At 40.1% G+C, this 57,671-nt stretch carries 59 protein-coding genes (2 of these 59 running past the window's edge); 55 read left to right on the forward strand and 4 right to left on the reverse strand.

All coding sequences use genetic code 11. The features are described from left to right. From MHB58_RS02870 to MHB58_RS02925, 12 genes are all read left to right on the forward strand, one after another. A protein-coding gene (locus MHB58_RS02870) for a FecCD family ABC transporter permease (RefSeq protein WP_008404523.1) crosses the window boundary here: on the forward strand, window positions 1-846 show its 3' portion. It extends 153 nt beyond the left edge of the window; only the last 846 of its 999 coding nucleotides appear in the window; the start codon falls outside the window, past its left edge; its stop codon occupies window positions 844-846. Next, entirely contained in the window at window positions 846-2,312 is a 1,467-nt protein-coding gene (locus tag MHB58_RS02875; RefSeq protein WP_340734632.1) for an adenosylcobinamide amidohydrolase, read from the forward strand. Before MHB58_RS02870 ends, MHB58_RS02875 begins: the two co-directional genes overlap by 1 nt. A gap of 102 nt (window positions 2,313-2,414) precedes the next feature. Then, entirely contained in the window at window positions 2,415-2,975 is a 561-nt protein-coding gene (locus tag MHB58_RS02880; protein ID WP_008404520.1) for a cob(I)yrinic acid a,c-diamide adenosyltransferase, read from the forward strand. 205 nt (window positions 2,976-3,180) lie between these two features. Continuing rightward, window positions 3,181-5,469 carry a heterodisulfide reductase-related iron-sulfur binding cluster gene (locus MHB58_RS02885; RefSeq protein ID WP_014824740.1) on the forward strand — a complete coding sequence of 763 codons (2,289 nt, stop codon included), beginning with the start codon at window positions 3,181-3,183 and terminating at the stop codon, window positions 5,467-5,469. Between the two features lie 298 nt (window positions 5,470-5,767). Next, window positions 5,768-6,958, forward strand: coding sequence for an acetyl-CoA C-acetyltransferase (locus tag MHB58_RS02890; RefSeq protein WP_014824739.1), 1,191 nt, complete (start codon window positions 5,768-5,770; stop codon window positions 6,956-6,958). A gap of 13 nt (window positions 6,959-6,971) precedes the next feature. After that, window positions 6,972-7,826 carry a 3-hydroxybutyryl-CoA dehydrogenase gene (locus tag MHB58_RS02895; protein WP_065216622.1) on the forward strand — a complete coding sequence of 285 codons (855 nt, stop codon included), beginning with the start codon at window positions 6,972-6,974 and terminating at the stop codon, window positions 7,824-7,826. 9 nt (window positions 7,827-7,835) lie between these two features. Further along, window positions 7,836-8,972 (forward strand): acyl-CoA dehydrogenase, encoded by a 1,137-nt coding sequence (locus tag MHB58_RS02900; RefSeq protein WP_339263732.1) that lies wholly within the window; start codon window positions 7,836-7,838, stop codon window positions 8,970-8,972. Window positions 8,973-9,175: 203 nt separating this feature from the next. Further along, window positions 9,176-10,312: an acyl-CoA dehydrogenase gene (locus MHB58_RS02905; protein WP_340734633.1), complete on the forward strand. Its 1,137-nt coding sequence runs from the start codon at window positions 9,176-9,178 to the stop codon at window positions 10,310-10,312. 3 nt (window positions 10,313-10,315) lie between these two features. Next, window positions 10,316-10,951: a TetR/AcrR family transcriptional regulator gene (locus MHB58_RS02910; protein WP_340734634.1), complete on the forward strand. Its 636-nt coding sequence runs from the start codon at window positions 10,316-10,318 to the stop codon at window positions 10,949-10,951. Between the two features lie 92 nt (window positions 10,952-11,043). Continuing rightward, window positions 11,044-14,286 carry a fused isobutyryl-CoA mutase/GTPase IcmF gene (gene icmF / locus MHB58_RS02915; RefSeq protein WP_340734635.1) on the forward strand — a complete coding sequence of 1,081 codons (3,243 nt, stop codon included), beginning with the start codon at window positions 11,044-11,046 and terminating at the stop codon, window positions 14,284-14,286. 511 nt (window positions 14,287-14,797) lie between these two features. Continuing rightward, window positions 14,798-15,382, forward strand: a complete 585-nt coding sequence (gene rpoE / locus MHB58_RS02920) for a DNA-directed RNA polymerase subunit delta (protein WP_008404501.1) — start codon at window positions 14,798-14,800, stop codon at window positions 15,380-15,382. A 355-nt stretch (window positions 15,383-15,737) separates the two neighbouring features. After that, a complete protein-coding gene (locus MHB58_RS02925) occupies window positions 15,738-17,342 on the forward strand; it encodes a CTP synthase (protein WP_008404498.1) in 1,605 nt (534 codons plus the stop codon). 345 nt (window positions 17,343-17,687) lie between these two features. Here the strand turns inward: MHB58_RS02925 and MHB58_RS02930 are convergent, their stop codons facing one another. Beyond that, a complete protein-coding gene (locus tag MHB58_RS02930; protein ID WP_014824734.1) occupies window positions 17,688-18,260 on the reverse strand; it encodes a DUF2529 domain-containing protein in 573 nt (190 codons plus the stop codon). A 280-nt stretch (window positions 18,261-18,540) separates the two neighbouring features. Between MHB58_RS02930 and MHB58_RS02935 the strand changes: the two genes are divergently transcribed. The 42 genes from MHB58_RS02935 (at window position 18,541) to MHB58_RS03140 (ending at window position 55,398) form a co-directional block, all read left to right on the forward strand. Next, a complete protein-coding gene (locus tag MHB58_RS02935; protein WP_081483462.1) occupies window positions 18,541-18,912 on the forward strand; it encodes a response regulator in 372 nt (123 codons plus the stop codon). A 187-nt stretch (window positions 18,913-19,099) separates the two neighbouring features. Further along, window positions 19,100-19,954 carry a class II fructose-bisphosphate aldolase gene (locus tag MHB58_RS02940; protein ID WP_008404492.1) on the forward strand — a complete coding sequence of 285 codons (855 nt, stop codon included), beginning with the start codon at window positions 19,100-19,102 and terminating at the stop codon, window positions 19,952-19,954. Between the two features lie 185 nt (window positions 19,955-20,139). Then, window positions 20,140-20,790, forward strand: a complete 651-nt coding sequence (gene fsa, locus MHB58_RS02945) for a fructose-6-phosphate aldolase (protein WP_008404490.1) — start codon at window positions 20,140-20,142, stop codon at window positions 20,788-20,790. 258 nt (window positions 20,791-21,048) lie between these two features. Further along, complete coding sequence (locus MHB58_RS02950) at window positions 21,049-22,326, forward strand: UDP-N-acetylglucosamine 1-carboxyvinyltransferase (RefSeq protein WP_008404487.1); 1,278 nt, start codon at window positions 21,049-21,051, stop codon at window positions 22,324-22,326. A gap of 156 nt (window positions 22,327-22,482) precedes the next feature. Beyond that, window positions 22,483-23,448, forward strand: coding sequence for a class II fructose-bisphosphatase (gene glpX, locus MHB58_RS02955; protein ID WP_008404484.1), 966 nt, complete (start codon window positions 22,483-22,485; stop codon window positions 23,446-23,448). 191 nt (window positions 23,449-23,639) lie between these two features. Beyond that, window positions 23,640-24,923: a transcription termination factor Rho gene (gene rho, locus MHB58_RS02960; RefSeq protein WP_008404483.1), complete on the forward strand. Its 1,284-nt coding sequence runs from the start codon at window positions 23,640-23,642 to the stop codon at window positions 24,921-24,923. A 252-nt stretch (window positions 24,924-25,175) separates the two neighbouring features. Continuing rightward, entirely contained in the window at window positions 25,176-25,376 is a 201-nt protein-coding gene (gene rpmE / locus MHB58_RS02965; RefSeq protein WP_008404481.1) for a 50S ribosomal protein L31, read from the forward strand. A 420-nt stretch (window positions 25,377-25,796) separates the two neighbouring features. After that, entirely contained in the window at window positions 25,797-26,369 is a 573-nt protein-coding gene (locus tag MHB58_RS02970) for a thymidine kinase (protein ID WP_008404479.1), read from the forward strand. Window positions 26,370-26,576: 207 nt separating this feature from the next. After that, window positions 26,577-27,653 (forward strand): peptide chain release factor 1, encoded by a 1,077-nt coding sequence (prfA, locus tag MHB58_RS02975; RefSeq protein ID WP_008404476.1) that lies wholly within the window; start codon window positions 26,577-26,579, stop codon window positions 27,651-27,653. Then, a complete protein-coding gene (prmC, locus tag MHB58_RS02980) occupies window positions 27,640-28,503 on the forward strand; it encodes a peptide chain release factor N(5)-glutamine methyltransferase (RefSeq protein ID WP_041865795.1) in 864 nt (287 codons plus the stop codon). Before prfA ends, prmC begins: the two co-directional genes overlap by 14 nt. Window positions 28,504-28,546: 43 nt before the next feature. Next, window positions 28,547-29,161 carry a stage II sporulation protein R gene (locus tag MHB58_RS02985; protein WP_008404472.1) on the forward strand — a complete coding sequence of 205 codons (615 nt, stop codon included), beginning with the start codon at window positions 28,547-28,549 and terminating at the stop codon, window positions 29,159-29,161. 30 nt (window positions 29,162-29,191) lie between these two features. After that, complete coding sequence (locus MHB58_RS02990) at window positions 29,192-30,223, forward strand: L-threonylcarbamoyladenylate synthase (RefSeq protein ID WP_014824732.1); 1,032 nt, start codon at window positions 29,192-29,194, stop codon at window positions 30,221-30,223. A gap of 113 nt (window positions 30,224-30,336) precedes the next feature. Further along, on the forward strand, window positions 30,337-30,834 hold the full coding sequence (locus tag MHB58_RS02995) for a manganese efflux pump (RefSeq protein WP_008404468.1): 498 nt from the start codon (window positions 30,337-30,339) through the stop codon (window positions 30,832-30,834). Between the two features lie 19 nt (window positions 30,835-30,853). Next, entirely contained in the window at window positions 30,854-31,303 is a 450-nt protein-coding gene (locus MHB58_RS03000; protein WP_081483473.1) for a low molecular weight protein arginine phosphatase, read from the forward strand. A gap of 1 nt (window position 31,304) precedes the next feature. After that, window positions 31,305-32,597, forward strand: coding sequence for a methyl-accepting chemotaxis protein (locus MHB58_RS03005; protein ID WP_340734636.1), 1,293 nt, complete (start codon window positions 31,305-31,307; stop codon window positions 32,595-32,597). A gap of 361 nt (window positions 32,598-32,958) precedes the next feature. After that, the gene (locus tag MHB58_RS03010; RefSeq protein WP_232504567.1) at window positions 32,959-33,318 is read left to right on the forward strand and encodes a c-type cytochrome; all 360 of its coding nucleotides are present in this window, start codon (window positions 32,959-32,961) and stop codon (window positions 33,316-33,318) included. A gap of 293 nt (window positions 33,319-33,611) precedes the next feature. Continuing rightward, window positions 33,612-34,052 carry a ribose 5-phosphate isomerase B gene (gene rpiB, locus MHB58_RS03015; RefSeq protein WP_008404461.1) on the forward strand — a complete coding sequence of 147 codons (441 nt, stop codon included), beginning with the start codon at window positions 33,612-33,614 and terminating at the stop codon, window positions 34,050-34,052. Between the two features lie 14 nt (window positions 34,053-34,066). Beyond that, window positions 34,067-34,621: a TIGR01440 family protein gene (locus tag MHB58_RS03020; protein WP_065216613.1), complete on the forward strand. Its 555-nt coding sequence runs from the start codon at window positions 34,067-34,069 to the stop codon at window positions 34,619-34,621. Window positions 34,622-34,688: 67 nt separating this feature from the next. Beyond that, on the forward strand, window positions 34,689-35,933 hold the full coding sequence (gene glyA, locus MHB58_RS03025; protein ID WP_340734637.1) for a serine hydroxymethyltransferase: 1,245 nt from the start codon (window positions 34,689-34,691) through the stop codon (window positions 35,931-35,933). 224 nt (window positions 35,934-36,157) lie between these two features. Continuing rightward, window positions 36,158-36,787, forward strand: coding sequence for a uracil phosphoribosyltransferase (gene upp / locus MHB58_RS03030; RefSeq protein ID WP_008404456.1), 630 nt, complete (start codon window positions 36,158-36,160; stop codon window positions 36,785-36,787). A 110-nt stretch (window positions 36,788-36,897) separates the two neighbouring features. Next, window positions 36,898-38,058, forward strand: a complete 1,161-nt coding sequence (gene wecB / locus MHB58_RS03035; protein WP_340734638.1) for a non-hydrolyzing UDP-N-acetylglucosamine 2-epimerase — start codon at window positions 36,898-36,900, stop codon at window positions 38,056-38,058. A gap of 613 nt (window positions 38,059-38,671) precedes the next feature. Beyond that, on the forward strand, window positions 38,672-39,043 hold the full coding sequence (locus MHB58_RS03040; RefSeq protein ID WP_339263748.1) for an ATP synthase subunit I: 372 nt from the start codon (window positions 38,672-38,674) through the stop codon (window positions 39,041-39,043). A 30-nt stretch (window positions 39,044-39,073) separates the two neighbouring features. After that, the gene (gene atpB, locus MHB58_RS03045) at window positions 39,074-39,799 is read left to right on the forward strand and encodes a F0F1 ATP synthase subunit A (RefSeq protein ID WP_008404452.1); all 726 of its coding nucleotides are present in this window, start codon (window positions 39,074-39,076) and stop codon (window positions 39,797-39,799) included. 77 nt (window positions 39,800-39,876) lie between these two features. Next, a complete protein-coding gene (atpE, locus tag MHB58_RS03050; protein ID WP_008404451.1) occupies window positions 39,877-40,101 on the forward strand; it encodes a F0F1 ATP synthase subunit C in 225 nt (74 codons plus the stop codon). A 169-nt stretch (window positions 40,102-40,270) separates the two neighbouring features. Next, complete coding sequence (gene atpF / locus MHB58_RS03055; protein ID WP_008404450.1) at window positions 40,271-40,792, forward strand: F0F1 ATP synthase subunit B; 522 nt, start codon at window positions 40,271-40,273, stop codon at window positions 40,790-40,792. Continuing rightward, window positions 40,789-41,325, forward strand: a complete 537-nt coding sequence (locus MHB58_RS03060) for a F0F1 ATP synthase subunit delta (RefSeq protein ID WP_008404449.1) — start codon at window positions 40,789-40,791, stop codon at window positions 41,323-41,325. Before atpF ends, MHB58_RS03060 begins: the two co-directional genes overlap by 4 nt. Before the next feature lie 29 nt (window positions 41,326-41,354). Continuing rightward, window positions 41,355-42,863, forward strand: a complete 1,509-nt coding sequence (gene atpA, locus MHB58_RS03065; RefSeq protein ID WP_008404448.1) for a F0F1 ATP synthase subunit alpha — start codon at window positions 41,355-41,357, stop codon at window positions 42,861-42,863. 99 nt (window positions 42,864-42,962) lie between these two features. Next, window positions 42,963-43,820 (forward strand): ATP synthase F1 subunit gamma, encoded by an 858-nt coding sequence (atpG, locus tag MHB58_RS03070; protein ID WP_008404447.1) that lies wholly within the window; start codon window positions 42,963-42,965, stop codon window positions 43,818-43,820. A 49-nt stretch (window positions 43,821-43,869) separates the two neighbouring features. Then, window positions 43,870-45,285, forward strand: coding sequence for a F0F1 ATP synthase subunit beta (gene atpD / locus MHB58_RS03075; protein WP_008404446.1), 1,416 nt, complete (start codon window positions 43,870-43,872; stop codon window positions 45,283-45,285). A 23-nt stretch (window positions 45,286-45,308) separates the two neighbouring features. Continuing rightward, the gene (locus MHB58_RS03080) at window positions 45,309-45,716 is read left to right on the forward strand and encodes a F0F1 ATP synthase subunit epsilon (protein ID WP_008404445.1); all 408 of its coding nucleotides are present in this window, start codon (window positions 45,309-45,311) and stop codon (window positions 45,714-45,716) included. Window positions 45,717-45,837: 121 nt separating this feature from the next. Next, window positions 45,838-46,080, forward strand: a complete 243-nt coding sequence (locus MHB58_RS03085) for a DUF1146 family protein (RefSeq protein WP_008404444.1) — start codon at window positions 45,838-45,840, stop codon at window positions 46,078-46,080. Window positions 46,081-46,449: 369 nt separating this feature from the next. After that, window positions 46,450-47,751 (forward strand): UDP-N-acetylglucosamine 1-carboxyvinyltransferase, encoded by a 1,302-nt coding sequence (gene murA, locus MHB58_RS03090; protein WP_014824728.1) that lies wholly within the window; start codon window positions 46,450-46,452, stop codon window positions 47,749-47,751. Between the two features lie 495 nt (window positions 47,752-48,246). Continuing rightward, window positions 48,247-49,149 carry a stage II sporulation protein D gene (gene spoIID, locus MHB58_RS03095; protein WP_340734639.1) on the forward strand — a complete coding sequence of 301 codons (903 nt, stop codon included), beginning with the start codon at window positions 48,247-48,249 and terminating at the stop codon, window positions 49,147-49,149. Between the two features lie 49 nt (window positions 49,150-49,198). Next, window positions 49,199-49,852, forward strand: a complete 654-nt coding sequence (locus tag MHB58_RS03100; protein ID WP_340734640.1) for a M23 family metallopeptidase — start codon at window positions 49,199-49,201, stop codon at window positions 49,850-49,852. A 159-nt stretch (window positions 49,853-50,011) separates the two neighbouring features. Continuing rightward, window positions 50,012-50,278 carry a sporulation transcriptional regulator SpoIIID gene (locus MHB58_RS03105; protein WP_008404436.1) on the forward strand — a complete coding sequence of 89 codons (267 nt, stop codon included), beginning with the start codon at window positions 50,012-50,014 and terminating at the stop codon, window positions 50,276-50,278. Window positions 50,279-50,469: 191 nt separating this feature from the next. Further along, complete coding sequence (locus MHB58_RS03110) at window positions 50,470-51,474, forward strand: rod shape-determining protein (RefSeq protein ID WP_340734641.1); 1,005 nt, start codon at window positions 50,470-50,472, stop codon at window positions 51,472-51,474. 54 nt (window positions 51,475-51,528) lie between these two features. Then, on the forward strand, window positions 51,529-52,371 hold the full coding sequence (locus MHB58_RS03115) for a flagellar hook-basal body protein (protein ID WP_008404431.1): 843 nt from the start codon (window positions 51,529-51,531) through the stop codon (window positions 52,369-52,371). A gap of 156 nt (window positions 52,372-52,527) precedes the next feature. Further along, window positions 52,528-53,367, forward strand: coding sequence for a flagellar hook-basal body protein (locus tag MHB58_RS03120; RefSeq protein WP_014824725.1), 840 nt, complete (start codon window positions 52,528-52,530; stop codon window positions 53,365-53,367). Between the two features lie 29 nt (window positions 53,368-53,396). Then, window positions 53,397-53,687, forward strand: coding sequence for a DNA-directed RNA polymerase subunit beta (locus tag MHB58_RS03125; RefSeq protein ID WP_014824724.1), 291 nt, complete (start codon window positions 53,397-53,399; stop codon window positions 53,685-53,687). 200 nt (window positions 53,688-53,887) lie between these two features. Continuing rightward, entirely contained in the window at window positions 53,888-54,325 is a 438-nt protein-coding gene (fabZ, locus tag MHB58_RS03130) for a 3-hydroxyacyl-ACP dehydratase FabZ (RefSeq protein ID WP_008404426.1), read from the forward strand. A 192-nt stretch (window positions 54,326-54,517) separates the two neighbouring features. Continuing rightward, a complete protein-coding gene (locus MHB58_RS03135) occupies window positions 54,518-54,901 on the forward strand; it encodes a hypothetical protein (protein ID WP_340734642.1) in 384 nt (127 codons plus the stop codon). Window positions 54,902-55,005: 104 nt separating this feature from the next. Beyond that, window positions 55,006-55,398 (forward strand): hypothetical protein, encoded by a 393-nt coding sequence (locus MHB58_RS03140; RefSeq protein ID WP_014824722.1) that lies wholly within the window; start codon window positions 55,006-55,008, stop codon window positions 55,396-55,398. 266 nt (window positions 55,399-55,664) lie between these two features. Here the strand turns inward: MHB58_RS03140 and MHB58_RS03145 are convergent, their stop codons facing one another. From MHB58_RS03145 to MHB58_RS03155, 3 genes are all read right to left on the reverse strand, one after another. Beyond that, window positions 55,665-56,507, reverse strand: a complete 843-nt coding sequence (locus MHB58_RS03145) for a nuclease-related domain-containing protein (RefSeq protein WP_340734643.1) — start codon at window positions 56,505-56,507, stop codon at window positions 55,665-55,667. After that, window positions 56,420-56,617: a hypothetical protein gene (locus MHB58_RS03150; RefSeq protein WP_340735916.1), complete on the reverse strand. Its 198-nt coding sequence runs from the start codon at window positions 56,615-56,617 to the stop codon at window positions 56,420-56,422. The genes MHB58_RS03145 and MHB58_RS03150 overlap by 88 nt, the downstream gene beginning before the upstream one ends. A 134-nt stretch (window positions 56,618-56,751) precedes the next feature. Next, on the reverse strand, window positions 56,752-57,183 hold the full coding sequence (locus tag MHB58_RS03155; protein WP_008404418.1) for a YwpF family protein: 432 nt from the start codon (window positions 57,181-57,183) through the stop codon (window positions 56,752-56,754). Between the two features lie 256 nt (window positions 57,184-57,439). On the opposite strand from MHB58_RS03155, the gene MHB58_RS03160 reads away from it, so the two are divergent. After that, a protein-coding gene (locus MHB58_RS03160) for a single-stranded DNA-binding protein (RefSeq protein ID WP_340734644.1) crosses the window boundary here: on the forward strand, window positions 57,440-57,671 show its 5' portion. Its footprint extends 179 nt past the window's final position; only the first 232 of its 411 coding nucleotides appear in the window; its start codon is at window positions 57,440-57,442; its stop codon lies beyond the right edge, outside the window.

Genomic DNA, 57,671 nt, shown 5'->3' on the forward strand with positions numbered 1-57,671 from the left:
ATCCGAATGCCACGCGTCATTTTAGCCGCATTAATCGGGGCTTCTTTAGCAATTGCGGGGGCAGCATTCCAAGGGTTGCTTAAAAACCCTTTGGCAGATCCATACACATTAGGTATTTCATCAGGGGCCTCGGTAGGTGCGGTAATGACAATCTTTTTAGGCATTTCCATACCGGTGCTCGGTGTATTCACTTTGCCGGTATTCAGTATGGCTGGAGCTGCATGTACGATGATCATCGTCCTGACATTTGCCAGACTTGTTGACCGCTCGATGAAAATGGAGACGCTGATTTTGACGGGAATTATTTTCAGCTCGTTTTTAGGGTCCTGTATTTCCTTAATGGTCGCACTTACTGGTGAACAGCTACGAGAAATCATCGGCTGGCTTCTAGGAAGTGTATCGATGCGAGGGTGGCCATATGTCCGGATGGTTCTGCCATTTATGGTGCTTGGTACAGCAATTATTTGGCTGACTCGCCGTGAATTGAATGCGATGATTTATGGAGAAGAGCGTGCCCAGTATTTAGGGGTAAATGTTAAGCGCAGCAAGTATATGATATTGGCGGGTGGTTCCATTCTAACAGGAGCGGCTGTTGCTGCATCCGGGACAATTGGATTTGTCGGATTAGTAGTACCGCATATGATTCGCCTGCTAATCGGAGCAGACCATCGACATTTATTGACATTGTCGTTTTTGAACGGTGCAAGCCTGCTCGTCATTTGTGACTTAGTATCACGTACAATTATTTCCCCTATTGAACTGCCGATTGGTGTTATTACTTCCTTTATTGGAGCACCTGTCTTTGCCTATATTTTCTTCAAGCAACGTAGAAAGGTTGTTGCATAATGTTAAAAGTAAATAATCTATCCGGCGGTTACGGTGGGAAAACGGTTGTGAAAAATATGACGTTTCACGTGGAAAAAGGAAGAATTCTCGGGATTCTTGGTCCAAACGGCAGCGGAAAATCGACATTACTGAAGATGATCAGTGGTGTGCTGAAATGTGAAACAGGCGAAATTATTATTGAAGAGAAACCGCTTAAAAGCTATGATAACAAGCAATTAGCGAAAAAGATGGCCGTACTCCCCCAATTAAATGCAAGCGCATTTACAAACAGTGTATATGATGCGGTTTCGTTAGGACGCTACCCTCATCAGAGCGGTTTTTTTTCATCTTGGACGGAAGAAGATGAAACGACGGTACAGCGGGCGATGGAAAGCACAGGTGTTTCGCAATATAAAAATCAATACTTGGAGTTTTTATCCGGCGGCGAGCAGCAAAGGGTATTTATTGCACAGGCACTTGCACAAAATTCGGAGCTGCTTCTATTGGATGAACCGACAAACCATTTGGATATCGCGCATCAAAAGCAGATTTTGGATATGATTCGGATGCAAGTTGAGGTGCATGGGCTGACAGTTGTCTCGATTTTCCATGATATTAACTTGGCATCGCTTTATTGTGATGAGCTGCTGCTATTGGAAAATGGTGAAGTACGGGCGTTTGGCGAACCGCATGAAGTCGTGCTGCAAGAGCAGATTGCCGATGTGTATCAGGCTCGAATTGCGACATATCCCCATCCGGAACTGCCAAAACCGCAAATTACGATGCTGCCAACGAATGAAATGGAAAGAAAAGCTGCGGCAATCCATATCAACAAGTTTCAAATAACTAAAGACTATATTGAATATCAGGCACAGGCACCGCTAAAAGTAATTTCATCAGCTGTTCATAATGCCGGCATAGGCTGGTATGACACATTACTCAACCGTTCCATTGCTCCTGAATACGATATTTATAATGTGAAAGAGGAAACGGAGCATTTTTTGAAAGAGCGCAAGTTTTCTCCAACAAATACGGTCGTCATGCTGACAGCCGTGGAAACAAGCTGCGCGTCAATTCGTCACTTTTCGAAAAATAATGCAGATATCCTTGTCATGGTAACAGCAGGGGTAGGCAACAGTGTTGACGTTACGAAAACATATTTGCGCGAAGAAGAGCCACATATCGGTACGATTAATACATGGGTAATCATTAATGGTAAGCTGACAGATGAAGCATTTATTCAGGCGATGATTACGGCAACAGAAGCCAAAACGAAAGCATTGGCAGATCAGCAAATAAAAGATGCAGTAACAAATACGATAGCAACAAGCACCGCAACGGACAGTTTATTAATTGCCGCTACCCAACAAGGTGAAGAAATGCCGTATGCCGGACCTATTACAGAAATCGGCAAACTGATCGGCCGGGCCGTTTTTGAAGTGACGATCGAGGCGATTAAGAAATATAAACAGCATTATAATAAATGAAAAACCTTAAAGGAAAAAGCGTACGCATGGAAAAAGAGTGTCGATATACTTAAAGGAAATTTTCAAAAATTCTAGAATACTTAATCGAAAGGGTGATGATGGATGAAATTATATACAAAGCAAGGCGATACAGGAAAGACGAGCATTATTGGAGGACGTGTTGATAAAGACCATCTGCGTGTTGAAGCATACGGGACAATTGATGAGCTGAATTCATTTATCGGTAAAGCTGTCAGTGAATTGGAGCAAGAAAAGTTCAAGGATTTGATTGACGACTTAACAGCGATTCAACATGAATTGTTTGATGGAGGCGGGGACTTGGCAAATGTAATGAAAGAACGCCATTACAAACTTACCGAAGAACCAATCACTGTTTTGGAAAACCGTATCGATGCACTTTCCGAAGAAGCTCCACCATTAAAACGTTTCATTTTACCAGGGGGAGCACCTGCAGCAGCTACTCTGCATATCGCTCGAACAGTTGCCCGCCGTGCGGAACGCGAAACTGTATCTTTAATGAAAGAAATTGAAGATGTTTCACCAGTTGTACAAAAATATTTAAACCGATTATCGGATTATTTATTTGCTGCAGCACGTGTTGTAAACTATCGATTATCGATTCAGGATGTCGAATATATTCGTAGTGGCGACGTATTTAAATAAACGAAAAATGCTAGTTAAGACGGTAAAATCGTCTAACTAGCATTTTTTATATTTTGATTTAATTTTCAGAATAAATGACGAAATCTGTTGACTGAATGCTCATTCATTATTACAATGGGTTTATAGTTTAATATGGAAAAATAGTTTATCGGGGTGTATGAGATAAACAAAGGGGTTTAAGCTTCGTATTCTAGGGGGGAAAAGGATGAATACATTTTTAATCATTAACTGGATTGCATTTTTTGCCGTGTTACTTTATGCGCTGGGGTTATTCGCATATTTGCTGAAAACACGTTATGACTACATTCAGCTTGGTCGCAAAGAAGAATTCAATCACAAATTTTCTGAACGTATGTCGGATATTGTCGAGAAAGTATTCGGCCAGTCAAAACTATTAAAAGATAAAAAGATGGGTCTTGTACACGTTCTGTTTTTCTATGGATTTTTAATGGTTCAGTTCGGAGCAATCGATTTAATCTGGAAAGGTCTGGCGCCAGGTTCACATTTACCGCTCCGCGGCCTGTATCCGGTATTTACATTTACACAGGAGTTAGTTGTACTAACAATTTTAATCGCAGTTGCGGTTGCATTTTACCGTCGTTATATGGAAAAGCTTGCGCGTTTAAAGCAAGGTTTTAAAAATGGCTTAGTGTATATGTTTTTAGCAATCCTGATGTTTGCTACATTATTTGGCAACGGCTTTTATTTAATATGGCAGGAACATAGTTTAACAGGTTCTGAACCAGTAGCATCTGCAATTGCCTGGGTATTCCAGTGGATGAATCCGACGATTGCTGCTGTCTTGTTCTTCGTTATGTGGTGGGCACACTTGTTGGCGTTATTAGCATTCCTTGTTTATATCCCGCAAGGTAAGCACTTCCACTTAATTACGTCGATTTTCAACGTTTATTACAACCGTCAAGACCGTATTGGCACATTACGTCCAATCGATTTTGCTGCATTGGAAGAAGCGGAAGATGAAGAAAGTATGCCGCCGCTTGGAGTCGGAAAAATTCACGATTTCACGCAAAAGCAAATGCTTGATCTGTATGCATGTGTAGAATGTGGACGTTGTACGAATATGTGTCCGGCAACAGGTACAGGAAAAATGCTTTCACCGATGGACCTGATCGTAAAATTACGAGACCATCTAACATTTACCGGTGCAGTTGAGCTAAAGAAAAAGCCTTGGGTACCATTCTCATTCTTTAATAATACACAAGGTAACCAATTGGCAATGGCTGCTGGTGCTGAAGGTGCAGTAATTGAAGACATTTACAGCCCGTCATTAATCGGCGATGTTATTACAGAAGAAGAAATCTGGGCTTGTACAACATGCCGTAACTGTGAAGATCAATGTCCGGTAATGAATGAGCATGTTGATAAAATTATTGATTTACGACGTTATTTAACAATGACTGAAGGTAAAGTGAATCCGGATGCCCAACGCGCAATGACAAACATTGAGCGCCAAGGGAATCCATGGGGCTTAAACCGTAAAGAAAAAGAAAACTGGAGAGAACTGGACGAAACAGTACACGTTCCAACAGTAAAAGAATTGAAAAAATCAGGCGAAGAAATGGAATATTTATTCTGGGTCGGTTCAATGGGTTCATTTGATAACCGCTCACAAAAAATTGCATTGGCATTCGCTAAATTAATGAATAAAGCAGGCGTTAAGTTTGCCATTTTAGGTAACAAAGAAAAGAACTCTGGAGATACACCACGCCGCTTAGGTAACGAATTCCTGTTCCAGGAGCTTGCAACAGCCAACATTGACGAATTTGAGAAAAATGGCGTGACGAAAATTGTAACGATTGACCCGCACGCATACAACATTTTCAAAAATGAGTATCAGGATTTCGGCTGGAAAGGTGAAGTACTTCACCATACAGAATTACTATACGATCTGATTCAGGAAGGCCGTTTAACAATGGATTACCGTGTGGATGAAACGATTGTATTCCACGATTCATGTTACTTAGGACGCTATAATGATGTATTCGACCCGCCACGTGAAATTTTAAAAGGTATTGCAGGCGTGAAGCTAGTTGAAATGGAGCGTAATCGTGAAGACGGTATGTGCTGTGGTGCAGGCGGTGGCTTAATGTGGATGGAAGAGCATGTCGGAAACCGTATTAACGTTGCACGTACAGAACAGGCAATTGCAACACAGGCATCGGTTATTTCTTCAGGCTGTCCTTACTGTTTAACAATGCTTTCGGATGGAACGAAAGCAAAAGAAGTGGAAGATACAGTCGGCACTTACGATATTGCTGAAATTTTAGAGCGTGCAGTATTCGGAACACCGGAAAAAGTGCAAGTTCAACAAGTGCAAGAAGAAGTAGTAGAAGAAACAGTTGCTTCACCTGTAGAACCGATTGAAGTTGAGAAACAAGCATCAGCAGTTGAAACTTCATCACTTACAGAAGAGCAGCAAGTGGCAACAGATACGGCACCTGCTGAAAATGAAAATAACGATCAAAACAAGTAAAAATAGAATTAACGAGAATAAAATTTATAGTCAGTATATTTGAATAATTTGTTGCGAATTCAAATGGGTTTTAATACAATGAAAGTAAGCGAAGAAATGAGAGTAGTAAATACTCTCATTTTTTTCTAAATATTGATTGAGCGAGCGTTCAGTCGAATTACTAATTACAGACTGCAAACAGTGTTTCTATTAGTAAATGATGGGGATCGTTACTAATAGATTAATAGCCTGCAGGAACTTCACAATACGGATGGCGATGTACAAAATTCGGATTAATTCAAACAAAGGGGTGTATGGATTGTCGAGAACAGTTATTTTAGACGGCGCACGAACACCATTCGGTAAATTTGGTGGCGCATTAAGTTCATTAACAGCAAGTGATTTAGGCGGAATTGCAATTAAAGAAGCATTGGTGAAGGCCAATGTATCAGCAGATGAGGTAAATGAAGTCATTATTGGAACCGTATTGCAGGCGGGACAGGGGCAAATCCCTTCACGGCAAGCTGCAACAAAAGCGGGAATTCCTTGGAATGTGAAAACCGAAACAATTAACAAAGTATGTGCTTCAGGCATGCGCAGTGTTACTCTTGCCGATCAGCTTATTCGATTAGGGGACGAAGAAGTGATCGTGGCAGGTGGAATGGAATCGATGTCAAACGCACCGTACTATATGCCAAAAGGTAGATTTGGTTTGCGTATGGGAGATGCTAGTTTAGTAGATGGCATGATTTATGATGGTTTGTCTTGTGCCTTCCATCCGAAACAAGTGCATATGGGCATTTACGGTAATAGCACAGCGCACAAGTTTGAGATTTCTCGTGAACAGCAGGATGCATGGGCGGTACGTAGCCATGAAAAAGCACTGGCGGCAATGGACTCAGGGAAATTTGCAGAGGAAATCGTAGCAGTGGAAATCCCACAGCGTAAAGGCGAACCGCTTCGTATGGAGACGGACGAGGCACCGCGAGCAGGGACAACATTGGAAACGCTAACAAAATTAAAGTCGGCGTTCAGCAGTGACGGTACAATTACAGCTGGTAATGCCCCAGGTGTGAATGACGGAGCATGTGCACTAGTACTAATGAGTGAAGAAAAAGCACATCAGGAAAACCGTCAGCCACTTGCAACAATTCTCGCGCATGCTGAAGTAGGGGTAGCACCTGAAGATTTCCCGCAAACACCGGGACTTGTAATAAATGAATTGCTAAAAAAATCTGGCAAAACATTGGAAGACATTGATTTAATCGAAATTAATGAAGCATTCGCAGCGGTTGCTCTTGTAAGCAATCAAATTAGCGGACTGGATGAGAGCAAAGTAAATGTTAACGGGGGTGCCGTAGCTTTAGGACATCCGATTGGAGCAAGTGGTGCCCGTATTATTTTAACACTCGCTTACGAACTGAAGCGTCGTGGGGGCGGTCTAGGAATTGCGGCTATTTGTTCTGGCGGCGGTCAAGGGGACGCGGTATTAATCGAAGTAACAAACTAAGGGGATGAAATAAATGGCAATTCAAAAAGTAATGGTCATCGGCGCAGGGCAAATGGGTTCCGGGATCGCACAAGTTTGTGCACAGGCAGGCTATGAAGTCATTTTGAATGATATGAAGGATGAGTTTTTCGAACGCGGTTTAAATACCATAACGAAAAATTTGGCACGCGATGTTGAAAAGGGCCGTAAAACAGAAGAAGAAAAATCGGCTGTTTTAGCTCGAATTACTAAATCATTGACGATTGAAGATGCAAAAGACGCGGACATTATCATTGAAGCGGCAGTCGAAAACATGGATATTAAACAATCGATTTTTAAGCAGCTTGATGAAATTGCACCTAAGCATGCCATTTTAGCGACGAATACATCGAGTTTACCGATTACCGAAATTGCGGCAGTGACAAAACGTCCTGAGCAAGTAATTGGTATGCACTTCATGAATCCGGTTCCAGTCATGAAGCTTGTTGAAATTATTCGCGGATTGGCAACAGCGGATGAAGTGTATGAAACGGTTGCTGAAATGACAAAGCAGCTGGGGAAAACAGGTGTGGAAGTAAATGATTTTCCGGGCTTTATTTCAAATCGTATTTTATTGCCAATGATCAATGAAGCAATTTATGCATTGTATGAAGGCGTAGCGTCGAAAGAAGCAATTGACGATGTGATGAAAATGGGGATGAACCATCCGATGGGTCCATTAACATTAGCTGATTTTATCGGGTTGGATACATGCTTGTCGATTATGGAAATTTTACACGAAGGACTAGGTGACAGTAAGTATCGTCCATGTCCGTTATTACGCAAATATGTGGCAGCCGGCTGGTTAGGCAAAAAGAGCGGTCGAGGGTTCTACATATACGAAAGCTGAGGGACTTCTATGAATTTACAATTTACTGATGAGCAGTTGATGATGCGTAACATGGTTCGTGATTTTGCTAAAACCGAAATTGAACCGTTTATCGAGCAAATGGAAGCGGGAGAGTTTCCGAGGCATTTGCTGACGAAAATGGGTGAGCTTGGTCTGATGGGAATTACTGCACCTGCTGAATATGGCGGGGCGGAAATGGATTTTACTTCCTACATTATAGCGATTCATGAGCTGTCGAAAGTAAGTGCGGTAATGGGTGTTATTTTATCAGTGCATACTTCTGTCGGCACAAATCCGATATTATATTTCGGCAATGAAGAACAAAAGAAAAAGTATGTACCGAAGCTAGCAAGTGGAGAATCGATCGGAGCATTTTGTTTAACAGAGCCAAGTGCCGGTAGTGATGCAGGTTCACTGAAAACTCGGGCAGTTCGTGACGGCGAACATTATGTGCTGGACGGCGCAAAAGTGTTTATTACAAATGGTGGGGAAGCCGATGTGTATATCGTCTTTGCTTCTACCGATCCGGAAGCAGGTTCTCGGGGGATTTCCGCATTTATCGTAGAGAAAAATACACCAGGTCTGATAATCGGAAAAGACGAGCGAAAAATGGGTCTTCACGGTTCTCGTACGGTTCAGCTTACATTTGAAAACATGCGCGTTCCTGCAGAAAACTTGCTCGGGCAAGTAGGGGATGGCTTTAAAATTGCATTGGCCAACTTGGATGTAGGACGAATCGGCATTGCAGCTCAAAGTTTAGGAATTGCCGAAGCAGCATTGGAAGCGGCAACTGCCTATGCAAAAGAGCGGATACAGTTCGGAAAGCCAATTGCCCAGCAGCAAGGGGTCGGCTTCAAGCTTGCCGATATGGCAACAGCAGTGGAAGCTTCGAAACTGCTCGTCTACCGAGCTGCCAACATGCGCAGTGAAGGGCTGTCATGCGGAAAAGAAGCATCGATGGCAAAACTGTTTGCTTCTCAAACAGCGATGGATACAGCGATAGAAGCCGTACAAATATTAGGCGGCTACGGCTATACCGAAGACTATCCGGTGGAACGCTATTTCCGCGACGCAAAAGTTACACAAATTTACGAAGGCACAAGCGAAATCCAGCGCATCGTTATTAGTAAGCATGTGATGGGGTGACGTACTTAAAAATATTGTTGATTGAAGTGGAGGTTCGACTCCAGCGGGAAAAGCACGACGCCAGAGACTAGGAACAAAAGCTAAGAACGCCACGTCCTGTGGCAACGCTTTTGTGACCAACATCCGTGTTGGCCTCGTGCCCGCGGAAAGCGTAACCGTAACGGAAATCAACGGGTAATCTAATTTAAAGGGGATATGGGGATATGAACTTTCAATTATCAGAAGAACACCAACAATTACGCGAAATGATTCGCGATTTTGCAATCAATGAAGTAGCACCAACAGCAGAGCACCGCGATGAGCACGAAGAATTCGACCGAGGCATTTTCGATAAAATGGCCGAGCTAGGCTTAACAGGTATTCCTTGGCCGGAAGAATATGGCGGAGCAGGGTTTGACTACTTGGCATACTGTATCGCAGTTGAAGAATTGTCACGTGTTTGTGCATCGACAGGGGTAACATTGTCAGCACATACATCACTTGCAGGCTGGCCGATTTTCAAATTCGGTAACGAAGAGCAAAAGCAAAAATATCTTCGTCCAATGGCAGAAGGTAAGAAAATCGGTGCTTACGGTTTAACAGAGCCAGGTTCAGGCAGTGATGCAGGCGGAATGAAAACATATGCCGTAAAAGACGGGGACGACTATATTTTAAACGGTTCGAAAATCTTCATTACAAATGGTGGAGTGGCAGATATTTATGTCGTATTTGCGGTGACAGAGCCGGAAGCGAAAAATGGTACGACTGCCTTTATCGTTGAAGCAGACTACCCAGGCTTCTCTGTAGGGAAAAAAGAGAAGAAGCTAGGTATCCGTTCATCTCCAACGACAGAGATTATTTTTGACAACTGCCGTGTACCGAAAGAAAACGTACTAGGTGAAGAAGGTCAAGGTTTCATTATCGCGATGAAAACGCTTGATGGCGGACGTAACGGAATTGCAGCACAAGCGGTCGGGATTGCACAGGGCGCATTGGATGCAGCGGTTGATTATGCAAAAGAGCGTGTTCAGTTCGGCAAGCCGATTACTGCAAACCAAGGGATATCATTCAAGTTAGCGGATATGGCAACAGAAATTGAAGCTTCACGTTTATTGACGTACCAGGCGGCATGGTTGGAATCAAATGACTTACCATACGGAAAAGCATCGGCAATGGCAAAACTGCTTGCGGGTGATACAGCGATGAAAGTAACGACAGAAGCTGTTCAGGTTTTCGGCGGCTATGGCTATACGAAAGATTACCCGGTAGAGCGTTATATGCGCGATGCGAAGATTACGCAAATTTATGAAGGTACACAAGAAATCCAACGCCTTGTAATTTCGCGTATGATCACGAAATAGCCTATGGCGAAAAATGATAAGCTGCACGTCCAATCGTCAATAAAAGATGAAAATAAAATTATTGCCCGCCGTCAGCAAATTATCGATGCCGGTGTGAAGCTTTTTAAAGAAAAAGGCTTCCACCGTGCAACTACAAGGGAACTTGCAAAAGCAGCTGGTTTTTCTATCGGGACTTTATATGAATATATTCGTACAAAAGAAGATGTTTTATTTTTAGTTTGCGACAATATCTTCAATGAAGTAACGAAATGTTTAACCGATTTCCCGTCCGATACAGGTACAATCGAAGGTTTGAAACAGGCGATCCGTCATTATTATTTACTGATTGATCAAATGCCTGAGGAGTTTACAATTATGTATCAAGAAACGAAGTCATTGCAAAAAGCTGCGATGCATTACATTCTCGATAAAGAACTTGAAATGGTCGCTATTTTTGAACGCATATTAAAGGACTGTGTGGAAGCTGGTAATTTATCGCTTTCTGAAGATGCAATCTATTTAGCAGCAAACCACATCGTCGTACAGGGGCAAAGTTGGGCATTCCGCAAATGGGCACTGCAAAAACGATACACGATCGATCAATATATAAATTTGCAAACAACAATGTTTTTACGAGGCATTATGCAGTTTGAAAATTAGGAAAGGAGAATCGCCATGTAGAGCAACTAGTTAAACAGTTTGCTTCGTATGGCGATTTTTCATTATTCCAACATAACAAAGGGGTTATTAAAATGGGGAAAACTGAAGTATACAAACCAAAAAATCATATTCGCTTTGTCACAGCATCGAGCCTTTTTGATGGGCATGATGCTTCAATAAATATTATGCGCCGAATTTTACAGTCAAGTGGGGCTGAGGTCATTCATTTAGGCCACAATCGTTCTGTAGAGGAAGTGGTTAATGCTGCAATACAGGAAGATGCGCAAGGGGTGGCACTATCTTCATATCAGGGCGGTCATATTGAATATTTCAAATATATGTACGATCTGCTTCGCGAAAAAGGGGCACCACATATTAAAATTTACGGTGGCGGCGGTGGTGTAATATTGCCGCGCGAAATTAAGGAACTGCATGATTATGGCATTGCCGGCATTTTTTCACCGGAAGATGGGCGCCAATTAGGTTTACAAGGGATGATAAACAAAAAACTTGAAGGTGCAGATTTTTCTACACTAAAAGGAAATTACAAAGAACTTTTAGAACAACTTTCGACTGATACGCCGGAAATTTTGGCGAATTTAATTACAGCTGCCGAAGTTGGCGGGGATGCAGAAATTGAAGAAATGCTGCAGCTTGCACGAACTAAAAGCTTAAACACACCGGTTATTGGGATTACCGGTACAGGCGGCGCAGGGAAATCTTCGCTGACAGACGAACTTATCCGCCGATTCCTGCAAGAATTCCCGGATAAGAAACTTGCCATTATATCGGTTGACCCGACAAAACAAAAAACAGGCGGGGCTTTATTAGGTGACCGTATCCGTATGAATGCCATCTTTAATAATCGCGTTTACATGCGCAGTTTGGCAACACGCGGCTCGCATACGGAATTATCAAGTTCGATTGGTGATGTACTCGATGTTGTACGCACAGCAGGATTTGATTTAATCCTTGTTGAAACAAGTGGTATCGGGCAAGGGGATGCTGAAATTACGAAACATACAGACCTTTCGATGTATGTAATGACGAGCGAATTCGGTGCCCCGACACAGCTTGAAAAAATCGACATGATTGATTTTGCGGATTTGATTGCGATCAACAAATTTGAACGAAAAGGTTCTGAAGATGCATTGCGTCAAGTTCAGAAACAATTCCAGCGTTCACGTGAACTATGGGAAGAACCACTTGATCATATGCCTGTATTCGGGACGATCGCTTCGCAGTTCAACGATTTAGGGACGAACTCATTATTTGCGGCTCTTGTAGCGAAAATTAATGAGAAGTTCGGTTTAGATTGGGAAACTTCGTATGAGCAATTTGTGAAAACGCAAAAGCAAAACATTGTTATTCCGAATGACCGTCGCTATTACTTGCGCGAAATCTCGGAAACAATCAGAAATTATCATAAGCATGCAGAACAGCAGGCATTACTGGCAACGAAGTGGTATCAGCTTGAAGGAACGAAAGCACTACTTCCGGAAAGTGAAACAGCATTAACTGCATCAATTGATTCTTTACTGGAAGGCGTTCAAAATGAATTAACTGCGGAGTCGAAGCGTATACTGAAAAATTGGAATGCATTAAAAGAAGCTTACGCTGGCGACGAACTCATTACGAAAGTGCGTAATAAGGAGATTAAAACCATTTTACGTACCGAGTCTCTGTCAGGCTTGAAGATTCCGAAAGTCGCGTTGCCGAACTTTAAAGATTACGGTGAAATTTTACGCTGGGTGTATAAAGAAAATGTACCAGGTGAATTCCCTTATACAGCAGGTGTTTTCCCGTTCAAACGAGAAGGAGAAGACCCGAAACGTCAATTTGCGGGTGAAGGGACTCCTGAGCGTACAAATAAACGGTTCCACTATTTATCTAAAGATGATGATGCAAAGCGTTTATCGACGGCATTTGATTCAGTAACGTTATACGGGGAAGATCCTCATACACGTCCTGACATATACGGAAAAGTAGGGGAGTCTGGCGTAAGCATCTGTACATTGGATGATATGAAAAAGCTTTATGCAGGCTTCGATCTATGTGCACCTTCTACATCTGTATCGATGACGATTAACGGACCTGCACCAATTATTTTGGCAATGTTTATGAATACAGCAATCGACCAGCAAGTACAGAAGCGTGAACAGGAGTTGGGCCGTACTTTAACGGTGGAAGAATTTACAGAAACGCGTGAACAGACATTGCAAGTAGTGCGCGGTACCGTACAGGCGGATATTCTAAAAGAGGATCAAGGGCAAAATACATGTATTTTCTCAACAGAATTTGCGCTTCGTATGATGGGCGATATCCAACAATATTTCATCGATCATAAAGTAAGAAATTATTACTCGGTATCCATTTCAGGCTACCATATCGCCGAAGCAGGAGCGAATCCAATTTCGCAGCTTGCATTTACATTGGCAAACGGTTTTACGTATGTTGAATATTATTTAAGCCGCGGTATGAATATCGATGATTTTGCACCGAACTTAAGTTTCTTCTTCTCGAACGGTCTTGACCCTGAATATACAGTCATCGGTCGTGTAGCACGTCGCATCTGGGCTGTTGTCATGCGTGAAAAGTACGGCGCAAATGACCGCTCGCAAAAGCTGAAATACCATATTCAAACTTCGGGCCGCAGTCTGCATGCACAGGAAATCGATTTCAATGATATTCGTACAACACTGCAGGCATTGATGGCATTGCAGGACAACTGTAACTCACTGCATACAAATGCATACGATGAGGCAATTACTACGCCTACTGAAGAATCGGTACGACGCGCGATGGCGATTCAAATGATTATTACAAAGGAACACGGCTTATCGAAAAACGAAAACCCGTTACAAGGGGCATTCATTATCGAAGAGCTTACACAACTAGTAGAGCAGGCGGTGCTGGAAGAGTTTGACCGCATGAATGATCGCGGCGGGGTACTTGGTGCGATGGAAACACAGTATCAGCGCGGGAAAATACAGGAAGAATCGATGCACTATGAGCATTTAAAACATTCAGGACAACTGCCGATTATTGGCGTAAACACGTATTTAAACCCGAATCCGCCATCTGAAGAAGCGATCAATAACATGGAGATTGCACGTGCATCTAAAGAAGAAAAAGATCTACAAATTGCAAACTTGGCAGGCTTTAAAGAAGCGAATGCGGACAATAGTCAAAAAGCGCTAGATCAATTAAAAGAAGTCGCAAAAACAGGCGGCAATATTTTTGAAGAACTAATGGAAACAGTTAAAGTAGCAAGCCTTGGCCAAATTACTCAGGCCCTCTATGAAGTAGGCGGCCAATACCGCCGTAATATGTAAGGGATAGATTTGTTGTTGGCAGCTTGCAGAAAACAACTTAATAACAAGCCTTTTTTACTTAGTTATTTGAAAAAAAAGCAAAAAAATGAACTTAGAATACCACGAGTGCGGAAATTTTCGTTATACTAGTAAATACATGGACGATCTGATGAAGGAAGGTGCGCAATAGTGCAACAATATGTACATTATATTTTAATTTTAGCATGCCTAATTGCAACCTTCTTTTTATATAACCGACAATTAGCAGCAATCCCTTTGCTGCTTTTATCCTTTATTTTATTTTATGTTGCCTATAAAAAAGTAACAAATTTAAAAAACAAGAAATGAAACTAGCATAGTGATAGCATGTTTGTATATAATGGGTATTATGCTTATATCCATCCAGTTGTTGTACAAGCAACAGCAGAACGGGTATAAGATCTTCGGCAGATGGTAAGGATTTGGAAGACGAATCCAGACGCAATTACGCCGAGTCGTAATTGATAAATAGACATGTAAGGATGGAAAGGACGTGCACGATTTGAACTTTCGTGGTATGACAGATGAACAATTAGCAGAAGAGTCATTAATCGACTTAGCATACGCACTATTAGAAGATAAAAAACAAGCAATGCCATTAAATGAATTATTAAAAGGTATTCAAGCATTAAATGGGATTTCGGATGAAGATTTAAAATCACGTTTAGTACAATTTTATACTGACTTAAACGTAGAAGGCCGTTTTTTATTAAACCAAGAAAATGGCTGGGGTTTACGTGAGTGGTATAAAGTAGAAACAATCGAAGAAGAAACAGCGCCAACAATTAAGACACGTAAGAAGAAAGCAAAAGCTGTTGACGACGAAGATGAAGATGAAGTTATCGACCTTGAAGAAGAGGATGTATTATTCGAGGAAGATTACGATGAATTCGTTGACGACGAAGAAGAAGAGGAAGAAGTGGATGAGGACATCGACTTCGTTGAAGAAGACATTGAAGAAATCGATCCTGACATCGATGAAGAACTAATCGATGAAGATGATACATTTATTATCGAGGATGATGATGAAGAAGAAATAGATGAAGAGTTAGACGAAGAAGACGAAGAGTTAAAATAAGTATTTTCACATTGGAAATTGAAAGTGCTTGACTTCTATTTCAGTTCCGTATAATCTTTTACTTGGGCTCCTTTAAAAAGGAGATTGACCGTATAAGTTATACGCTCCCCCTGCAAAATAGTGCAGGAGGAGCGTTTTTTATTTTTTCTGGCGTTTTTATCCCGCATTAACGGGTGGTAAGACTCCGCGGGAGATCAACTCCCCGTAAAATCCAGATTGGTTCAACTAATAATCCGAGGGGATGAGCTAAAATCCCCAATGATTGGTAGTTTCACTTTATTAGAAAAACATTCCCTTGCATTTAGGAAGCAATAGAGTGTTTTTCTAATTTGTTTTAAAAGAAGGAGGAATTTGTATGACAAAGTATATTTTCGTAACAGGTGGGGTAGTTTCATCACTTGGTAAAGGGATTGTAGCAGCATCATTAGGTCGTTTATTAAAAAATCGTGGATTGGAAGTAACAATTCAAAAATTTGATCCATATTTAAATATTGATCCAGGTACAATGAGCCCTTACCAGCATGGTGAAGTATTCGTTACAGATGATGGTGCAGAAGCGGACCTAGACTTAGGTCACTATGAGCGATTCATCGATATTAATCTTGGTAAACACTCAACTGTTACTTCAGGTAAAGTATATCAATCGGTACTAAATAAAGAGCGCCGCGGTGACTACAATGGTGGTACAGTTCAAGTAATTCCTCACGTAACAAATGAAATTAAAGACCGTGTACAACGTGCTGGCCGTGAAACTTCTGCTGATGTTGTTATTACGGAAATCGGTGGTACAGTAGGTGACTTTGAATCACTTTCATTCCTTGAAGCGATTCGTCAAATGCGCCGTGATTTAGGCCATGAAAATGTAATGTACATCCACTGTACATTAATGCCTTATATTGCAGCTGCTGGTGAAATGAAAACAAAACCGACACAGCACTCTGTTAAAGAGTTGCGTTCATTAGGTATTCAGCCAAATATTATCGTATTACGTACAGAACAACCAGTGCCGCAGGACATGAAAGAAAAAATCGCGTTATTCTGTGACGTAAAACCTTCTGATATTATCGAATCACGTGATGCAGAACATTTATACGAAGTTCCATTAAATCTTCATGCACAAGGCTTTGACCAAATCGTTCTTGATCATTTCGGTATTACAGCACCGAAAGCAGATATGACAGATTGGAAAGAGCTTGTACATTTAGTGAAAAACTTGGAGCACAAAACACGTATCGCTTTAGTAGGGAAATACGTAGAATTGCAAGATGCTTATATTTCAGTTGTTGAAGCATTAAAACATGCAGGTTATGTATACAATTCGGATATCGAAATCGACTGGATCAATGCTGAGCATGTTACAGCGGAAAATGTTGATGAGTTGCTAGGACAAGCAGACGGTATTTTAGTACCAGGTGGTTTCGGCGACCGTGGTGTTGAAGGGAAAATCGAATCTATCCGTTATGCACGTGAAAACGATGTACCGTTCTTCGGTATTTGCCTAGGTATGCAAATGGCGACAGTAGAATTTGCTCGTAATGTTATGGGCTTGGAAGGCGCACATTCAACAGAACTGGACAAAAACACGAAGTATCCGATTATCGATTTCTTGCCAGATCAAACAGAAGATACAGATATCGGCGGAACATTACGTCTTGGTTTATATCCATGTAAATTAAAAGAAGGATCTCGTGCACGCGCGGCTTACAATGGTGAAGAGTTAGTATACGAACGTCACCGTCACCGTTACGAGTTCAACAATGAATTCCGTGAAGCAATGGAAGCGGAAGGTATGGTATTCTCAGGATTATCTCCTAACAACAAATTAGTAGAAATTGTTGAACTACCAGAGAAGAAATTCTTTGTTGCGGGTCAGTTCCACCCGGAATTAATTTCACGACCACAACGTCCACAACCATTATTCCGTGAGTTTGTTGGCGCAGCATTTAATAATAAAAAATAAAGAGTTGGGGCAAAAGCAGTTCCAAAATTAAAAGCAGCTCAATTTTACGATAGTAAAGTTTGAGCTGCTTAATTTGTATACATACTTTGTATCCGTTGTTCTCCGTTACGGCGGACGCTTTCCTGGGGGCACGAGGCCAACACGATGTTGGTCAGAAAAGCGTTGCCACAGGACGTGGCGCTCCTAGCTTTTGTTCCAAGTCTCTCCCACGTGCTTGTCCCCTGGGAGTCGCCGTCTTCACTCCGAACAACTAATTTTCCTTCTATATCAAAGAAAGGCGCATATAAATTCAAAAATACAAAAGACGACCCCCATACCAGTATGGATTAAGAGTTCGCCAATAATTTATGCGAATGGTGATGGATGGCCGTCCATTAATTCGTCATCCTCTTCATCATCGTCTACGAGCATTTCATCGAATTCCATCTTAATCGCTTCATAAATATATAAAGCTGCTATAAGATGCGGAAAAACGATGCGTTCGCCGAGCTTTGTCGGATGCGGTAAAATGCCGCCACGCACTTTTAATGAAATATACGTATAAGCAAGGTCGCTTAACGGATTGTCGTCACTGGCCACTTCACTTGCGACAGCCGCAAATGGAATGAATTCTGCATGCAGTTGCTGTGCGAGCTTTAATGCTTGTTCATCTGTAGCATGACGCGTAAAAATAATCACACGGTCAGCAGGCATTAGTTCGACCTCTTCTGTATAACGTGCAAATTTAGTGAATGTACCCGCACCAAGCTCTGCATTTACCGCAACAGCTTCCATTTCACCAAATGCCGCAAAGTAAATTGTTCCTTGTCCGATTGCTGCCTGTGCCAATAATCGTGCAGTTTCCTCAATTGATTCTTCTTCAGTTTGCTGTATGCGCTGTAGAAGGCCTGTTAATTGCGTAGTTAAAATTTTAGACATATTTACACCTCAAAGTTATTATAAAATTGTGCACAAAAAAAGCAAAAGCACAAACTCTCTCTATAAAAGAGGGGAAATCAATTTAGTAATAGAATGTAACTTATATAAAGTGAAACTTCAATCAGTGGGGTTTTCTTGCCCACTGATTGTTAGTTGAACCGATCGGACATTTAGGGGTAGTTGAGCTACCGCCTATCCTTTTCGCCCTTGAGAAGTCTAGAGGCGGGAGTCTTACTACCCGTTAATGCGGGATAAATTATTATTGTAATGGGGGATCACATTGAAGGGGATACTAATAGTAGATGATCAGCAGGGGATAAGGATGCTTCTAAATGAAGTGTTTAAAAAAGAAGGATTTACGACTTATTTAGCGGCAAACGGTTTTGATGCAATAAAAATTGCACAGGAAAATGAGCTCGATTGTGTTCTACTGGATATGAAAATACCCGGAATGGACGGTCTGGAAATTTTAGCACGTTTGAAAGAAGAACACCCGGAGCTGCCTGTAATGATGATGACTGCTTATGTTGAACAGCATATGATGGACACTGCAAACGAATTAGGTGTGTTGAAATACTTTACAAAACCTTTTAATATTTTTGAAGTACGTGATGAAGTTAATAAACTAGTAGAAAAGGCTGAAAAAATATAAATGAAACAGGCGAGCAGGCAGTAGCGCATACTGTCTGTTTTTGTTATGATTAATCTAAATGTTTTTGTCAATTCATGTGATTTTGCATAGAATAGACGATGAAAAAAATACTTAAAAAAAGCATTTTGCGCAAACTATGTTTTTCTAGCAGCAAACTATTTATGTATCTTCGAGGAGGATTTTAATAATGGCATTAGTTTCAATGAAAGAAATGTTAATTAAAGCAAAAGCAGAAGGTTATGCAGTAGGTCAATTCAATATTAACAATTTAGAATGGACGCAAGCCATTTTACAAGCAGCAGAAGAAGAAAAGTCACCAGTAATTCTAGGTGTTTCTGAAGGTGCCGGGAAATATATGGGCGGTTTCATTGCTGTTGTAAAAATGGTTGAAGGCTTAATGGAAAGCTACAAAACAACTGTTCCAGTAGCAATTCATTTAGATCATGGTTCAAGCTTCGATAAATGTAAAGAAGCGATCGATGCTGGTTTTACTTCTGTAATGATTGACGCTTCACATCATCCATTCGAAGAAAATATCCAAACGACTAAAGAAGTTGTCGACTATGCGCATGCAAAAGGCGTATCTGTTGAAGCAGAACTTGGTACTGTAGGCGGCGAGGAAGACGGTGTCATTGGTGGCATTATGTACGCAAACCCGCAAGAATGTAAAACATTAGTTGAAGCTACAGGTATCGACTGTTTAGCTCCAGCATTAGGTTCAGTTCACGGTCCTTACAAAGGCGAACCAAACTTAGGATTTGCTGAAATGGAAGAAATCTCAACATTAACAGATGTTCCGTTAGTATTACATGGTGGAACAGGTATTCCGACAAAAGATATTCAACGTTCAATTTCTTTAGGGACAGCAAAAATTAATGTAAACACAGAAAACCAAATCTCGGCAACGAAAGTAATCCGTGAGTTTTTAGAAAATGATAAGAAAACATATGATCCACGTAAATATTTAGGTCCAGCTCGTGAAGCGATTAAAGCGACAGTAATCGGTAAAATGCGCGAATTCGGCAGCTCTGGAAAAGCCTAAGCTTCTTGAGTTTAGAGGCAGAGTTTTTACCACCCGTTAAAGCGGGATAAATGAATCCACAAAAGAAAAGTGCACAAACTATGCGTACTTTTCTTTGTGAACACGTGTTTTTCAACATAAGACATCTCGTTCACAAATGAGCGAGATGTGTTTTTATAATCAAATGTAAATCGGAGGCTATTATAATGAAATTTTTTATCGATACAGCAAACTTTGACGAAATTAAAGAAGCATACTCTTGGGGGATTCTTTCAGGTGTAACGACGAACCCATCATTAGTTGCAAAGGAATCAGGCGTGAATTTCCACGACCGCTTACGTGAAATTGCTGAGTTAGTAAACGGCTCGGTTTCTGGTGAAGTTATTTCTTTAGACGCAGAAGGAATGATTCGTGAAGGGGAAGAATTGGCTGCGATTCACCCGAATATTACTGTAAAACTTCCAATGACACCAGAAGGATTAAAAGCATGTAAACACTTCTCTGAAAAAGGCATCAAAACGAACGTGACATTAATTTTCTCTGCAAATCAAGCATTGATGGCGGCACGTGCAGGCGCATCTTATGTCTCTCCATTCTTAGGACGTCTAGATGATATTGGTCAAGATGGCGTAGAATTAATCCGTGAAATTGCTGAAATGTTTGCTATCCACGAAATTGAAACGGAAATTATTGCCGCATCTATTCGTCACCCGCAACATATTACGCAAGCTGCATTAGCTGGCGCACATATTGCAACAACTCCATACAAAGTTTTACAGCAACTGTTTAATCATCCATTAACAGACAAGGGAATTGAAGGATTTTTAGCGGATTGGGCAAAGCGAGAAGGGAAATAATAAGAATAACTCACAGCAGTTGACTTATTATCAATTACGCCTCGGCGTAATTGTGTCCAGATTTTTTTGAGTTTAGGCCTACAGGACGTGGGTCAGTCAGCCGTTGTCGCACGGCGACGTTTTTAGGCTGACTTCCTCATTAAAACATCCTTTAAAAAATCTGTGACATCTGCCAGAAGCTCATCTTCATTCAGCAGATGTCCGTAGACTTCTGCTGAATGAAGATGAAATTTGTCCAATCGTAAGGGAGAACACAAAATGGATGTTTATAAAATTCAGGGCGGAAATCGTCTAAAAGGTAAAATAACCGTTAGCGGTGCAAAAAATAGCGCAGTTGCTTTAATTCCTGCATCAATTTTGGCAGATTCTTCCGTTACCATTGGGGGAATTCCAGAAATTTCAGATGCATGGACGTTAAAAGCACTTCTAGAAGAAATTGGCGGAGAAGTAACATTCGAAAATGGTAAGATGACGATTGATCCATCAAAAATGGTTGCGATGCCGCTGCCAAACGGCAATGTAAAAAAATTGCGTGCTTCCTATTATATGATGGGTGCCATGCTGGGACGTTTTAAACAAGCGGTAATCGGCATGCCAGGCGGGTGTTTTTTAGGGCCACGTCCAATCGATCAACATATTAAAGGTTTTGAAGCTTTAGGAGCAAAAGTAACAAATGAGCACGGTGCGATTTACTTACGCGCAGATGAATTAATTGGTGCGAAAATTTATCTGGATGTTGCAAGTGTCGGCGCAACAATTAATATTATGCTGGCAGCAGTGCGGGCAAAAGGGAAAACTACAATCGAGAATGCAGCGAAAGAGCCTGAGATTATTGATGTTGCGACACTTTTAACAAATATGGGTGCCAATATTAAAGGCGCAGGAACGAGCGTTATCCGTATTGAAGGTGTCGATGAGCTAAAAGGTACGAAACATACAATTATACCGGATCGAATTGAAGCAGCTACATTTATGATTATGGCTGCAGCGATTGGTGATGGTGTACTTGTCGATAATGTCATTCCGCTTCACATGGAAGCCGTAACAGCTAAACTTCGCGAAATGGGTGTAACTGTGGAAGAGAATGAGGAAAGCATCTACATCTCAAAGCAAAAGAACCTGCAGGCGGTTGATGTAAAAACACTGGTCTATCCAGGATTCCCGACTGATGTTCAACAGCCATTATCTGTTTTAATGACGCAGGCGGAAGGGACATCGATGATTACAGATACAATTTATTCTGCCCGATTCAAGCATATAGACGAACTGCGACGTATGAGTGCAAAAGCCCGTGTTGAAGGCAATACGGCCATCATTCAAGGACCTGCATCTTTGGAAGGATCCACGGTAACGGCAACAGATTTACGCGCGGGTGCTGCATTAGTATTGGCTGGACTTATCGCAAAAGGTGAAACAGAAATTCACGATATCTACCATATTGAACGCGGCTATAGTTCATTAATTGAAAAGCTTTGTGCAATTGGTGCAAATATTCGTAAAGAGTCCATTGTCATTAAAACAAAGAATAATGCATAAATTTGCTATAATTCGTGATCCGAATCGCGCAACGATGAGAGTATGATAATATATATTTGGGTAATAAAAATATGTTAGTTCATAATACAATTCAAAAAAGCAGTTAATTTAGGCTGTTAAAATCGGTTTTAACCGATTACAGGAGGCAAACACAAAATGGAACGTAGTTTATCAATGGAAGTAGTACGTGTAACAGAAGCAGCAGCGATTGCATCAGCGAAATGGATGGGACGCGGACTTAAAAACGAAGCGGACGACGCAGCAACAACAGCGATGCGTGTTATGTTTGATACAATCCCAATGCATGCGACAGTTGTAATTGGTGAAGGAGAAATGGATGAGGCACCGATGCTTTATATCGGTGAAGAATTAGGGCTTCGAAATGGCGGACCTGAAGTTGATATCGCAGTAGATCCATTAGAAGGTACAAATATCGTAGCAAAAGGTACAAATGGCGCGATGACAGTACTGGCAATTGCAGACCGAGGCAATCTATTAAATGCGCCTGATATGTATATGGATAAAATAGCTGTAGGGCCGGAAGCGGCAGGTAAAGTTGATATTAACGCTTCTGTTACGTACAACTTATTGCAAGTGGCAAAAGCAAAAAACAAAGATATTTCAGATGTTGTAGCAACACTTTTAGACCGTCCACGTCATCAGCATATTGTCGATGAAATCCGTGAAGCCGGTGCACGTATTAAATTCATTCAAGACGGTGATGTAGGTGCAGCGATTAACACAGCATTCGATGAAACTGGTATCGATATTATGTTCGGTATGGGTGGTGCACCAGAAGGCGTTATTGCGGCAGTTGCGTTAAAATGTTTAGGTGGCGATTTCCAAGCGAAACTAGTACCTGAAGATGAAGAACAGCTTGCTCGTTGCGTAAAAATGGGAGTCGACGTCGATAAAGTATTAATGATGGAAGACCTAGTTAAAGGCGATGATGCTATTTTTGCAGCAACAGCTGTAACAGATTCGGAGCTTTTACGCGGTGTTCAATATAAAGGTTCCTATGCACTTACACATTCAGTTGTTATGCGTGCAAAAACAGGAACAGTACGCTTTATCGAAGGACGCCACAGCATTGATAAAAAACCAAAGTATGACCAAATTTAACTTCCCGTATAATGTAAGTAGCCTCAGATAGAAAATGCCCACTTTCAAATTACTTACACTATAATATAATAAATGCCCAGTGTAAAAACTGGGCATCTTTCAAATAAAGTGTAGTATACTTCTCTTACACAAATTCCTAAACATCTTTCAATAACTTAAAAAATTAAATTTTAATAGACTGGAGAAAACGTATGACAGCATTAACAATTGCTCAATTAGAAAGCATGACATTAAAAGAATTATATGCTTTGGCGAAGCAATACAAATTATCAAATGCTAGTAAGCTAAATAAAAAGGAACTAATTTTTGCAATCTTAAAAACCCGCTCTGAACAAGAAGGTTTCTTCTTCATGGAAGGTGTTTTAGAAATTATTCCTACAGACGGCTTCGGATTCCTGCGCCCGATTAACTATTCTCCTTCAAAAGAGGATATTTACATTTCTGCTTCCCAAATTCGTCGCTTCGATTTACGAAATGGTGATAAAGTTTCAGGTAAAGTTCGTCCGCCAAAAGAAAATGAACGTTATTATGGCCTATTGCAAGTTGATGCTGTAAATGGCGAAGATCCTGAAGTTGCAAAAGAGCGTGTGCATTTCCCGGCGTTAACGCCCCTTTATCCGGATCGCCATATTAAGTTGGAAACAGTACCTACAAAACTTTCAACACGTATTATGGATTTAGTAGCGCCTGTTGGTTTTGGTCAACGTGGATTAATTGTGGCACCGCCAAAAGCCGGTAAAACGTCTTTATTAAAAGAAATTGCCAACGCTATTACGACAAACCATCCGGAAGCGGAACTAATCGTCCTGCTAATCGATGAGCGTCCGGAAGAAGTAACGGATATCGAGCGCTCAGTAAATGCGGACGTTGTTTCTTCAACGTTTGATGAAGTGCCTGAAAATCATGTGAAAGTAGCAGAGATCGTATTGGAACGTGCACGACGTCTAGTAGAACAAAAACGCGATGTTATTATTTTAATGGATTCGATCACACGTTTGGCACGTGCCTATAACTTAGTGATTCCGCCAAGCGGCCGTACACTTTCAGGTGGTATTGACCCTGCTGCATTCCACCGTCCGAAACGTTTCTTCGGTTCTGCCCGCAATATTGAAGAGGGCGGCAGTTTAACAATTTTAGCGACTGCTCTTGTTGATACAGGCAGCCGTATGGACGAAGTAATTTATGAAGAATTTAAAGGAACGGGTAACCTGGAATTGCACTTGGATCGCAGCTTGGCAGAACGCCGTATTTTCCCTGCAATCGATATCCGCCGTTCAGGTACGCGTAAAGAAGAGCTTCTTATTCCGAAAGACCAGCTTGATAAATTATGGGCAATCCGTAAAACATTCAGCGATTCACATGATTTTGGTGAAAAGTTCTTACGCAAACTACGCACAACAAAAACAAACGAAGAATTCTTTGAAAAGCTTGATACAGATATGAAGAAAGCTACGAACGGTAAAGGGTTGTTATAGATTTTAGAAGATTGAGCTCGAATGGATATCAAGTTCTTGATTTAGTGAGGAACTACATACATTCAATTTCGTAAAATAATATAAAATAGTTGCAACCTTTTTTAAAACTTGCTATACTTCTTTAAGTATGAAACGTGCACATATATAGCTGACCTCAACACATTACGTATGTAGTGACATATTCGGGCTATGTAAGGTGCAGTTCGAAAATACTCTGTTCCGGATGGTTCAGGGCGAGAGGAGAAAACGAATATGAAACAAGGTATCCACCCAGATTACAAAGTAGCAACAGTAACTTGCTCTTGTGGTAATTCTTTTGAAACAGGTTCAGTTAAAGAAAAGATCTCAATCGAGTTCTGTAACGAATGTCACCCATTCTATACAGGTCGTCAAAAGTTCGCTTCTGCTGACGGACGTGTAGATCGCTTCAACAAAAAATATGGTATGAAATAATACCTCTGCCCATTTCCGCATTGCTGGAAATGGGTTTTTAATTTTTTGAAGCACTGATTTCATTTTATTAGAAGATATTGAGCAGGTATTAGAACAGTTTTACTGGTTATTAGAAAATCTGAATCGTTTATTTGAAAACCTCCGCCGGATAGTAGAAAATGTACATATTATATTAGAACTTCAGACTTTTATTAGAAAAAATAAAAATATATTAGAAGAATTTAGAAGATATTAGAAAACTTTCGCATATGTTTTTCTAAAGAGAAATATTCTAATAAATAGAGGACCTTTTGCAATAGACGAATGGCAAAAAACTAGCTAAGATAAAAGAAGTGAAAAGTTGACCTTGAGTTTCATGCTCAAGGTTTTTTGTTGGTGAAAAACGAACTTGTAATTTTATTTAGAAACGGGGATAAATAAATGGCGCAATTATTTTATAAACATGGGGCGATGAATAGCGGGAAATCGATTGAAATTTTAAAAGTTGCCCACAATTATGAAGAACAGAATAAAGCGGTAATGATTTTTACTTCAGGAATTGATACGCGCGATGAAGTCGGTACGGTTTCAAGCCGAATTGGTTTAAGACGTCCGGCAGTTGCGGTTTTTGAAGATACAAATATATATGAAATCGTGGAAAAACACGAAGGAAAATTATATTGTGTACTAGTTGATGAAGTGCAATTTTTAACAAAAGAACATGTTTTGCAGCTGACTCAAATTGTAGATGAGCTGAACATTCCGGTTATGGGCTTTGGCTTAAAAAATGACTTCCAGAACGAACTGTTTGAAGGTAGCCGTTATATGACGATTTACGCGGATAAAATTGAGGAAATGAAAACAATTTGCTGGTTCTGCCATAAGAAAGCGACGATGAATTTACGAGTAGATGAAAATAAAAAACCAGTCCGTACAGGTGATCAAATTCAAATTGGGGGTAATGATAGTTATTACCCTGTTTGCCGCAAATGTCATTCCAATCCGCCACTATAATTTTAGGTGAAGAATAGATATTGAAACGACACAACAAAATTTAAATATATGAGTGCCAATGTGTAAATGATATGAAGAAAGTTCAACATAGATGTAGCAACAACCGCAAAATTTCTTTATACTAGTAAAGGTGCATTTTAACGTGACTCGTGAGAAGACGAGTGAAATACAACTAATAACAAAATAACTTTTAGAGGTGAAATATAGATGTTTGATCGTTTACAGGCGGTTGAAGACCGTTACGAAAGATTAAATGAATTGCTAAGCGACCCGGATATCGTCAGCGATTCTAATAAGCTTCGCGAATATTCGAAAGAGCAATCCGATATTCAGGAAATGGTAGATGTATACCGTGTATACAAATCGGTGAAAGAGCAACTGGCAGATACACGCGAATTAATGGAAATTGAAAAAGATGCAGAAATGCTTGAGATGATGAAGGAAGAGTTTAATGATTTAAATAAACAAGTTCCGGAATTAGAAGAGCGTCTGCGAATTTTATTAATTCCTAAAGACCCGAATGATTCGAAAAACGTAATTATGGAGATCCGCGGAGCTGCTGGCGGTGACGAGGCTAACATTTTTGCAGGTGACTTATTCCGTATGTATACACGCTATGCGGAAACGCAAGGTTGGAAAGTGGATGTAATGGAAGCAACACCAAACCCGGCAGGCGGTTATAAAGAAGTAATCTTAATGATTAACGGTCAAGGTGCTTATTCGAAATTCAAATATGAAAACGGCGCACACCGTGTTCAACGTGTACCGGCGACAGAATCACAAGGCCGTATCCATACATCAACTGCTACGGTTGCATGTTTACCGGAAGTTCATGTAGAAGATGTAGAAATTCATGAAAAAGATATTCGCGTTGATACATTCGCTTCATCTGGTGCGGGTGGTCAGTCGGTAAATACAACGATGTCAGCTGTTCGTATGACCCACTTACCGACAGGTGTTGTCGTTTCGATGCAAGATGAACGTTCACAAATTAAGAACCGTGAAAAAGCGATGAAAATTTTAGTAGCGCGTGTAGCGGATAAACACCGTCAAGAAGCACAGGCTGAAATCGATGCAACACGTAAGACAGCAGTAGGAACAGGCGACCGTTCTGAACGTATCCGTACTTACAACTATCCACAAAACCGTGTAACAGATCACCGAATTGGTTTGACGATTCAAAAACTTGATCAAATCGTTGAAGGTAAATTGGATGAAATCATCGATGCACTTATTTTAGATGAGCAGGCAACACGCTTATCAAATTTAAATGAAGATGCATAAAACCATTTTTGAGGCCCTGAATGGGGCTTCTTCTTTTTTAGAGAAGAACGGTCGCGAAGGAAATGCCGCAAGAATTTTATTGCAGCATATTTTACAGACAAGCTATTCGGGTTTAATGATGAAGATGCACGATGTTCTACCTGAAGAGCAGCAACAGCAGTTCGATGATTTTATTCAAGAACATGTGAAAGGGCTTCCTGTACAATATATAACGGGTGTAGAGGAATTTTACGGCCGTACATTTGTAGTTGATGAATCGGTACTGATTCCTCGTCCGGAAACGGAAGAACTGGTTGTCGGAACGATTGAGCGTATTCGCAAGTTATTTGGGGATAATCAAAAGCTGAAGTTTGCCGATATTGGGACAGGCAGTGGTGCTATTGCTATTACGATAAAAAAAGAATGTCCACAACTTGATGTAACAGCAACAGATCTTTCCCCTGCAGCACTTGCAACAGCACAAAAAAACGCTGAGCAGCTGCAGGCAGAAATTGAATTTAAGCTTGGCGACTTAACAGAACCGATTGCGAATGAAAAATGGGATGTTGTACTTTCGAATCCGCCTTATATCGCCTATGAGGAAATGGAGGAGATGTCCGATGTTGTCGTAGCTCACGAACCGCATCAGGCATTGTTTGCAGATGAAGATGGACTCTTGCTTTATCGTAAACTAGCAGAAAGCTTACCGGCCCTTATGAAAAAGCCGGCGTTAATTGGTCTGGAAATAGGATATACACAGGGAGAAGCCGTAGCGAATTTTTTCAAAAAAAGCTTTCCAAATGCCTATGTATCAGTCGTTCAAGATATAAATAAAAAAGATCGTATTGTTTTTTGTGAGATTAGTGAATAAAAAATAGATTCCTTGTAAACAATGTTTGCAAGGGGGAATGATTATGTTACATGATTACGATATTCAAAATGAATCCAATCTATTTTTAGCGATTGCTAAATTACTAATAAGTGTTTTATTTTTATATTGTGCTGCTACATTTATACCTACTTTCGTAGATGATATCCGCATTGATCAAGGAGAAAGCAATGACCAGTTAAAATTCCGCGTTATTGCCAACAGTTCGACAAATGCCGACCAACTCATCAAGTATGAGGTAGTGGAAACAATTCAAACCTATTTGCAAAATACTCCTGAATTTTCAGAAGATATCCACAGTGTGGAAAACATGTATCAGGAAATTCAGAAAACTTACCCACAATTAAAAATTACCTATAAGTTTGGGGATAACTTAATTCCTCCGAAATGGGTGGCTGGTCAGTTTTATCCGCAAAAAGAATATTATTCTGTTAACTTCATTATTGGGCAAGGTCGTGGCGAAAACTGGTTCTGTGCAGTATTCCCAACGCTTTGTATAGTTAATGAGCCGGTGGAAAATGAACGGCCGCCATTTTTTATTGCTGAATGGTGGGAGAAACATATGGAAAAAAGTGATCCACAAAACACAGAAGAACTTGTAGAAAATGATCCAACTTACTCACAATTTGTGGATAGTTAAACGGAACATTTAGAGAAAGGAGGAAAAGTAATGCACACTTTTCAATTAAATGTGGATGAATTTGTGGATAATTCAGAAAATTATACACAGGCTGTGGATTTATTAAATAATGGCGAAATAGTCGCTTTTCCGACAGAAACCGTATATGGCTTGGGTGCAGTTGCGACAAATGAGCAAGCAGTGAAGAAAATATTCGCTGCAAAAGGACGACCTTCGGATAATCCATTGATTGTTCATATCGGAACGGTGGAAGAAGTATCGCTGTATACAACAAATATTTCGGAAGTTGCCCAAAATTGTATGGAGGCTTTTTGGCCAGGTCCATTGACGCTTGTTATGGATGTTAAGCCGAATGTTTTAGCGCCGAGTGTTACGGCAGGATTAGATACTGTTGGAATTCGTATGCCCGATCATCCAGTAGCACTGGAACTTCTTCAAACATTAAAGAAACCGTTAGCCGCGCCAAGTGCGAATCGCAGCGGCAAGCCTAGCCCGACGAAAGCTGAACATGTATTTGAGGATTTGCAAAACATTATTCCTTGTATTTTGGATGGAGGAGTGACGGGAATCGGACTTGAATCGACCGTTTTGGATGTCACACTGGATACACCCGTTATTTTGCGTCCGGGCGGAGTGACGAAAGAAATGCTCGAAGCAGTAATTGGACCAGTTGTTGAGCCAAGTCTGGAACAGCAGAAAATTGATTCGACACCGAAAGCGCCTGGTATGAAATATACCCATTATGCTCCGGATGCACCTGTCTATTTAATAGAAGCAAATAAAAAAGCGATTGAAACGGCTATTGCCGAATTAAAACCGGTACATAAAGTGGCCTTATTGGCACCGCAAAACTTTGAAGAGATCGAGGCCGATTATTATTTTTCATTCGGAAGTGCACATGATCTCGAACAAATGAGCGCTTCACTATATGATGCATTGCGTTCATGCGATAAAACGGATGCTACAATTATTTTAGCGACAGCAACATCAAAAACCGGTGTTGGTACAGCGATTATGAACCGTCTGGAAAAAGCTGCAGGCGGCAAATGGTATTCACTTTAAAAAATCAAACCACATCTTATAACAATGGGATGTGGTTTTTGTGTATAAACAAAAGGATATTTCCCCGCCCAAAAGCATAAATTACAACAGCGCTTAGTGGAAGAGGGGAATAGATGCAAGAAGTAGTTGCCGGGATCTTAATGTCGTTCGATGTCGTTGCACTGTATTTAATTGCTACAAATGTTAAGGCGAAATGGTTATTAGCTTTATGGACGGCCTTTTTACATATGCTTTTTCCGTTACTCGGTTACCGCTTTGGGGAATGGCTTGCCGTCTATTTAACAAACTGGGCATCAGGTCTTTCTACATTATTATTGTTTTTTGTTGGACTGCAATTACTGCTCTCGAAGAAAGATGAAAGTTTTCCTGCGATGTCTTTACCGATAATTGCGATTTTTGCAAGTATTGACACCTTTTCAGTTAGCCTATCTTTTGGTATGCTAAATTTACAAAAATATGTTTTTGTTATTAGTGCCGGCCTCTCGACATTCATATTGTCATATGCGGCATTGGTAATAGCGCAAAAATCACCAATATTTAAGAATAATGCATTAAAGAAAGTAGCAGGTCTCCTCTTGATTATTATGAGTGTGATGCTACTAAAATGGTAAATTAGAGGGTGTGAGGAACATTAATATTTATTTTATTTGTACAGGCAACACGTGTAGAAGTCCTATGGCAGCAGCAATTTTACAAGCAAAAAACTATGAGAATATTACTGTGCGTTCAGCAGGTATTTATGCTCACGAAGGCAGTGACATGTCCCTGAACGCAAAGGAAATATTGCATAGAAAAAATATTTCGCAATCGCACCGTTCATCCCGATTTACGGTAGAAGATGCACAATGGGCTGACCTGATTTTAACGATGACGACCGCTCATAAAGAGATGGTCCTCCGTTTAGTAGAAGAAGCGGCACATAAAACGTTTACGCTAAATGAGTATGTAGCGATGGAAACTGGCTTGGATATTCAAGATCCATTCGGTGGAAACCTGCAAGTATATGAACAAACATACGAGCAATTGAACGAAGCAATCAACAAGCTGGAAACGAAATTGAAATTGGAGGATAAAATTTAACATGAACTCTCAGAAAAAGGTCTTTAGTCTGCGCAAGAAGCTCGTATTATTTGTCGGGATATTAGCGCTGATTACCTACACTTGCAGTTTTGTATTTATCGAATACTTACGCCCAATGTTTTTTGAATCGACAAGCACAAGCGTATTTCAGATTATTACCTATTTATTAGGGATCTTCTGGTCTTGTGCATTGGCTGCGGTATTTGGTTTAGTCATTGTTCGCCCATTACAGCAATTGGAGCGCAGTGCAAACCATGTAGCGGAAGGTAAAATCGGACAAGATGTCGAAATGCCGAAAACCAATGATGAAATCCGTTCAGTAGCAGAGGCATTCCAAACAATGGTGATCAATTTGCGCAAGATGGTAAACGGGATTGAAGACAATTATAAGTCAACCGATGAAACGATTTTGAAGCTGTCGGAAGAAAGTATTTCTGTAACGAACAACGCTGAGCAAATTACAAGCAATATTAGCCAGATTTCATTGGGGGCTGAATCTTCGGCGGTTGCCATTCAAGAAACAGTGGAAGCCATTGAAGAAGTTCGCACATTAGCTGCGGAAGTGAACAATAAAGCGTTACATACAGCAAGTCGCTCAAAAAATCTTTTAACAAACTTAACGTCTACAACAGATGCCATCCATGGCGTTGTAAACAGTATTAAAAAAATCGCAACAGATAATGAAAATTCATTAGTAAATATTCGTGAGCTAGAAAAAAATGCCGAGCAGATTGAACGGATTATAGGTTTAGTAGGCGATATCGCAGGACAGACGAATCTGCTTGCATTAAATGCATCGATTGAAGCTGCACGAGCAGGTGAGCATGGGAAAGGCTTTGCGGTTGTGGCAGAGGAAGTGCGCGGTCTGGCGGATGAGAGTGCAAGTGCTGTTCAGGGGATTACAACATTGATCCACACAATGCAGCATAATGTATCGGTTGTCGTTAAACAGATGAACGAACAAGTATCATTTGCGGTAAATGAATCGTCACGTGTTTCTGAAACTACGTCGGCAGTAGAAGGCATGACAAAATCCGTTTATGAAATGGCAGATGATGTCGTCCAAATCTCGGATTTAGTCGCACAGCAAATGAAAAATATCGAACATACATCACACCAGTCACAGGAAGTGGCGGCAATTGCCGAACAAACTTCTGCAAGCGCTCAAGAAGTAACGTCTGCTTCATTGGAACAGGCTGAAGCGATCAAGCAAGTAGAAGAACTGGCAAGTAATTTAAAGCAACAGTCTGCCGAGCTTTATCGAATGATTCAACAATTCGACCGCACACAGTAGATGGGAAGATCGTTTTAAAATACCGAATGGATAAACGGGCATGGTTTATCTATTGGGTATTTTTTATTTGAAGGATGTTTTCTAATATCGAGGTGAGATTTTCTAATAACCGCGGTAAAGTTCTAATAAAATGTCAATCTTCTAATATATTGGCTGCTTGTTCTAAAATCCTTTTCAGATTTGCTAATAAAGGTTATCGATGTTCAAATAAACGTGGGCGATTTTCTAATATCCAAAGTGAAAGTTCTAATAAACACTACCATGCTTTCAAAATCACGAACCCGTTTCAAAAACAAAAAGACTGGGTATGGTACACTATTGTTTACAATAATTAGTCCTGGGGGGATTTATATTGAACAAGATGAAGTACTGGTTACTAATGGGTGTAGTCGTAGCAGGTCTCGCTGCATGTGGTGATGCGGAGGACGCGGATACGACAGATTCTGTTGATTCTACACCAACCGAATCGACTGAATCATCCGGAGAAAAGGACGCAGCTGAAACTTCAGATGTCTCGGCAGGTGAAAAAGTGGCAAATGCCAGCTGTGTAGGATGTCATGGTGGAGACTTAACGGGATCAATGGGACCGGACTTAACGAACACTTCTTTATCAAAAGAGGAAATCGTGAATGTACTAGTCAATGGTAAGGGTGCAATGCCGAAGGGTACAGCAGATGGCGAAGAAGAAGCGGTAGCAGAATATATTTTATCATTACAATAATTGTTAAAGGCCTGCTCATAGTCAATGAGCGGTCTTTTTTTAGTAAAACAAATTGTGCAAAAGCTTTTTAACATAACAAACTCACGTAAAGCTGAACATTACCATAATTAATAATGAATAAATATAAGAATATTACTAAAAAGTTAACAATACACTATAATTGTTGTCGTAATATTCGTCTTTATGCATGTATTTTGAAAGTTATTCGGAAAAGACGTGTTATTCTTCTGGAATAAATGGTACACTGATGGTGAATATAATAAGTAAATAAAATCGAGGCAGGAGGGATCTTCATGAGAATTGCAATTTCTTCAGATCACGGCGGTAATAATTTACGTAAAGAGATTATGTCACTACTTGATGAAATGTCAATCAGTTATGAAGACTTTGGTCCACAAACGGACGAGTCAGTAGATTACCCGGACTATGCACGTCCAGTAGCTGAGAGAGTAGCTGCAGGGGAATTTGACAGAGGAATTTTAATTTGCGGGACTGGAATTGGGATTTCGATTGCTGCAAACAAATTTAAAGGGATTCGTTGTGCACTTGTACATGACGTGTTCTCGGCAAAAGCGACACGTTGTCACAATGACTCAAACGTTTTAGCAATGGGTGAGCGTGTAATCGGTCCAGGGCTGGCACGTGAGATTGTTGCAACTTGGTTGGATACACAGTTTGAAGGCGGTCGTCATATTCGCCGTGTTGAAAAGATAACTGAAATCGAAGAAGGGTAACAGATGGTGATTCAATGACAAACTTACACGATTTGCAAAAAGATTTAGCGCAAGCATTATCCGAATTTGAGCAACAAGTGAAGTTTTCTGAAGGTCAGCTATTTGTCATCGGCTGTTCCACATCGGAAGTGATGGGTGAGAAGATTGGAACAGCTGGTGCATTCGATGTAGCGCAAGTTCTATACAAAGAATTTTCAATATTCGCGCAAAGACATAAAATTCACTTAGTTTTCCAAGGCTGCGAGCATATTAACCGAGCGCTGACACTCGAGGCTGCAGCTGCTAAAATGTACCATTTAGAACCTGTTTCGGTCATTCCGGTCCGTACAGCAGGTGGCTCTATGTCTGCATACGCTTTTACACAAATGGATGATCCTGTAATTGTGGAAACCATCCAAGCACATTACGGGATTGATATCGGTCAAACATTAATCGGCATGCACTTAAAAGCGGTTGCTGTGCCTTTACGAACATCTGTTAAGCAATTAGGCGATGCAGTCATTACGTTAGCGACAACACGTCCGAAACTTATCGGTGGAGAACGTGCGCAATATACTGTAACACCTTAACGTTACATATATCATTTTGAATTGGAAACTCCGATCGAATCGGAAGTACATTTAGGGGGATTTGAAAATGGCATTTGAAAAATTAGCAGGACAAGACAAGGCAATTTTAGACGCAATTTTATTAGAGAAAAAACGTCAAAACACAAACATCGAACTAATCGCATCAGAAAACTTCGTATCGGAAGCTGTAATGGAAGCACAAGGTTCATATTTAACAAATAAATATGCGGAAGGTTATCCTGGCAAACGCTATTATGGCGGTTGTGAACATGTAGACGTAGTTGAAAACATTGCGCGTGACCGTGCAAAAGAATTATTCGGTGCAGCATATGTTAACGTTCAGCCACACTCAGGTGCACAAGCGAACATGGCAGTTTACCATACAGTTTTAAAACCTGGTGATACAGTACTTGGTATGAACTTATCACACGGCGGTCACTTAACACATGGTTCACCAGTAAACTTCTCTGGCATTCTTTATAATTTCGTAGAATACGGTGTAACTGAAGATACAAACTTAATAGATTATGAAGATGTTCGCCAAAAAGCATTGGAATCAAAGCCAAAATTAATCGTTGCTGGTGCATCAGCTTATCCTCGTGCAATTGACTTTGAAAAGTTCCGTGAGATCGCGGATGAAGTCGGTGCATATTTCATGGTTGACATGGCACATATTGCCGGCTTAGTAGCAGCAGGCGAGCACCAAAATCCAGTACCATATGCAGATTTCGTAACGACAACAACTCATAAAACGTTACGTGGTCCACGTGGCGGTATGATTTTAACGAAAGATGAAAAATGGGAAAAAGAATTAAATAAATCAGTATTCCCAGGTATTCAAGGCGGTCCATTAATGCATGTCATCGCTGCAAAAGCAGTATCTTTCGGCGAAGCATTACAACCGGAATTTAAAGATTACGCAAAACAAATTAAAGCAAATGCAGCTGCACTTGCAAAATCTTTAATGGATGAAGGTGTTGAAATCGTATCAGGCGGTACAGATAACCACTTACTTCTATTAAATGTAAAATCTTTAGGGTTAACAGGTAAAGTAGCTGAGCATGTATTGGATGAAGTGGCTATTACAACAAATAAAAACACAATTCCATTTGATACAGAATCACCATTCGTAACATCAGGTATCCGTGTAGGTACAGCAGCTGTAACTTCTCGTGGTTTCAAAGAAGAAGATGTAATTGAAGTTGGTAAAATCATCGCTTCAGTTCTTAAAAATCATGAAGATGCAGCAGTAAAAGAAGAGGCACGCAAACGTGTTGAAGCTCTTACAGCAAAATATCCTTTATACGCATAATTGAGTATATGCCTTTCTATTTACAGATTTGTAGATAGAAAGGTTTTTTTAATGAAAGAAATAACGCATAGACAGACAACTACCAGCGAATGCTAGTGTAGAATACATTTGTTATTTAATTATTTTAGAAAAAGGGCGATTTTTAAAACATTACCGTCATAGTTTTCGTTGACTTTATTTTCTGTTATACTAATTTAGATAAACAACAGTTAGGAGATGTCAACGTGAGTAAAGTATACGTATTTGACCACCCATTAATCCAACATAAGTTAACTTATATTCGAGATAAAGAAACGGGAACAAAAGAATTTCGGGAGTTAGTTGATGAAGTAGCAACATTAATGGCTTTTGAAATAACTCGTGATTTACCGTTGGAAGAAATTGAAGTAGAAACACCTGTAACGAAGGCAAAAGCAAAAGTATTATCAGGGAAGAAAATGGCGATTGTTCCAATTTTACGTGCAGGTATCGGAATGGTAGATGGCGTATTAAAATTAATTCCTGCTGCAAAAGTAGGGCATATTGGTCTTTACCGTGATCCGGAAACATTAAAGCCAGTAGAATATTATGCAAAACTTCCAGCAGACGTTGAAGAGCGTGACTTCATTATTGTTGACCCGATGTTAGCAACGGGTGGATCAGCTGTTGAAGCGATTAATTCACTGAAAAAACGAGGCGCTAAAAGCATTAAGTTTATGTGTCTGATCGCAGCTCCAGAAGGTGTGGAAGAAATTCAAAGAAATCACTCTGACGTAGATATTTACATCGCATCTCTAGATGAAAAATTAAATGATCATGGCTATATCGTACCAGGCTTGGGTGATGCCGGGGATCGTTTATTCGGAACAAAATAATAAATAAACGAGGCGCCCGTAAGCAGTTGCGGGCGTTTTCTTTTAAAGCTGCAAGTACTCTAAACACGTTAAGATAAATTGAAATTATAGATTAGACAAGGAGAAGAATGATGACGAAGAAGTTTAAAGTTATGACGATTTTTGGCACACGTCCGGAAGCAATTAAAATGGCACCTTTAGTGCTGGAACTGGAAAAGCATCCGGAGCAAATTGAATCGATTGTTACTGTAACGGCCCAGCACCGTCAAATGCTTGACCAAGTGCTGGAAACATTTAAAATTAAACCGGATTATGATTTAAATATTATGAAAGACCGTCAAACATTAGTGGATGTAGCGACAAATGCGCTTTTAGGACTGGACCGTGTAATGAAAGAAGCGAAGCCTGATATCGTGTTAGTACATGGTGACACGGCGACTACTTTTGTTGGAAGTCTGGCTGCTTTCTACAATCAAATTGCAATTGGCCATGTTGAAGCAGGGCTTCGTACAGGACAAAAATATTCACCTTATCCTGAAGAGATGAACCGTCAGTTAACAGGTGTAATGGCAGATCTGCATTTTTCACCAACTGAGCAATCACGTGCAAACCTGCTAAAGGAAAACAAACCGGCAGAAGCAATTTTCGTAACGGGTAACACGGCTATTGATGCTTTAAAAACAACAGTAAGTGAACACTATACGCATCCGGTAATTGAAAAAATGGGTACAGACCGCATGATTTTATTAACAGCACACCGTCGTGAAAATCTTGGTGAGCCAATGCGTAATATGTTCCGTGCAATAATGCGTCTGTTGAGCGAGCATGAGGATGTTCAAGTTGTTTATCCAGTGCATATGAATCCGGCTGTTCGCGAAGTAGCCAATGAAATTTTAGGGGATAACCCGCGTGTTCATTTAATCGAACCGTTGGAAGTATTTGATTTCCACAATTTTGCTGCCCGCTCTTACATGATTTTAACGGATTCTGGCGGTGTGCAGGAAGAAGCGCCATCTTTAGGGAAGCCGGTGCTCGTATTACGTGATACCACAGAGCGTCCTGAAGGAATTGCTGCAGGTACTTTGAAGCTTGCGGGAACAGACGAAGAAGTTATTTACAAAATGGCAAAAGAATTGTTAATAAATGACGAAGCATATGAGGCGATGGCACATGCATCGAATCCATATGGAGATGGATATGCTTCGGAGCGTATTGTGGAAGCATTACTGCAATTTGCTCAAAAACAGTTAGTAAAAGAAAATGAAACTGCCGAAAAAGTAGAAATTCGTTAATCCAAAATATTACTGAAATTGACTTAAAAATATACTTGACAACAGGAGTTAGCATTTAACTCCTGTTGTCAAGTATTAAATTCGTTATTATTGCTAAAAAATTTTTTCTTGGATATGAAAAGTGTAACGTGATGGAAAAAACGCATGAAATAGCGAATTTTAGCGTTAGTGAAAAAATGCAAAAAATATTTATGCATAACTATACACAAATTTGTCAACAATTTGACAAGGAATGTATCTATGTGAAGTTTTTCACCATTACTAATTGACATCAAAAACCCCCTATTGTATGCTTACAAAGGGTAAGAATGATAAGAGTTTCGCCTAGTCAAAAGACGTTGAAACGCTTGTTATATCAAGTTTCTACTAGATTGACAGTTGAAACGAAACTCGTCAATTTGCAACGTTCTATGCGTCTGGATGAAGTCCGTTAAGATTAAGAGACAATTAGAAGTATGAAATGAATGCCCACTTTAGAATTGCTCTGTTGTGGAAATTATTTACTACTTGTAATGGCCTCTAATTTTGTAGTGCATTGACTACGTTTTAAATTCATTTAATGGTCGATGAACACTTTCTTTACTCGAAAAAAGTTTCAGGAGATTAACTGCCAATGCTAAATTTGCATCACGTTTTTGCAATGCAGAAGAAAGCGTTCTTTTTTTTGCTTGCTATTTGTACGTTAGGCTGGGGATTTTCGCCATATGATTCTATATTTGCTGGTATAACCCTAGGTGCGTTCTTTGGTACGTATAATTTTTGGATTTTACTTCGACGTATGGAAAAATTTGACCGTTCCATTAGTGAAGGGACAAAAGTAGCATCTATCGGTACAGCGCTTCGCTTTGGATCAGGTGTTGCCGCAGTCGCAATCGCAATATCGTTGCCACAATATTTTCACTTAATAAGCACGGTCATTGGGCTGATGATTCCGTACATCTTTTTAGTAGTAGAAAGAGTAGTACATCATATAAAAAGCCACTAAGGTGCATTTGAAAGAGAGGTGAATGCAAAAATGGATCATACAGCTCCAGAGCTACATTTGGATTTAGGCTTTATGACGCTTACTTTCAACTTATCTACAGTACTAACTCTCTTAGTAGCTGCAATCATCGTATTTATTATCGCTTTTGTTTCAACACGTACACTTGCGTTAAAACCGACTGGTATGCAGAACTTCATGGAATGGATTATGGATTTCGTGAAAAATATTATTAAGAGCAACATGGACTGGAAAACTGGTGGACGTTTCCACATTCTTGGGATTACATTAATCATGTTCATTGCAGTGTCCAACTTACTTGGTTTACCAATGGGTGGTATTGCTTACGGCAGCGATTTATGGTGGAAATCACCAACAGCCGATCCAGTCGTAACAATGACATTAGCGTCGATGGTTCTAGTTTTAACACAGTATTACGGTGTGAAAATGCAAGGTACAGGTGGTTATGCTAAAACGTTCTTCCAACCAATGTCATTTATGTTCCCGTTAAAAGTTATTGAAGAGTTTGCAAATACGCTAACTCTAGGTCTACGTCTTTACGGTAACATTTATGCCGGCGAGATTTTACTAACGTTACTAACTGGTTTAGCAGTTTCAAGTGCGTTTGGTTTCTTCGGTGCAATCGTACCAATGATGGCGTGGATGGGATTCTCGATCTTCATCGGGTTTATCCAAGCTTTCATTTTCACAATGTTAACGATGGTATACATGGCTCACAAAGTGAGTACAGACCATTAATTATAAGTTTCCGCATTCAATGTAGTGCGGTGATTTGAACCAAAAAAAATTACAACATCCAAGGAGGATATTATCAAATGGTAGGTTCAGTAGGTTTATTAGCAGCAGCAATCGCAATCGGTTTAGCAGCACTAGGTGCAGGTATTGGTAACGGTTTAATCGTTTCAAAAACAGTAGAAGGTATCGCTCGTCAACCAGAAGCACGTGGCGCACTTCAAACTACAATGTTCATCGGGGTAGCTTTAGTAGAAGCATTACCGATCATCGCAGTAGTAATCGCATTCATCGTAATGAACCAATAGTCTTCATTAAGATTATTAAAATCCAGTGGCGAAGTAGACTTCTTTTGAAACCCTTCGCCATTCGTTTTGTGTAAATAAGATATACCTTTTTTTATTTAATATTAATTACGAACAAAAAGTATGACAAAATATAGATTTAATTCAAGCTCTTGAAGGGAGTGAAACAATCGTGTTTTTAGACTATCTTGCACTAGGTGCAGGCGCAACTGGACTCAACTTAGGTGATGCAATTGCGACGTTAGTGATTTTCTTAGGTTTAATGGCACTTCTTAAAAAGTTCGCTTGGGGTCCTTTAATGGGTATCATGCGCGAGCGTGAAGAGCTGGTTGCAAGCGGAATCGATGCAGCTGAAAAAGCTAAAAAAGAAACACAAGCACTATTAGAAGAACAAAAGAGCCTTCTTAAAGAAGCTCGCACAGAAGCGCAATCAATCATTGAGAACGCTAAAAAGCAAGGCGAAGCAACTCGCGAAGAAATCGTGGTAACTGCACGCGCTGAAGCGAACCGTCTAAAAGAATCTGCTGTTCGTGATATCGAAGCAGAAAGAGAAAAAGCAATCGCTGCTGTACGTGAAGAAGTAGTTTCATTATCAGTACTTGCTGCGTCTAAAGTTCTTGGGAAAGAAATTTCTGAAGCAGACAATAGCGCATTAATTAAAGAAACGATTGCGAAGGCAGGCGAAGCGAAATGAGTCAATCGACTGTAGCAAATCGCTATGCTCAAGCAATTTATGAATTAGCATTAAGCAACAACCTTCTTGCTGAAGTAGGTGCAGATTTACGTGAGATCAAAACAGTATTGGCTACGAACGAAGAGTTTATGGCATTACTTACTGCTCCGAAAATTTCTACTGATCGTAAGAAAGAGCTTATCGCTCAAATTCTAACGGGTGCACAGCCAATCGTTGTAAACATGGTTCAATTCTTAATCGAAAAGAAACGTTTAAACGAATTAACTGCTGTAGCAGACCAATATCAAGCATTATCAGCTGCCGCTCAAGGTACTGCAGATGCAAAAGTTTACTCAACGCGTGAATTAACGGATGGCGAACGTGCAGAAATTTCTGCTGCTTTCGGCAAGTTAGTCGGCAAAGGGCAACTTAACATTACAAACATTATCGATGCGTCATTAATTGGTGGCGTACGCGTTCAAATCGGCAACTATATTTTCGACAGCACTGTAGCGTCTAAGCTAGAGGACTTAAAACGAACATTAGTTGGCTAAATCTTAAGAAATGTGAGAGGTGAACATACATGGGCATCAAAGCTGAAGAAATCAGCAGTCTGATTAAACAGCAGATTGAAGGTTATCAATCGGAATTAAAAGTAAGCGAAGTAGGTACAGTTATCACTGTTGGTGACGGTATCGCTCGTGCTCATGGCCTCGACAACGCCATGGCTGGAGAGCTTTTAGAGTTCTCAAACGGTGTTATGGGTATGGCACAAAACCTAGAAGAAGGTAACGTTGGTATCGTAATTTTAGGAGACTACCTAGGCATCAAAGAAGGCGATGAGGTTCGTCGTACAGGTCGTATTATGGAAGTACCAGTTGGTGAAGCACTAATTGGCCGTGTTGTAAACCCACTTGGTATGCCAGTGGATGGATTAGGTCCAATCAACACAACAAAATCTCGTCCAATCGAAAGTCCAGCTTTCGGTGTAATGGCACGTAAATCAGTACATGAGCCATTACAAACAGGTATCAAAGCGATCGACGCTTTAGTACCAATCGGTCGTGGTCAACGTGAGTTAATCATCGGTGACCGTCAAGTTGGTAAAACATCTGTAGCGATCGATACAATCTTAAACCAACAAGGCGAAGATATGATCTGTATCTACGTTGCAATTGGTCAAAAAGAATCAACTGTACGTAACGTAGTTGAAACTTTCCGTAAACACGGTGCATTAGATTACACAATCGTTGTAACAGCTTCTGCATCACAACCAGCACCATTACTATACCTTGCTCCTTTCGCAGGTGTATCTATGGCAGAAGAATTCATGTTAGATGGTAAGCACGTTTTAATCGTGTATGATGACTTAACAAAACAAGCATCAGCATACCGTGAACTTTCACTTCTTCTACGCCGTCCTCCAGGTCGTGAAGCTTACCCTGGTGACGTATTCTACTTACACAGCCGTCTACTTGAGCGTGCTGCGAAGTTAAACGAAACATACAAAAACGGTTCGATTACAGCGCTTCCATTCGTAGAAACGCAAGCGGGCGATATCTCTGCATATATCCCAACAAACGTAATCTCAATCACAGATGGTCAAATCTTCTTACAATCTGACTTATTCAACTCTGGTGTACGTCCTGCGATCAACGCTGGTTTATCAGTATCACGTGTAGGTGGTTCTGCTCAAATCAAAGCGATGAAAAAGGTAGCGGGTACATTACGTCTTGACTTGGCAGCATTCCGTGAGTTAGAGTCATTCGCTCAGTTCGGATCTGACTTAGACGCAATCACACTTGCTAAATTAGAGCGTGGTAAACGTACAGTTGAAGTTTTAAAACAAGACTTAAACAAACCACTTAAAGTTGAAAAACAAGTTGCGATCCTTTATGCATTAACTAAAGGTCACTTAGATGATATTCCAGTACAAGACATCGTTCGTTTCGAAAACGAATTCTTAAGCTGGTTAGATACAAACCACACAAATGTTTTAGATCATGTTCGTACAACTAAAGAACTTGCTCCAGACGCAGAGTATGTTGAAGCTATCAATGCGTTCAAAAAGACTTTCGCTAAATCTGAGTAAGAATTGAACGGTTTTTCACGCACATTACTGTAGCGTGAAAAACTGGACAACTCTTTTTTAATAAGAGCTTGATAAAAATCTAAAGGTGGTGAAATACCAGTGGTAAACTTACGCGAAATTAAAGGTCGTATTAACTCTACAAAGTCAACGAAACAAATTACGAAAGCGATGCAGATGGTTTCTTCTTCAAAGTTACGTCGTGCAGAGCAAAACGCTAAGTCTTACGTTCCATACATGGAAAAAATCCAGGACGTAGTAGGCGCAATCGCAACAGGTACAAAAGACAGCGGACATCCAATGTTAACATCTCGTCCTGTTAAGAAAACAGCATACTTAGTCATCGGTTCTGACCGTGGTCTGGCAGGTGCTTACAACTCAAGCATCTTACGTCAAGTTCAAAGCACTATTGATAAACGTCACAAGTCTAAAGATGAGTACGTAGTTTTAGTAGTAGGTCGTGTTGTTCGTGATTACTTTGTAAAGCGTGGACACAATGTTATCGCAGATGTCGTTGCTCTACCAGACCAACCGTCATTTGCTGATATTAAAGAAATCGCTCGTAATGCTGTTGGTATGTTCATTGATGGTACGTATGATGAACTTTATATGTACTACAATCACTTCGTATCTGCAATTCAAAACGAAGTGACTATGAAAAAAGTTCTTCCTCTAACTGACATTGCACCTTCAACAAGCAATGCTTCTTATGAATTTGAGCCATCAGGCGAAGCCATTTTAGAAGTATTACTTCCACAATATGCGGAAAGCTTAATTTACGGCGCGATTTTAGACGGAAAAGCGAGTGAACATTCAGCGCGTATGACAGCAATGAAAAACGCTACAGACAATGCAAACGATCTTATTGCAGACCTTTCTCTACAATATAACCGTGCACGTCAAGCGGCGATTACACAAGAAATTACAGAAATCGTTGGTGGAGCTGCTGCCTTAGAATAGGGCGCGCTCACCAATGTCGTATAAGAATACGATAGGAGGGTACAAAGTAATGAACAAAGGACACGTTCTTCAAGTAATGGGTCCAGTAGTAGACGTAAAGTTTGCTAATGGTCAATTACCAGCAATTTATAACGCATTAACAGTTACAATTGAACGTCCTAACGAAGCTCCAACTACTCTTGCATTAGAAGTAGCGCTTCACTTAGGTGACGATTCTGTTCGTACGATTGCCATGTCATCTACTGACGGTTTACAACGTGGAGCAGAAGTAACAAACTCAGGAGCACCAATCTCAGTACCAGTTGGTGAAGCTACATTAGGTCGCGTATTTAACGTACTTGGTGAAGTTATCGACTTAGGTGAAGAAATTCCTGCTGAAGTTCGTCGTGATTCAATTCACCGCGAAGCTCCAACATTCGATGAATTATCAACTACTGTAGAAATCCTAGAAACAGGTATCAAAGTAGTAGACTTATTAGCACCATACATCAAAGGTGGTAAAATCGGTCTATTCGGTGGTGCCGGCGTAGGTAAAACAGTATTAATCCAAGAATTAATCAACAACATCGCACAAGAGCACGCAGGTATTTCTGTATTCGCAGGTGTAGGTGAGCGTACTCGTGAGGGTAACGACTTATTCTTCGAAATGACAGATTCAGGCGTAATCAAACAAACAGCGATGGTATTCGGTCAAATGAATGAGCCACCAGGAGCACGTATGCGCGTAGCTTTAACTGGTTTAACAATGGCTGAGTTCTTCCGTGATGAGCAAGGTGCAGACGTACTTTTATTCATCGACAACATTTTCCGTTTCACACAAGCAGGTTCTGAGGTTTCTGCCCTATTAGGTCGTATGCCTTCAGCGGTAGGTTACCAACCAACACTTGCTACAGAAATGGGTAAATTACAAGAGCGTATCACATCTACTACTAAAGGTTCTGTAACTTCGATCCAAGCGATTTACGTACCAGCCGATGACTATACTGACCCGGCTCCGGCTACAACTTTCGCCCACTTAGATGCTACAACTAACCTTGAGCGTAAATTATCTGAAATGGGTATCTATCCAGCGGTAGACCCACTAGCTTCAACTTCTCGTGCATTATCACCAGAAATCGTTGGACCAGAACATTACGCAATAGCTACTGGTGTTCAACGTACAATCCAACGTTACCGTGAACTGCAAGATATCATTGCTATCTTAGGTATGGATGAGCTAGGTGACGAAGATAAGAAAACAGTTGAACGTGCTCGTCGTATCCAGTTCTTCTTATCTCAAAACTTCCACGTAGCAGAGCAATTCACTGGTCAAAAAGGTTCTTATGTACCTGTTAAAGAAACTGTTCGTTCATTCAAGGAAATCCTTGATGGCAAATGGGATCACTTACCAGAAGATGCTTTCCGTCTAGTTGGTTCTATTGATGAAGTAGTAGCGAAAGCTAAAGAAATGGGCGTACAAGTCTAATTAGCTGACGAGGAGGAAAAAATATGAAGACAGTTACAGTCAATATTGTCACTCCCGACGGCTCAGTATACGATTCAGAAGTAACGATGGTAATCGCTAAAACGACTTCAGGTGAAATTGGTGTCTTAGCTGGCCATATTCCTATGGTTGCTCCACTAACAATTGGTTCTGTGAAGCTTAAAAAAGCAGACGGCACTACAGATGTCGCAGCGGTTAGCGGTGGTTTCATTGAAGTTCGCCCTGAAAAAATCTCGATTTTAGCTCCTTCTGCAGAAGTTGCTTCTTCAATCGATATTGCCCGTGCTAAAGAAGCTTTAGCCCGTGCTGAAGGTCGCCTTCAAAAGAAACAAGATGACATCGATTTCACACGCGCGGAATTATCTTTAAAACGTGCAATGAATCGTATCAATGTTCATGAGGGTAATATCTAATGGTTTACAAGCGGGCAGATTCTTTCTGCCTGCTTTTTTTATAGACGGACAATAAGGGTATAAACAGTCTGTAACAAGTTTCGCCATCATCTTGGATAAGGTGTTTAAAGGAGTGAGGAAAATGGATTTATATGTCGAGGCTGGCCAACAAGCAATCGTTAATGTGTTAGCATATATTATATTTATAGGAATTGCTCTTTATACATTACAAGGACTAAGAATCGAACAATTATTTAAAAAAGGAAAAACTTTTCAAATTCAGCTCTTTTATATTTTGACGAGTATTGTAATCGGTTCAGTTGTAGCGGATTTCTTTTTAAACTTTTTAAGCTGGTCGCAAACGATTCCCTATATTTTTAGTTGAAACAGGAAATAGCTGCAGTTTTATTTCTTGTAAAGGGGAATAAACGTTTGTTTTCCACTACAAGAAATAAAAATTTCCTAGGAAATATTTGAGGTTTGTAAGGTTACATGATTTGGGTAGTTATTTTTAAGGAAGATACTTTAATGTGAAAATTTGTCTATTCACACTAAATAGTTGCGCTGCGTATTATAATTTAATAGCCTTTTCAAACAAATTAGATTAAAATAGTAATTTGGGTGCTTGAATTACAGCCCCAATAAATGTAGTATATTTTTGTGTGTAAATTGAGTCAAATGAAGTTTAAAATAATTTAAGTTTAATTGAACTTATTCCTTTATTATATGAGAATTGAATTCGGAGGGACGAATTGTGGAGAGAATTATTGTTACTGGGGGTCAGACGCTAAAAGGCACAGTACGCGTTGAAGGCGCAAAAAATGCTGTATTACCGATTTTAGCTGCTTCTCTATTAGCTTCTAAAGATAAAAATATGATTAAAGATGTACCAAACTTAGCAGATGTCGGTACGATTGGTGAAGTGTTAAAAAGTTTAAATGCGATTGTCGAATATGATGTCGAGAAAAATGAAATGAAGATTGATGCCTCTATGAAGCTATCAAGTGAAGCGCAATTTGAATTTGTAAGTAAAATGCGTGCATCCATTTTAGTAATGGGTTCACTATTGGCACGTAATGGCTATGCACGTGTAGCATTACCAGGCGGCTGTGCAATTGGATCTCGTCCAATCGAACTTCATTTAAAAGGCTTCGAAGCTATGGGTGCAGAGATTTCCTTTGGACATGGTTATGTAGAAGCAAAAGTAAAAGGTGAACTAAAAGGCGCAGAAATCTATTTAGACTTCCCGAGTGTTGGGGCTACTGAAAATATCATGACAGCAGCATCTCTTGCAAAAGGGACGACAATTATTGAAAATGCAGCAAAAGAGCCTGAAATAGTAGATTTGGCAAACTTTATTAACGCAATGGGTGGCCGTGTCATTGGTGCCGGTACTGATACAATTCGTATCGAAGGCGTTAAAGAATTAAAAGGTTGCGAACATTATATTATTCCAGACCGCATTGAAGCAGGCACATTTATGGTAGCGGCGGCAATTACTCGCGGAGATGTATTGATTGAAAACGCTGTACCAGAGCATATGACAGCACTAACTGCAAAAATGCGTGAAATGGGCGTAGAAGTTATCGAAGAAGATGAAGGCATCCGTGTGCGCGCAAATGACCCATTAAAAGCGGTTGATATTAAAACGATGCCACACCCAGGTTTCCCTACAGATATGCAATCACAAATGATGGCATTAATGTTAACGGCAAACGGAACGAGTATCATTACAGAAACAGTTTTCGAAAATCGTTTTATGCATGTTGAAGAATTCCGTCGCATGAATGCAGACGCAAAGATCGAAGGGCGTTCTGTATTTATCGAAGGTGGCAAAAAACTTCAAGGTGCGGAAGTGTCAGCAACAGATTTACGTGCAGCAGCAGCACTAATTTTAACCGGCCTCGTATCAGAAGGCGTAACACGTGTTACTAAGTTACACCATTTAGATCGCGGCTATGTGGATTTCCACAAAAAACTAGCTTCTCTAGGTGCAATGATCGAGCGCATCGATTCAGAAGAAGAAGTGTTACAAGAAATCGTTGTAACAGTTTAATAGCTAGATTCATATAAACATATAAAGCATTCAGGAAGCGAGATGTGGGCTTTCGGGATGCTTTTTTGGTTTTGTAAAGGAAGTATGGGGTTGGAGAGTTTGGAAATTAGAAAGTTTTTGTGAGAAAGTAGAATGGATTGCGGGGGAAGTAGAACAGATCGCTTTGAATGTAGAATGATTACAGGGAAAAGTAGAATGAAGCCGGTTAAATATAGAAAGCATGCAGGGTATTAGAAATTTTTGATGAGAAAGTAGAACATTTCATGCGGAAAGTAGAATAACTCGGCTCAAAAGTAGAACCTGTCGATATTAAAGTAGAACAATTACAGGCAAAAGTAGAACAACTCTGCTCAAATGTAAACCCCGCCGCTATTAAAGTAGAACCAATGCATCTCTCTCACCCTAAAATCCCTTCATAAATCCCATTCTACAAAAACTAGAAATTCTCTATCCAAAATGAACTCATATTCTTCTTGCAAGCTCATATACTGTCTCATGAAAAAAATTATCATTTATTTTATCATTGGTGTCCTATTGTTTTTAGTCCCGTTCACTTTAAAGTCTAAGAAACAAACCTCCATTCCTGAACAAGCGGAATCTACTTCTTGTCCTTTATTTATTAAAGTAAATAATACTACAGTTCCAATTGAAGACTACTTAATTGGTGTAATTGCAGGGGAAATGCCGGCAAGTTTTCATATGGAAGCATTAAAAGCCCAGGCGATTGCCTCCCGCACCTATGTATTGAAGCAGACCAATTATGGAAAAAAGCCGATTCTCACAACGACAGCACATCAAGTTTACAACGATCAGGAATTGCGAGAAGAAAAATGGAAAACCACTTTTGCGGAAAATGAAGAAAAAATTACAGAAGCCGTCAATCAAACCGCCAACCAAATTCTTACCTATAATGATGAATTGATTACAGCCATGTTTCATGCATCATCCTTTCAATATACCGAATCCGCAGAAAACTATAGCGGAAATCCCATTCCCTACTTAACAGCAACCACTTCGCCGGAACAGTTAAATCAGGAACAGACAACGTATACATTTGAAGAGTTAAATAAAAAACTTAAACAGAACTTTTCGAGAGCTCAGCTTCAAAACACAAAACTGAAGCGAAACAACACGAACCGCATTGAGCAAATTACCATCCATAAAAAAACATGGACGGGCAGAGAACTGCGCACACTTTTAAACTTACGCTCCACGAATTTTACATGGGAACCGACAGCGACCGGTATAACGATTAAAACGTATGGATACGGGCATGGGGTAGGGATGAGTCAGTATGGGGCAGACGCGATGGCACAGGGCGGTTTAACGGCGGAAGATATCCTTTCTCATTACTATCCATCGACAACTTTAAAATCGATAAATTATTGTAAAAAATAATGTTTAACTTTCCAATTTCTTGTACACACTTCCATTTGAGGTGATGAATATGAGAGAAGTTAAACAAAAGCCTTCTCAGAAACCAGTTATGCAAAGACGGTGGTTTTGGCCGGCTGTATACGGTGGTATGGCAGTAATGATTGTGGCCGTTATTTTTAGTTTTAATGCATTGTATGAAAGTCAGAATGAGCAGGAAATGATGGAAGAAGTTTCTGCACCAGCCGACCAGTCGATCGTTCCAACAACAGCGACTGTTTCGGAAACTTTGAAGTATCCATTCAAAGAAGAATACTTAAATGAAGTAACAATTTTGCAGGACTTTTATGACGTATCCAAAGATGAAGCAACACGCGAAAACTCATTGCTTGTATTTAATCAAGTATTCACAACATCTACAGGGGTCTCTATCGCAATTAACAGCGAGCCTTTTGAAGTTGTTGCTGCAATGAGCGGTGAAGTGACTGAAGTGAAAATGGATGCATTTACAGGCAACAGCATTACAGTTACACATCCAAATGGTATGCAAACACGCTATAACTCCGTGGCAGATATCCTTGTTAAACAAGGCGATCAAGTTTCACAAGGCGATCAGCTTGCTACTTCACAAGAAAATGAATGGAATCCAAACATTGGCGTTCATTTACACTTTGAAGTAATGGAAGATGGTGTACTGGTGGATCCGAACAAATATTTATCCTTTTGATTATTTAGGAAAATGGATGAATTCGGATACATTTTTAGTAAGTTAACGACGAATCCTGCAATCTACTCCGAATAATTAAGAGCCTGCTCACATAAGGTGAAATATTAAGAAGCAAGGCAATGCAAGGCTCTTTATATTAGAAGTAGAGAGGGAGAGGACGTGCACGAACATATTCGGCAACGCTGCGTTCGTTTGGGTGAACTGTTGGTAGAGACAGGTGAAACCGTGCGTGCACTCGCGAAAATGACGGGATTCTCTAAAAGTACTGTACACAAAGATTTGACAGAGCGGCTAAAACAAGTGAATGAACCACTTGCGCTACAAGTACAACAAGTTTTAACCTATAACAAATCGATTCGCCATTTACGCGGTGGTGAAGCAACACGTAAAAAGTGGATTACAAAGCAACAAGAAAAAAGCATTTAGTCTGTTATTATAACAACTAAATGCTTTTTTTCGTGATTATCACTTTATATTTTTACCATTTTAAACCATTATAAAGGAAAATCCTTCCCACAATATTGATGTAATTCAACAGTGTATATGATAAAATAACTAAGATAGACATATATAGAATCGTATACATGTTCAAATGGGCGGAAGGAGAATAATGAAACATGTTTTCTAAAGATATTGGGATTGATTTAGGTACTGCTAACGTGCTGATTCATTTAAAAGGCAAAGGGATAGTTTTGAATGAACCATCTGTAGTAGCAATAGATAAAAAGACAAATAAAGTATTGGCAGTCGGTGAAGAGGCACGTCAAATGGTGGGACGTACACCGGGAAATATTATTGCAATTCGTCCATTAAAGGATGGCGTAATTGCTGATTTTGATGTAACAGAAGCGATGTTAAAACATTTTATCAATAAATTGGACGTTAAAGGTTTCTTATCGAAGCCCCGCATTTTAATTTGCTGTCCGACAAATATTACATCGGTAGAACAAAAAGCTATTCGTGAAGCAGCTGAAAAATCGGGCGGCAAAAAAGTTTATTTGGAAGAAGAGCCTAAAGTGGCAGCAATCGGCGCAGGTATGGATATTTTCCAGCCAAGCGGTAATATGGTCGTTGATATCGGTGGAGGTACAACGGATGTAGCAGTATTATCAATGGGCGATATCGTAACGAGCGAATCGATTAAAGTTGCCGGGGATGTATTCGATAATGACATATTGCAATACATAAAGAAAGAATACAAGCTGTTGATCGGTGAACGTACAGCAGAAAATATTAAAACAACAATTGGTACAGTATTCCCTGGCGGACGCGATGATATTATGGATATCCGCGGTCGTGATATGGTAACGGGCTTACCAAGAACAATCGAAATCAATTCAGAAGAGATTGAGCACGCATTGCGTGAATCAGTTAGCATGATTGTACAGGCAGCAAAAGACGTACTGGAAAAAACACCACCTGAATTATCAGCCGACATCATTGATCGAGGCGTTATTTTAACAGGTGGGGGTGCGTTACTACATGGCATTGATCAGCTGTTAATCGAAGAGTTGAAAGTACCTGTTTTTGTGGCGGAAAACCCAATGGACTGTGTAGCAGTTGGAACTGGAATTATGCTGGATAATATTGATCGCGCGGTAAATAAATTATATTACTTATAATTATCATTTTTTTGCCGATAAATGATAAATACGGCATAATTAGAGGTGAATTGAGTGTTTAAAGGTTTTTATACAGTAGCTACAGGAATGGTTGCACAACAACGTAAAACTGAAATTTTAACGAATAATATGGCCAATGCCAATACACCTGGCTTTAAATCAGATCAAACGACCATTCGTTCTTTTCCGGATATGTTGATGTCGGCAGTGAATTCGACAAACATTCCAACGGAGAACGGGTTTGCAATAAAAAATCTTAATCCGGTTGGCGCGGTAAATGCGGGTGTTTATTTACAGGAAACAATGCCAAACCAAGCGCAAGGGCAGATTTATTCAACTGGTTTAAATACAGATATCGCTCTGATCAATAGCTCCATGCCTACTGACGAAGCTTCAGGGAATTCGGGACAAATTTTCTTCCGTTTGGAAAATGAATCCGGAACCGAGAGCTATACACGTAACGGAAATTTTACGCTGGACGGGCAGGGCAATCTAGTAAACCCTCAAGGACTATTCGTATTGGATGCAAATGGAGAACGTATGCAGTTTGATAACGACAATATTCGCATCAGTTCGGATGGGGCGATTTTTGACGAAAATGATGTACAGGTTGGCACATTAGGTGTCGCATTTTCAGAAAATCCGGATGTACTTGTGAAGCGTGATAATGGGTTGTTCAATACATTGGATGGCGTCGATCTACCATCTGCCTATGGACAGGCTAATGTACAATTTTCGATGCAGCAGCAATATTTAGAAGGATCTAATGTTGATGCCTCTAAAGCAATGACAGATCTATTAACTGCATACCGAGCATTTGAAGCAAACCAAAAAGTGCTGCAGGCATACGACAAGAGTATGGAAAAAGCGGTTAATGAAATTGGACGAGTTAATTAAATAATTGCATTTGAATGATTATAGCGAGTTGATTGAAATGATGAGGAGGCGTCTCCACCGTGGAGAGCGCCCAGATCGGAATGGAAATCAACTCATTCATATAGCAATTATTTTCATTAGCTGTCGAATTTTCGTATAATTAAGGAGGTGCGGGAAATGTTACGTACAATGGTGAGTGCGACAAATACATTATCTCAGCTACAGCATCAGTTAGACACAATTAGTACAAATATCGCAAACAGTAATACAACAGGCTTTAAAGCACAGCAGGCAAATTTTACGGAAATGCTGTATCAGCAATTTAATAATGATGAATTAGACCGCACTGTCCGTGATACACCTGTTGGCATTCGTTATGGTGTCGGTGCACAGATCGGATTAATCCAATCAAATCAGTCACAGGGCTCACTGCAAGTAACAAACCGCGATTTAGACTTTGCGTTAACAACAGAGAATCAATATTTTAATGTGTTAATGCAAAATCCTGAAGGCGATGTGCGAACTGCATACACTCGTAACGGTAGCTTTTATGTAACACAGAATGAACCTGGCATTCTTTCTCTTGTAAATAGTGATGGATACCAAGTAGCAGATGCAAATGGACAGCCAATTACATTCCCGGATAATGTGACAGGCTTTACGATGGATTCAGACGGTTCGTTAGTGGCAAGCTATGAAAATGGCACCCCGCTAAAGTTCCAGCTTGGAATTTCTGAACTGCAAAAACCAAATGTAATGGAAAAACTGCAGGGCGGGACATATATTGGGTTACCGGAAAATCTAGATGCACTTGGCTTCACGCAAGCGCAAGTACTGACAGATCTGCAAGGTGCCAATCGTCAAGTGGGCGTTCAAAAAGGTGCACTTGAAATGTCGAATGTAGACGTATCAAAAGAGATGACAAATTTAATTCAAGCACAGCGTTCATATCAATTTAATACACGTGCGATTACAATTGCAGACCAAATGCTTGGGTTAATTAACGGTATTCGCTAGACGTGCGACATTGTTAAGGGAGAAGTTTTATGACGAATGAGTTAGATAGACAGGGAGAGCAAAAAGAGCCTACACCCAAAAAGCCGAGACGTCGTATAAAGAACGTTTCGGAGCCACCAACGGATCAACCTGTTGGTAAGGTTCGGCTTCGACTGATTCCGATCTGGCTACGTATTATAATCGTAATTTTATTATTTTTAGTAGCCGTAATTGTAGGACTGGTTGTTGGCTACAGCGGTATAGGGGACGGCGCAGCATCCGATATTTTAAAATGGGAAACATGGCAGCATCTCCTCGATATTATAAATGGGAAAGAGTAGGGGGATTGTCGGGAAAGCCATTTCCGAACAGTCCCTTTACAGCGAAGAAGCAAAAAATTTACTTTTTTGTTGAATTGGAGCAAAAAGCCGGCTGAAATTCCAGCCTCTTTCTCCAATATTTGCATTGCTTTACCAGAACATACATAAAAATAAACGATTATCTACATAATATTATAGAGGAAACAAGGGGGATTTTTTTCATGTTAAACGCAGAGCAAATTCAAAATATATTACCACATCGCTATCCATTTTTATTAGTTGATCGCATTCTTGAAATCGAAGAAGGAAAGCGCGCACTTGGATTGAAAAATGTATCAATTAACGAAGAATTTTTTAATGGACATTTTCCTGGCTATCCAGTAATGCCAGGTGTCCTAATTGTCGAGGCACTTGCGCAAGTGGGTGGTGTGGCATTACTAAACGCACCTGAATATAAAGGACGTCTTGTATTTTTGACAGGGATTGATAATTGCCGTTTCAAGCGTCAAGTCGTACCGGGCGATCAGCTGAAACTTGAAGTGGAATTTTTGAAATTGCGCGGACAAATGGGGAAAGGCCGTGCTACTGCGACAGTAGATGGCGAACTAGTTTGTGAGTGCGAGATTTTATTTGCAATTGGGCCTGAACAGCCAAAATAAGGCGATTTGCAATTGGAACTCAAAGATTATAAAATATAAAGGTTGAAGGAATCTTTAACTTCTTTAAGCAAAAGTCACCCAATGAGATAGGATAGGTGTGGGACGATTGCCAATGTTCACCTTTTATAGGTTTTTATTTGCCTGTAAACAATGAGCGAAGTTTGGCTTTAAACGTAGGAGGTTTTAAAATAGATGTATAAACAACTGTCTTCAGGCATAAAAATTAGTATTACACGATCAATATCGACGTCGTTTGAAGCTTATTTAGCAAGCATTGGTTGGGATGAAGAAAAATTTTCGATGGAAGACTATATGGCAAGCTGGCAGACTTACTTTAAAGAAAATGCCGCTTGGATCGATAAAATACCGGCAGACATTTTACTGAGCCCTGAATTTCATGAAGAAATTGCTAAGAAAATGGATAAAGTCATTGCTAAAATTTTAAGTGAAGAGCCAACAGAAAAGCAAAAGAAGGAAATTGCGGAACTACAGAAACAATTAGGCACAAATTACAAATACGACTGTAAAGCAGAAGCCGCTTATGTTGAACAGCTCTTAAAAGATAAATTAAAATAACCGCATTTTTTTGTAGGATAGATCCTTCTTTTCCCGGGCACTATATGTACGATCACACGAAGTGATTGACTCATGATTGCATATGGGAAAGGAGGGAATTTTTTATGCGAAAATCAGCACTACTTGTAGCACTTTCGCTTGGTTCACTGTTATTTCTCTCAGCGTGTAACACAAATGACAATGCTGGAGAAGACAATGTAGGAAATGATGTCAAAAACGGTGTTAACGATGTAATGGATGACACACGTGACGTTATCGATGACACGGTAGATACTGTTGATCCGGATACCGATGGACGTAGCGGTCAAAACGACATGAACGGACAAACAAATGAGAGCACGATTGACAACAATCACAACTCAAATGTCCCGAACGGTTCTAGCGGTCCGAATGTTGAAAATGGCGCAACTGCACCAGGAGCTCCATCGGTAAACCAAGAAGATATCATCGAAGACCGTGCAGATCGTAAGGATAAAGACGAAGTGGATAACCACTAGTCTAAAAAAGGAATCAGTGTTCACTTAGGTGAGCACTGTTTTTTTGTTGTGGAGAAGCGAGCGAAATGAAATAATCCTCATTTCATACGATATAATCCTCAAATTTAATGGATGAAGGCGGGCAGAAGAATTTATTCCTCACTTGAGCCAGGATAATCCTCACTTAAATGTGTTTAATCCTCAAAACAAGGTAGATAATCCCCACTTAGTAAGTGATAATCCTCATTTCAGGTTAATTAATCCTAAAATCAAAAATAAAAGTGAATTTATTCTGTTTTCTTTTTGGACCAGGATAAAATGTTCTCTGGAATAATATAATACGTTCCTTTCTTAGCGCCACGCTGTTCGAGACCTAACCTTGATAAAATATTCGAACAGACTTTTATATTTGTCATTCCGAAAAACTCGCGAAATTGTCGGTTAGAAATTTTTTCACCAAGTAAGGTTCGGTAATGATAGAGTGTTTCAAAGACGACATCACGACTTTTAGCCTTACAAACGTTACATGTAAACGACCCGTAATGATAAAACATTACATGTTTATAATCACACCATCTACAAAGAACGCCTTTCCTTAATCTATCTAAACTGATAGTGCGGCGAGGGGGAAGGGCCTGATAAAGTTGTTTCAGTTTAGCGATAATCATATTCATATTTGCATTGGTTTTTGCAGTATTGAGATAGAGGTATTCAATGAAATTGGGGACGCCACTTATATGAAAAGTCGGGAAATTCTCCAATGACTCGTCTAAAACAGCTTGCTGGTTTGCGATTACGACCGAAAAATGCACGGGGATAGTGATCTGCCATTTTCGAAAACATTGTTCCAAAAATAGCTGATGCCGGTAAACTTGATCAAGGGGGTTTCGGAAGTTTTCGCGTTTATCGTTGGGGATGCGGTAAAATTCATGCTGCGCGGATTTGTAAAATAAAACGCCGGACAGCAGTTTTACTTCAAAAATTACTATAAAAAATGGTGTCACTAAAATAGCATCCATCTGATGGGAATAGCCCTTTTCATTCATGCATTCAAAATTATAGAAAATATGATGGTCCGTTTTAAAAAATAATCGGAAAGAGTTTGCTTCAACTTTATCTCTCCTGCACATCCAGCCTCTAAGCGTTGTAACTCATGCTGGATAGCACTTGCTTCCGTATCACCAAACATAATTCTCTTAGTTAAAACTTCTGTGTAAAGATTGCTTTGATTTCTGCACAAACTTCACCTCCACCTTGAATATACGATGAGTGGTGAGGCTTGACAAATACCTTCAAAAAGATGAATTTACAAAGAATGCTGAACCAAATTACTCTTTTTAAATCAACCTACATCCCAAAACTACACTTTCCGCCCTATTCACCATTTTTCTTCAATGAAGGGCGATTGCGCATCCCCTGATCAAATGCCTCAAGCAGTTCATCATTCCGTAACCCTTCTTCAAGGAGCTCTGCCAATAATAGTTCGGCATATTTCTTACGCTGAGCTTTCAAACGGCCTTTTATAAGTACTGATATTTTATCGCCCACTTTTGTAATCGAATGTACGACACATGCAAATGGGGCAGGTTCATTGTCCGGCAGCGAAATGATGGCACGTGCATCCAACACTTCGCCGGATGTAACAAAGTTTTGAAAAAAATCGTAATATGTATCTGCTGTAAACAATTCTAAAATCCACATTTTATGGCTATTTTCCTGATTAATAATAATGCCGTCTGTTAAAGGAATTTCTTTTATTTCATCATTTACTAATAAATCAAAAGCAAGCATTTTAAAGGTTTTCACTTATAAATCCCTCCTCAGTTTTCTTATGTAAAAGTATAACATACAAAAAATGTGAAACTGCAGATTTCAGCAATTTGTAATTTCACCTACAAGTCTATTTACAACAGCATTCTCATTAACTCGAATGAAATACCATATAGGCGAAAAGGTAATTTTGAAACAATATTTTAGCTAAAAAATTCAAATTCACATTTTGCCAGAAATAGCAGGGTTCGGCTATGCTTTAGTTAATTTCCGAAAGAAAGGAGGTCAATGAATGAATCATGTTGGGCTTGTAGGGCGAACGACGAAAGATATGGAGCTCAGGCACTTATCTGAAGGAAGGGTTCGGGCATACTTTATCATTGCTGCTAACCGTCCTTTTAAAAATAGTGAAGGAAAGGTAGATGCGGACTTTGTGCAATGTGTGGCATGGGGGAGGACCGCTGAGTTATTGGCAAAATACTGCGGGAAAGGCTCACTCATCGGGATTAAAGGACGCTTGCAAT

Origin of the sequence: Solibacillus sp. FSL K6-1554 (assembly GCF_038005185.1) — a bacterium.
In the GTDB taxonomy this organism is placed as follows: Bacteria; Bacillota; Bacilli; order Bacillales_A; family Planococcaceae; genus Solibacillus; species Solibacillus silvestris.

Excerpts from the sequence above, each read along its gene's own strand:
- MHB58_RS02875 (WP_340734632.1), top strand. The coding sequence starts at position 846 with ATGTTAAAAGTAAATAATCTATCCGGCGGTTACGGTGGGAAAACGGTT.
- MHB58_RS02880 (WP_008404520.1), top strand. The coding sequence starts at position 2,415 with ATGAAATTATATACAAAGCAAGGCGATACAGGAAAGACGAGCATTATT.
- MHB58_RS02885 (WP_014824740.1), top strand. The coding sequence starts at position 3,181 with ATGAATACATTTTTAATCATTAACTGGATTGCATTTTTTGCCGTGTTA.
- MHB58_RS02895 (WP_065216622.1), top strand. The coding sequence starts at position 6,972 with ATGGCAATTCAAAAAGTAATGGTCATCGGCGCAGGGCAAATGGGTTCC.
- MHB58_RS02900 (WP_339263732.1), top strand. The coding sequence starts at position 7,836 with ATGAATTTACAATTTACTGATGAGCAGTTGATGATGCGTAACATGGTT.
- MHB58_RS02905 (WP_340734633.1), top strand. The coding sequence starts at position 9,176 with ATGAACTTTCAATTATCAGAAGAACACCAACAATTACGCGAAATGATT.
- MHB58_RS02910 (WP_340734634.1), top strand. The coding sequence starts at position 10,316 with ATGGCGAAAAATGATAAGCTGCACGTCCAATCGTCAATAAAAGATGAA.
- icmF (WP_340734635.1), top strand. The coding sequence starts at position 11,044 with ATGGGGAAAACTGAAGTATACAAACCAAAAAATCATATTCGCTTTGTC.
- MHB58_RS02925 (WP_008404498.1), top strand. The coding sequence starts at position 15,738 with ATGACAAAGTATATTTTCGTAACAGGTGGGGTAGTTTCATCACTTGGT.
- MHB58_RS02930 (WP_014824734.1), bottom strand. The coding sequence starts at position 18,260 with ATGTCTAAAATTTTAACTACGCAATTAACAGGCCTTCTACAGCGCATA.
- MHB58_RS02940 (WP_008404492.1), top strand. The coding sequence starts at position 19,100 with ATGGCATTAGTTTCAATGAAAGAAATGTTAATTAAAGCAAAAGCAGAA.
- fsa (WP_008404490.1), top strand. The coding sequence starts at position 20,140 with ATGAAATTTTTTATCGATACAGCAAACTTTGACGAAATTAAAGAAGCA.
- MHB58_RS02950 (WP_008404487.1), top strand. The coding sequence starts at position 21,049 with ATGGATGTTTATAAAATTCAGGGCGGAAATCGTCTAAAAGGTAAAATA.
- glpX (WP_008404484.1), top strand. The coding sequence starts at position 22,483 with ATGGAACGTAGTTTATCAATGGAAGTAGTACGTGTAACAGAAGCAGCA.
- rho (WP_008404483.1), top strand. The coding sequence starts at position 23,640 with ATGACAGCATTAACAATTGCTCAATTAGAAAGCATGACATTAAAAGAA.
- rpmE (WP_008404481.1), top strand. The coding sequence starts at position 25,176 with ATGAAACAAGGTATCCACCCAGATTACAAAGTAGCAACAGTAACTTGC.
- MHB58_RS02970 (WP_008404479.1), top strand. The coding sequence starts at position 25,797 with ATGGCGCAATTATTTTATAAACATGGGGCGATGAATAGCGGGAAATCG.
- prfA (WP_008404476.1), top strand. The coding sequence starts at position 26,577 with ATGTTTGATCGTTTACAGGCGGTTGAAGACCGTTACGAAAGATTAAAT.
- prmC (WP_041865795.1), top strand. The coding sequence starts at position 27,640 with ATGAAGATGCATAAAACCATTTTTGAGGCCCTGAATGGGGCTTCTTCT.
- MHB58_RS02985 (WP_008404472.1), top strand. The coding sequence starts at position 28,547 with ATGTTACATGATTACGATATTCAAAATGAATCCAATCTATTTTTAGCG.
- MHB58_RS02990 (WP_014824732.1), top strand. The coding sequence starts at position 29,192 with ATGCACACTTTTCAATTAAATGTGGATGAATTTGTGGATAATTCAGAA.
- MHB58_RS02995 (WP_008404468.1), top strand. The coding sequence starts at position 30,337 with ATGCAAGAAGTAGTTGCCGGGATCTTAATGTCGTTCGATGTCGTTGCA.
- MHB58_RS03005 (WP_340734636.1), top strand. The coding sequence starts at position 31,305 with ATGAACTCTCAGAAAAAGGTCTTTAGTCTGCGCAAGAAGCTCGTATTA.
- MHB58_RS03010 (WP_232504567.1), top strand. The coding sequence starts at position 32,959 with ATGAAGTACTGGTTACTAATGGGTGTAGTCGTAGCAGGTCTCGCTGCA.
- rpiB (WP_008404461.1), top strand. The coding sequence starts at position 33,612 with ATGAGAATTGCAATTTCTTCAGATCACGGCGGTAATAATTTACGTAAA.
- MHB58_RS03020 (WP_065216613.1), top strand. The coding sequence starts at position 34,067 with ATGACAAACTTACACGATTTGCAAAAAGATTTAGCGCAAGCATTATCC.
- glyA (WP_340734637.1), top strand. The coding sequence starts at position 34,689 with ATGGCATTTGAAAAATTAGCAGGACAAGACAAGGCAATTTTAGACGCA.
- wecB (WP_340734638.1), top strand. The coding sequence starts at position 36,898 with ATGACGAAGAAGTTTAAAGTTATGACGATTTTTGGCACACGTCCGGAA.
- MHB58_RS03040 (WP_339263748.1), top strand. The coding sequence starts at position 38,672 with ATGCTAAATTTGCATCACGTTTTTGCAATGCAGAAGAAAGCGTTCTTT.
- atpB (WP_008404452.1), top strand. The coding sequence starts at position 39,074 with ATGGATCATACAGCTCCAGAGCTACATTTGGATTTAGGCTTTATGACG.
- atpE (WP_008404451.1), top strand. The coding sequence starts at position 39,877 with ATGGTAGGTTCAGTAGGTTTATTAGCAGCAGCAATCGCAATCGGTTTA.
- MHB58_RS03060 (WP_008404449.1), top strand. The coding sequence starts at position 40,789 with ATGAGTCAATCGACTGTAGCAAATCGCTATGCTCAAGCAATTTATGAA.
- atpA (WP_008404448.1), top strand. The coding sequence starts at position 41,355 with ATGGGCATCAAAGCTGAAGAAATCAGCAGTCTGATTAAACAGCAGATT.
- atpD (WP_008404446.1), top strand. The coding sequence starts at position 43,870 with ATGAACAAAGGACACGTTCTTCAAGTAATGGGTCCAGTAGTAGACGTA.
- MHB58_RS03080 (WP_008404445.1), top strand. The coding sequence starts at position 45,309 with ATGAAGACAGTTACAGTCAATATTGTCACTCCCGACGGCTCAGTATAC.
- MHB58_RS03085 (WP_008404444.1), top strand. The coding sequence starts at position 45,838 with ATGGATTTATATGTCGAGGCTGGCCAACAAGCAATCGTTAATGTGTTA.
- spoIID (WP_340734639.1), top strand. The coding sequence starts at position 48,247 with ATGAAAAAAATTATCATTTATTTTATCATTGGTGTCCTATTGTTTTTA.
- MHB58_RS03100 (WP_340734640.1), top strand. The coding sequence starts at position 49,199 with ATGAGAGAAGTTAAACAAAAGCCTTCTCAGAAACCAGTTATGCAAAGA.
- MHB58_RS03110 (WP_340734641.1), top strand. The coding sequence starts at position 50,470 with ATGTTTTCTAAAGATATTGGGATTGATTTAGGTACTGCTAACGTGCTG.
- MHB58_RS03120 (WP_014824725.1), top strand. The coding sequence starts at position 52,528 with ATGTTACGTACAATGGTGAGTGCGACAAATACATTATCTCAGCTACAG.
- MHB58_RS03125 (WP_014824724.1), top strand. The coding sequence starts at position 53,397 with ATGACGAATGAGTTAGATAGACAGGGAGAGCAAAAAGAGCCTACACCC.
- fabZ (WP_008404426.1), top strand. The coding sequence starts at position 53,888 with ATGTTAAACGCAGAGCAAATTCAAAATATATTACCACATCGCTATCCA.
- MHB58_RS03135 (WP_340734642.1), top strand. The coding sequence starts at position 54,518 with ATGTATAAACAACTGTCTTCAGGCATAAAAATTAGTATTACACGATCA.
- MHB58_RS03140 (WP_014824722.1), top strand. The coding sequence starts at position 55,006 with ATGCGAAAATCAGCACTACTTGTAGCACTTTCGCTTGGTTCACTGTTA.
- MHB58_RS03145 (WP_340734643.1), bottom strand. The coding sequence starts at position 56,507 with ATGTGCAGGAGAGATAAAGTTGAAGCAAACTCTTTCCGATTATTTTTT.